The following is a 57,671-nucleotide window of genomic DNA, read 5'->3' on the forward strand; positions in this document are numbered from 1 at the left end:
ACGTGGGTGCCGGCCTTGCGGATCTCCAGCGGCTCGCCGATGCACAGGATCGGGGTGACGCCGGCCCGGTAGGCGGCCTTGACCTTGGCGTTGACGATCTCCTCGTTCTCGCCGTGGTACTGGCGGCGCTCCGAGTGGCCGATCACCGCGTAGGTGCACTGCAGCTTGGCCAGCATCGGACCGGAGACCTCGCCGGTGTAGGCGCCGCCGTCGTGCTGCGAGATGTCCTGCGAGCCGTACTTGATCTTCAGCTTGTCGCCGAAGACCAGGGTCTGCACCGAACGCAGGTCGGTGAACGGCACCAGGACGGCGACCTCGACGGCCTCGTAGTCCTTGTCGGCCAGCGCGAACGCCAGCTTCTGGGTGTGCTGGATGGCCTCGAGGTGGTTGAGGTTCATCTTCCAGTTGCCCGCCATCAGCGGGAGACGCTCAGTCATGCTTTCAGCCTTCCAGGGCGGCGAGACCGGGGAGGGTCTTGCCCTCCAGGTACTCGAGGCTCGCGCCACCGCCGGTCGAGATGTGCCCGAACTTCGTCTCGTCGAAGCCCAGGATGCGGACGGCCGCGGCGGAGTCGCCGCCACCGACCACGGTGAACGCGTCGCTGTCGACCAGGGCCTGGGCGACGGCCTTGGTGCCCTCGGCGAAGGTCGGGTGCTCGAAGACCCCCACCGGGCCGTTCCAGAACACCGTCTTGGCGTCGGCCAGCTTCGAGGCGAACAGCTCGCGGGTCTTCGGGCCGATGTCCAGGCCCTCCTTGTCCGCGGGGATCTTGTCCGCGTCGACGATCTCGAAGTCCTCGACCGGCCGGTGGGTCTTCGTGTCGGGGAAGGACGCGGAGACCGCGACGTCCACCGGCAGCACGAACTCGACGCCGTTCTGCTTCGCCCGCTCCAGGTACTCCAGGACGGTGTCGACCTGGTCCTTCTGCAGCAGCGAGATGCCGACCTCGTTGCCCAGTGCGTACAGGAAGGTGTACGCCATGCCGCCGCCGATCAGGATGCGGTCGGCCTTGCCGAGCAGGTTGTCGATCACGCCGACCTTGTCGGACACCTTGGAGCCGCCGAGCACGACCACGTACGGGCGCTCGACCTCCTCGGTCAGCTTCTTCAGCACGCCGACCTCGGTGGCGATCAGGTCGCCGACGGCGTGCGGCAGCAGGCCGGGCAGGTCGTAGACGGAGGCGTGCTTGCGGTGCACGGCACCGAAGCCGTCACCGACGTACAGGTCCGCCAGGGCGGCCAGCTGCTCGGCGAAGCCCTTGCGCTCGGCGTCGTCCTTGCTGGTCTCACCGGCGTTGAAGCGCAGGTTCTCCAGCAGCGCGACCTCGCCGTCGGCCAGCGCGGCGACGGTGGCCGTGGCGGACTCGCCCACGGTGTCGGTGGCGAAGGCGACCGGCTTGCCGAGGATCTCTCCGAGGCGCGCGGCCACCGGGGCGAGCGAGAACTGCGGGTCCGGCGCGCCCTTCGGGCGGCCGAGGTGGGAGGCGACGACGACCTTGGCACCGCGCTCGACGAGCTTGGCGATGGTCGGCGCGACGGCGCGGATCCGGCCGTCGTCGGTGATCCGGCCGTCCGACAGCGGGACGTTCAGGTCGGCGCGCACGAAGACGCGCTTGCCGGCGACGTCCAGGTCTTCGATGGTCTTCACGGGTTCTTCTGTCTCCTGGGGAGATGGTTGATGCGCAGAGGCGGCACGGCGCAGGGGCCGCCTGAGAAGTCCTTGTACGCAGAACGAGGGCCCGGACGGCGCGTTCTCGCCGTCCGGGCCCTCGTCCCTACATCACGTCAGCTCCCACTGCGTCAGAGCTGGCCACCGACGAGGGCGACCAGGTCGACGACGCGGTTCGAGTAGCCCCACTCGTTGTCGTACCAGCCGAGCACCTTGACCTGGTTGCCCTGGACCATGGTGAGCTGGCTGTCGAAGATGCACGAGGCCGGGTCGTTGACGATGTCCGAGGAGACGATCGGGTCCTCCGTGTAGGCCAGGATGCCCTTGAGCGGGCCCTCCTGCGCGGCCTTCTGGAAGGCCGCGTTGACCTCGTCCTTGGTGACCTCGCGCTCGAGGGTGACGACCAGGTCGGTGATCGAGCCGGTCGGGACCGGGACGCGCAGCGAGGTGCCGTCCAGCTTGCCCTTCAGCTCCGGCAGGACCAGGGCGGTCGCCTTGGCGGCACCGGTCGAGGTCGGGATGATGTTCTGCGAGGCCGCACGAGCACGGCGCAGGTCCTTGTGCGGGAAGTCCAGGGTCACCTGGTCGTTGGTGAACGCGTGGACGGTGGTCATCAGACCCTTGACGATGCCGAAGCTCTCGTTCAGCACCTTGGCCATCGGCGCCACGCAGTTCGTGGTGCAGGAGGCGTTGGAGATGATGTGGTGGTTGGCGGCGTCGTACTTCTCGTCGTTGACACCCAGGACGATGGTGACGTCCTCGTCGGTGGCGGGCGCCGAGATGATGACCTTCTTCGCGCCGGCGGCGAGGTGCTTCTTCGCGGCCTCGGCCTTGGTGAAGATGCCGGTGGACTCGACGACGATGTCGGCGCCCAGGGCGGCCCACGGCAGGTTGGCCGGGTCACGCTCGGCGGTCACCTTGAAGGTGTGGCCGTCGACGGTGATGCTGTCCTCGGTGTGCGAGACCTCGGCCTGGAGGGTCCCCAGGGTGGTGTCGTACTTGAGCAGGTGAGCCAGGGTCTTCGTGTCGGTGAGGTCGTTGACACCGACGATCTCGATGTCCGCGCCCTGGGCCTTGACGGCGCGGAAGAAGTTGCGGCCGATGCGGCCGAAGCCGTTGATGCCTACCCGGATCGTCACGAACCGATCTCCTCGTTAGGTACGCCGGCGCTGAGCCGACGGGGATGAGATTTGGGAAGTCCCCGACCGCCTACGACCCTACCTCTCCGGACCCTGGGAGGGCACATCGCGCCACCTGGCAAGACGTGGCGTGGCGTCTTTCGGGGCCCTCCGCCCTTGCCCGCCCGGCCCGTTGGTCCTCGTCAAGTGGTCTTGACCAATTTTGGATCTCCGGCCGGTCCCGGACACGACTGCGGCCGGTGCCCGGAATCCGGACACCGGCCGCAGTCGGTCACCTCAGTTCAGCGCCATCTCGTCGGTCAGGTTGGCCTCGGTGCTCGGCAGGCCGAGCTCGGCGGCGCGCTTGTCGGCCATCGCCAGCAGGCGGCGGATCCGGCCGGCCACCGCGTCCTTGGTCAGCGGCGGGTCGGCGAGGGCGCCCAGCTCCTCCAGCGAGGCCTGCTTGTGCTGCATCCGCAGCTGGCCGGCCGCGGCCAAGTGCTCCGGCACCTCCTCGCCGAGGATCTCCAGCGCGCGCTGCACCCGGGCACCGGCCGCCACCGCGGCGCGGGCCGAGCGGCGCAGGTTGGCGTCGTCGAAGTTGGCGAGCCGGTTGGCGGTGGCCCGGACCTCGCGGCGCATCCGGCGCTCCTCCCAGGCGAGCACCGACTCGTGGGCGCCGAGCCGGGTCAGCAGCGCGCCGATGGCGTCGCCGTCGCGGATGACCACCCGGTCCACCCCGCGCACCTCGCGGGCCTTGGCCGGGATGCCGAGCCGGCGGGCCGCGCCGACCAGCGCCAGCGCCGCCTCGGAGCCGGGGCAGGTGATCTCCAGCGAGGAGGAGCGGCCCGGCTCGGTGAGCGAGCCGTGGGCGAGGAAGGCGCCGCGCCAGGCCGCCTCGGCGTCGCAGGTGGCGCCGGAGACGACCGCCGGGGGCAGACCCCGGATCGGCCGGCCGCGGCCGTCGACCAGGCCGGTCTGGCGGGCCAGCAGCTCGCCGTCCTTGACCACCCGGACGACGAAGCGGCTGCCGCGCCGCAGCCCGCCGGGAGCCATCACCACGAGGTCGGAGGAGTGCCCGAAGATCTCCAGCAGGTCCTTGCGCAGCCGCCGTGCCGCCGCCCCGGTGTCCAGCTCCGCCTCGATCACGATGCGGCCGCTCACGATGTGCAGCCCGCCCGCGAACCGCAGGATCGCCGACACCTCCGCCTTGCGACAGCAGGCCCGGGTGACCGGGAGCCGGCTGATCTCGTCCTTCACCGCTGGAGTCATCGCCATGGCCCGATCCTTCCATGTGTCCGGAAAATCCGGTCGTACGCGGCTGCCAACAGCTCCGGGTCGTGTCGCGGGGTGCCGTCGGCGCGGGCCACCGTGCCGAGCACCAGAGCCGCGCCCATCCGCTCGGCGGCCTTCTCCAAACCGGCCAGGTCCGCCTGGCCGAAGGCGCCGCCCGTGACGGCGCGCTCGTCCACCAGGATCGCATCGACCGCGAGGTCGGGGGCGTGGTCGGCGATGACCTCCAGGTGGCGCTGCGGGGTGAAGCCCTCGGTCTCGCCCGGCTGGGGGGCCAGGTTCAGGGTGAGCAGGCGGCGGGCGCGGGTCTCGACCAGCGCCTTGGCCAGGTCGGGCACCAGCAGGTGCGGCAGCACGCTGGTGAACCAGGATCCGGGGCCGAGCACCACCCAGTCCGCCTCCTGGACCGCGGTGACCGCCTCCGGGACGGCGGGCGGGCCGTCCGGCAGCAGCCGGATCGACTGCACGGTGCCGGGGGTGACCGCGACGCTGGCCTGGCCGCGGACGGCCGAGACCTCGGCCGGGCGGTCCGGGTCGTGGCCGCGCACGGTGGCCTCGATGTCCAGCGGCACCGCCGACATCGGCAGCACCCGCCCCTGGACGTTCAGCAGCCGGCCGACCCAGTCCAGCGCCGCCACCGGGTCGCCGAGCTTCTCCCAGAGGGCGACGATCAGCAGGTTGCCGACCGCGTGGCCGCCCAGCTCGCCGTTGCCGGTGAAGCGCTGCTGGATCACCTCGGACCAGGTGCGGCCCCAGTCGTCGTCCCCGCACAGCGCGGCCAGCGCCTTGCGCAGGTCCCCGGGCGGCAGCACGCCCAGTTCCTCGCGCAGCCGCCCGCTGGAGCCGCCGTCGTCGGCGACGGTGACCACCGCGGTGAGGTCGCTGGTGAGCCGGCGCAGCGCCGACAGCGAGGCGGACAGGCCCTGGCCGCCGCCGAGCGCGGTGATCCTGGGGGCCGGATTGGCCCGGGCGGGACTGCTCCGCGGACGGTTCGGCGACGGGCTGCCCACCCGTTCGCCGGTCCTGCTCTGCGGCTGCCGCCCGGGCACGTATCCCGCCACAATCACCTCGCGTTCCTGAGCCCCGCCACCGGCTCCGCCGGCGGCCCGGCAGGGAAGGCGGCGGTTACTCCCGTCCCATGTCACGGTGGACGAGCACCGTCTCGACTCCGTCGGCGATGAGACGCTTGGTCAGACGCTCGGACATGGCGACGCTACGGTGCTTGCCACCGGTGCAGCCTACGGCAAGCGTCATGTAGCGCTTCCCCTCCCGCCGGTAGCCCTCGGTGATGATGCGCAGCAGCTGGGCGTAGCCGTCCAGGAACTCGTTGGCCCCGGGCTGCTGGAACACGTAGTCGGCGACGTCCGCGTCGGTGCCGGTGCGGGCCCGCAGCTCGGGCACCCAGTGCGGGTTGGGCAGGAAGCGGCAGTCCACCACGAGGTCGGCGTCGACCGGCAGGCCGTACTTGAAGCCGAAGGACATCACGGTGGCCCGCAGCTCGGGCTCGTCGTGGTCGGCGAACTGGGCGTCCAGCTTGGCGCGCAGCTGGTGCACGTTGAGGTTGGAGGTGTCGATCACCAGGTCGGCCTCGCCGCGCAGGTCGCGCAGCAGGTCGCGCTCCTGGGCGATGCCGTCCACGATCCGGCCGTCGGCCTGCAGCGGGTGCGGGCGGCGCACGCTCTCGAAGCGGCGCACCAGGGCGTCGTCGGAGGAGTCCAGGAAGACCACCTGGAGGCGGACACCGCGCTTCTCCAGCTCGTCGAGCGAGGTGAGCAGGTCGTCGAAGAACTGCCGGCCGCGGACGTCCACGACCACCCCGATCCGGGCGACGTTGCCCTGGGAGCGGGCGCCCAGGTCGACCATGGTCGGGATCAGGGCCGGCGGCAGGTTGTCCACCACGAACCAGCCCAGGTCCTCCAGGCACTTCGCGGCAGTGGAACGGCCGGCTCCGGACATGCCGGAGATGATCACCAGCTCCGGCGCGTTCTCGGCCACGTCTGACACGGTCACTTCGGTTCCCCGCTCTCGGTCTTTCTGCTGGGGAGAACGCGCACGGCACGGCCGCCCTTCCCCGGCCCGGACAGGCGGGCGGGGTCGGGGCGCGCCGACGGACGGGCGGCGTCGGCCGTCATGGCGTCTCCTGGGATGGTGCGGTCTGGGGTGCTGCGGCCACCGGCTCGGCGGCCTGGTCGACCCCGTCCTCGATGATCTCGCCGGTCGCGGTGTTGACCGCGGGTGCGGCGGGTGTACGGGACGCCAACGCCGCCGCAACAGTCTCCGCGGTGCGGCGCCCGATGCCGGGTACCGCGCAGATCTCGTCGACGGTGGCGGCCCGGAGCTTCTTCAGCGAGCCGAAGTGCTTGAGCAGCGCCCGGCGGCGAGTCTCGCCGAGGCCCGGGACGGAGTCCAGTTCCCCGGCGGTGAGTCGCTTGGAACGCTTGGCGCGCTGGTAGCCGATCGCGAAGCGGTGGGCCTCGTCGCGCACCCGCTGGAGCAGGTAGAGGCCCTCGCTGGAGCGGGGCAGCACGACCGGGTCGTCCTCGCCGGGCAGCCAGACCTCCTCCAGGCGCTTGGCCAGGCCGCACAGCGCGACGTCGTCGATGCCCAGTTCCTCCAGGGCGCGCTGGGCGGCGGCGACCTGCGGCTGGCCGCCGTCGACCACCAGCAGCTGCGGCGGGTAGGCGAAGCGCTTGGGGCGGCCCTCCTCGTCGCGGGTGCCGGTGACGGGGCCGGACTCGGGCTCGTCCTCCTCGGGGACGGCCCACTCGCCGGTCTGCTCGCGCTCCTGGAGGTAGCGGCGGAAGCGCCGGCTGATCACCTCGTGCATCGAGCGGACGTCGTCCTGGCCGGCGAAGCCCTTGATCTGGAAGCGCCGGTACTCGCTCTTGCGGGCCAGGCCGTCCTCGAAGACGACCATGGAGGCGACCACGTCCTCGCCCTGGAGGTGGGAGATGTCGTAGCACTCGATGCGCAGCGGGACGGAGTCCAGCTCCAGCGCGTCGGCGATCTCCTGGAGGGCGCGGCTGCGGGTGGTGAGGTCGGAGGCGCGCTTGGTCTTGTGCAGCGCCAGCGCCTGCTGGGCGTTGCGCTGCACGGTGGCCATCAGGTCCTTCTTGTCGCCGCGCTGCGGGACGCGCAGGTCGACCTGGCTGCCGCGCAGTCCGCTGAGCCATTCCCGGACCGGGGCCGCCGGTTCGGGCAGCGCCGGGACGAGCACCTCGCGCGGGACGGACTCGTTGCGCTCGTCCGCGGCGGCGTTGCCGTAGAGCTGCTGGAGCGCGTGCTCGACCAGGCCGGCGGTGTCGACGTCCTCGACCTTGTCGGTGACCCAGCCGCGCTGGCCGCGCACCCGGCCGCCGCGGACGTGGAAGATCTGGACGGCGGCCTCGAGTTCGTCCTCGGCGACGGCCAGCAGGTCGGCGTCGGTGGCGTCGGCGAGCACGATGGCGTTCTTCTCCATCGCGCGCTTGAGGGCGCCGATGTCGTCCCGCAGCCGGGCCGCCTTCTCGTACTCCATCTCGACGGCGGCCTCCTGCATCTGCTCTTCCAGCCGGCGCAGGTAGTTGCCGGTGCGCCCGGCCATGAAGTCGCAGAAGTCCTCGGCCAGCGCCCGGTGTTCGTCCGCCGAGACCTTGCCGACGCAGGGGGCGGCGCACTTGCCGATGTAGCCGAGCAGGCAGGGGCGGCCGACCTGCCGGGCGCGCTTGAACACGCCGTTGGAACAGGTGCGGACGGGGAAGACGCGCAGCAGCAGGTCGACCGTCTCGCGGATCGCCCAGGCGTGCCCGTACGGGCCGAAGTAGCGCACGCCCTTCTTGTGCGCCCCGCGCATCACCTGGACCCTCGGGTACTCCTCGTCGAGGGTGACGGCGAGTTCCGGATAGCTCTTGTCGTCGCGGTACTTGACGTTGAACCGGGGGTCGAACTCCTTGATCCAGGAGTACTCCAGCTGGAGCGCCTCGACCTCGGTGGCGACCACGGTCCACTCCACCGAGGCGGCGGTGGTGACCATGGTCGCGGTGCGCGGGTGCAGTCCGGCGAGGTCCTGGAAGTAGGACGACAGCCGCGGCCGCAGGCTCTTGGCCTTGCCGACGTAGATGACCCGGCCGTGGGCGTCACGGAACTTGTAGACGCCCGGGGAGGTCGGGATCGCCCCCGGCGCCGGGCGGTAGGTGCTCGGGTCAGCCATGGGTCCACCGTACCGAGTGCGGTCGGGGCCGCGGGGACGGGTTCGATCGGGAAGCGCTCAACTGCTTCAGCTCGGGGTCACCTTGAGGTTCCCGCCCTCGACCGTGACGGTGTAGGCGGGCAGCGGGCTGGGGGCCGGGCCGTCCTGCACCGCGCCGTCGGCGATGGCGAAGCGGCTGCCGTGGCAGGGGCACTGGATCTGCTGGTTCTTGACCTGGTCGACGATGCAGCCGGCGTGGGTGCACTTGGCACTGAAGGCCTTGTACTGGCCGGCGGCCGGCTGGGTCACCACGATCTTCTGCTCGCGGAACACCTTGCCGCCGCCCTCCGGCACCGCCGAGGCCGGACCGAGGTCCACCGGACCCTTGGCGGTGCTGCTCTTGTCCGAGGAGCCGCCGGAACCGGCCGAGGAGCCGCAGCCGCTGACCGCCACGGCGCCGCCGGCCGCCAGCACGGCCGCGGCGCCGCAGAGCAGGGTGCGGCGGGAGGTGGCGGGGCTGGTCTCGGGGGCCTCGGACATCGGTGCGCTCCTACGGTTGCTGCTGCTGCGAGGGACCACGGAAGTCTATGCCGCGCGCGCCCCGCCGCTCCCGGAACATCCCGGGAGCGGCGGGGCGGTCGGGTCACTTCTTCGCCGCGACGGCCCGCTTGCTCGGGGCCTTCTTGGCGGCCGCCTTCTTGGCCGGTGCCTTCCTGGCGGGCGCGGCCACCGGGGCGTCCGCGAAGTCGCCCGGCAGGATGTCCCGCAGGAACTTGCCGGTGTGGCTCTCCGACACGGCCGCGATCTGCTCCGGGGTGCCCTCGGCGACCACCGTGCCGCCGCCGGAGCCGCCCTCGGGGCCCATGTCCACGACCCAGTCGGCGGTCTTGATCACGTCGAGGTTGTGCTCGATCACGATCACCGTGTTGCCCTTGTCGACCAGCCCGCTGAGCACCTTGATCAGCTTGCTGATGTCCTCGAAGTGCAGGCCGGTGGTGGGCTCGTCCAGCACGTAGACCGTCCGCCCGGTGGAGCGCTTCTGCAGCTCGGAGGCGAGCTTGACGCGCTGCGCCTCACCGCCGGAGAGCGTCGGCGCGGACTGGCCGAGCCGGACGTAGCCGAGGCCGACGTCGTTGAGCGTCCGCAGGTGGCGGGCGATCGCCGGGACGGCCTCGAAGAAGGACAGCGCCTCCTCGATCGGCATGTCCAGCACCTCGGCGATGGACTTGCCCTTGTAGTGCACCTCCAGCGTCTCCCGGTTGTACCGGGCGCCGTGGCAGACCTCGCACGGGACGTAGACGTCCGGCAGGAAGTTCATCTCGATCTTGATGGTGCCGTCGCCGGTGCAGTTCTCGCAGCGGCCGCCCTTGACGTTGAAGGAGAACCGCCCGGGCAGGTAGCCGCGGACCTTGGCCTCCTGGGTCTCCGCGAAGAGCCGGCGGACGTGGTCGAACACCCCGGTGTAGGTGGCCGGGTTGGACCGCGGGGTGCGGCCGATCGGCGACTGGTCGACGTGCACCACCTTGTCCACCAGGTCGGTGCCGGTGATCCGGGTGTGCCGACCGGGCACGCTGCGGGCGCCGTTCAGCTCCCGGGCGAGGTGGGTGTAGAGGATGTCGTTGACCAGCGTCGACTTGCCGGAACCGGAGACCCCCGTGATCGCGGTGAGCGTCCCGAGCGGGAAGCCGACCGTGACGTCCTTGAGGTTGTGCTCGCGGGCGCCGTGCACCGTCAGCTGGCGCTTCTTGTCCCGGTCGCGGCGGCCGGCCGGGATCGGGATGGAGCGCTTGCCGGAGAGGTACTGGCCGGTCAGCGACTCCTTGTTGGTGAGCAGCTGCTTCAGCGAACCGGAGTGCACCACCTTGCCGCCGTGCTCGCCGGCGCCCGGGCCGATGTCCACCACCCAGTCCGCGGTCTTGATGGTGTCCTCGTCGTGCTCGACCACGATCAGGGTGTTGCCGATGTCGCGCAGCCGCACCAGCGTCTCGATCAGCCGGTGGTTGTCCCGCTGGTGCAGGCCGATGGACGGCTCGTCCAGCACGTACAGCACGCCGACCAGGCCGGAGCCGATCTGGGTGGCCAGCCGGATGCGCTGGGCCTCGCCGCCGGACAGGGTGCCGGCCGCGCGGTCCAGCGACAGGTAGTCCAGGCCGACGTCGACCAGGAACCGCAGCCGCTCGTTGACCTCCTTGAGGACCCGCTCGGCGATCTGCTTGTCCCGGTCGTTGAGCTTCATCGCGCCCAGGAACTCGGCGCAGTCGCTGATCGACATCGACGAGACGTCGGCGATCGACTTCTCCTCGACGGTGACCGCGAGCACCACCGGCTTGAGCCGGGTGCCCTGGCAGGTCGGGCAGGGCACCTCGCGCATGTAGCCCTCGAAGCGCTCGCGGCTGCTGTCGCTCTCCGCCTCGGTGTGCCGGCGCTGGATGAACGGGACCGCGCCCTCGAAGCCGGTGCTGTACGAGCGCTCGCGGCCGAAGCGGTTGCGGTAGCGGACCTGCACCTGGTGCTTGTGGCCGTACAGCAGCGCCTTCTTGGCGCGGGCGGGCAGCCCGGCCCAGGGGATGTCGGTGCGGAAGCCGAGCTCCTCGGCGAGCGCGTCGATCAGGCGCTGGAAGTACTCCTTGGCGTGCCCGGCCGACCACGGGTGGATCGCGCCCTCGTCCAGCGAGCGCTCCGGGTCCGGCACGACCAGCTCCGGGTCGACCTCCATCCGGTTGCCCAGGCCCGAGCAGTCCGGGCAGGCGCCGAACGGCGAGTTGAAGGAGAACGAGCGCGGCTCCAACTCCTCGAACGACACGTCGTCGTACGGGCAGTAGAGGTGCTCGGAGTACATCCGCTCGCGCTCCGGGTCGTCCTCCGGGAGGTCGACGAAGTCGAGCACGACCATGCCGCCGGACAGCCGCAGCGCCGTCTCCACCGAGTCGGTGAGCCGCCGCTTGGCGCTCTCCTTGACGGTCAGGCGGTCGATGACCACCTCGACGGTGTGCTTCTCCTGCTTCTTCAGCTTCGGCGGCTCGGCGAGCTGGATCGTCTCACCGTCGACCCGGGCGCGCGAGTAGCCCTTGGACTGGAGGTCGGCGAAAAGGTCGACGAACTCGCCCTTGCGCTCGCGCACCACCGGGCTGAGCACCTGGAAGCGGGTGCCCTCGGCGAGCTCCAGCACCTTGTCGACGATCGCCTGCGGCGACTGCTTGGCGATCGGGCGGCCGCAGTGCGGGCAGTGCGGCTTGCCGATCCGGGCGAACAGCAGGCGCAGGTAGTCGTAGACCTCGGTGATGGTGCCGACGGTCGAACGGGGGTTGCGGTTGGTGGACTTCTGGTCGATCGAGACGGCCGGGGAGAGGCCCTCGATGAAGTCCACGTCGGGCTTGTCCATCTGCCCGAGGAACTGACGGGCGTAGGAGGACAACGACTCGACGTAGCGGCGCTGGCCTTCGGCGAAGATCGTGTCGAAGGCGAGCGAGGACTTGCCGGAGCCGGAGAGGCCCGTGAAGACGATGAGGGAGTCGCGGGGCAGGTCGAGCGAGACGTTCTTGAGGTTGTGCTCGCGAGCACCGCGGACGATGAGGCGGTCGGCCACTGCTTCTGGCGCCTTTCTCCGGACGAGAGGGCTTGCGGTGTGTGGGGTGTTCTTCTTCCAGGATGCGGCAGCCAGCCTATAGCTCAGACGTTCGAATCTCGACTTTGTCCAGCGGAGTCCACCCGAACGAGTGAGGGCCCCGGTTCGACCGTCCGTACCCGGACCGAAAAAGCCCCTGCTCAGGGCTCGGATTCGGCGGTAGCGTCGGTTGGTCAACGAGCGGGGCCCGCTCCGGGCAACGCGCCGTCCCGTACAGAAGGCAGGTCCGATGACCGACCCGCAGTCCGCAGCCACCTCCTGGCTGAACCAGGTCGAGGAGGCCACCGCACGCCTGCTGGCCACCGTCGCCGAGCTCGCACCCGAGGCCGTCGCCGAGCCTTCCGCCCTCCCCGGCTGGACCCGGGGCCACGTACTCGCCCACCTCTCCCGCAACGCCGACTCCCTGGTCAACCTGCTCCACGGCCTCCCCCAGTACACGAGCGGCGAGGCCCGCGACGCCGACATCGAGCGCGACGCGCCCCGCCCCCTCGACGTCCACCTCGCCGACCTGCGCGACTCCCACGCCCGGCTCGCCGCCGTGGCCGCCTCGACCACGGCCGCGTTCTGGGGCAGCGAGGTCAAGCACCGCACCGGCTACCTCTTCCCGGCGTACGAGATCCCGAAGAAGCGCCTCCTGGAGGTCGAGTACCACCACGTCGACCTCGCCGCGGGTTACACCCCGGCGCAGTGGCCGGAGGGGTTCGCCGTCGACGAGTTCCACCGGCTCGTGGACCAGCTGCACGGCTCCGACCTGGCCCTCACCGAGGTGCACGCCGAGGACACCGGGCGGTTCGGGATGATCGGCAGGGGCACGCCCGACGAGGACGGCCGCAGTTTCGCCGAGCTCACCGTCGAGGGCCCCCACCGCGCCCTGCTCGCCTGGCTCTCCGGCCGCTCCGACGGCGCCGACCTGCGCCGCACCCCCGACACCGCGCTCCCCCAGCTTCCCCCGATGGGCTGACGGCGCGAGGATGATCCTGAACCCTGTAGTAGCCGGACCCGGACGAGGAGCGGACGGATGACGTACCACGGAGCGGTCAAGGTCGGCGGGCCGCCGGACGTGCGGGAGCTGGCCCACCTGATCATCACCAAGGTGGCCGTGGGCCCGTACGACAACAACGCCTACCTGCTGCGCTGCCGGGCCACCGACGAGCAGTTGCTGATCGACGCGGCCGCGGACGCCCCGGTGCTGCTGGAGACCGTCGGGGACGACCTCGCGACCGTGGTCACCACCCACCGCCACCAGGACCACTGGGGCGCGCTGGCCGAGGTGGTCGCCGCCACCGGCGCCCGCACCGCGGCCGGGGAGCACGACGCCGAGGGCATCGAGGTGCCCACCGAGCTGCTGCTCACCGACGGCGACCGGCTGCGGGTCGGCGAGGTCGAGCTCACCGTCCGGCACCTGGTCGGGCACACCCCCGGCGCGATCGTGCTGGTCTACGACGACCCTCAGGGCCACCCCCACGTCTTCACCGGCGACTGCCTCTTCCCGGGCGGCGTCGGCAACACCTGGGGCGACCCGGAGTCCTTCAAGAGCCTGTTCCGGGACGTCAACGAGAAGATCTTCGACGTGCTGCCGGACGAGGCCTGGGTCTACCCCGGCCACGGCAACGACACCACCCTCGGCGCGGAGCGCCCGCACCTCGACGAGTGGCGCGAGCGCGGCTGGTAACCCGCCCGGACGCGCGGAGGGCCCCGGCGACGCGGTGCGCGTCGCCGGGGCCCTCCGTGGCTCTCGGGAGGCTCAGGCGTCCAGCTTCTCCTGCTCCTGCCGCTCGGCCTGCTCGGCCTTCTTCGAGGCCATCAGGCTGGTCACCGTCGTCACGGCCAGCACCACCACGATGAAGCCGAGCGATACCGGGATGCCGATCTCCGGGACGTTCGCGCCGGCCTCGTGGGCCGCGTGCAGCACCAGCTTCACGCCGATGAAGCCGAGGATCACCGACAGGCCGTAGCTCAGGTGGACCAGCTTCTTCAGCAGCCCGCCGATCAGGAAGTACAGCTGGCGCAAGCCCATCAGGGCGAAGGCGTTGGCGGTGAAGACCACGTACGGGTCCTGGGTGAGGCCGAAGATGGCCGGGATCGAGTCCAGGGCGAACAGCACGTCCGTGGTGCCGATCGCCAGCATGACGATCAGCATCGGGGTGATCAGCCGGCGGCCGTTCTCCCGGACGAACAGCCTGGTGCCGCGGTAGTCCTCGGTGGACGGGAAGCGCCGGGTGATCGACTTGAGCAGGCGGTTCTCCTCGAACTCCTCCTCTTCCTCGTCGGCCCTCGCCTCCTTGATCAGCTTCCAGGCCGTCCAGATCAGGAAGGCGCCGAAGATGAAGAACACCCAGGAGAACTGGGTGACCAGCGCCGCACCGCCGGCGATGAACACCGCCCGCAGCACCAGCGCGATGATCACACCGAACATCAGCACGCGCTGCTGGTAGATCCTCGGCACCGCGAACTTGCCCATGATCAGGATGAACACGAAGAGGTTGTCGACGCTGAGCGACTTCTCGGTGATGTAGCCGGCGAAGAACTCACCGGCCGGCTGCGCGCCGGAGTGCCACCAGAGGAAACCGCCGAAGAGCAGCGCCAGCACGACCCAGACGACCGTCCAGATCCCGGCCTCCTTGATCGAGACCTCGTGCGGCTTGCGCCCCCCGATGAAGAAGTCCGCCGCGATCAGTGCGATCAGCACACCGATCGTGGTGGCCCACATGGTTACGGAAACGTCCATTACTGCTCCTCCGGCAGCCAGGCGAGACAGGTCGTCACTGCCGGAGGTCTCTTCCGCCCATCGGGCCAGCGCCCCGGGGTGCCACGACGGGCACCCGTGATGACGGGGTCGGCTGTCGAGGAATACTCCCCTCCGCTGCCATCGAGAGTAACAGGGGAGACAAGGACAGGTAAAGAAGGTAAAGGATCGTCAGAGGAAAGGCTCGATCGCCGGCAGCAGGTCCTGGAAGGTCCGCCCCTTCGCCGGGGCGCCGATCGCCTGCATCTCCCAGCCGCCGTTGCCGTCCCGGACCACCTTCGCCATGATCTGCCCGGTGTGCGGCCCGCCGCCCGCCAGCTCGTACCGGGCCAGCTCCACCCCGGTGGCCTCGTCCACCAGCCGGCAGTGCGCCTGACGCACCTCGGCGAAGGTCTGCCCGGTGTACGAGCTGACCGTGAACACCACCTGGGTGATGTGCGGCGGCACGTGCATCAGGTCGACCAGGATCGCCTCGTCGTCCTCGTCGCCCGAACCGCCCTCCAGGTTGTCCCCGGTGTGCCGCACCGAACCGTCGGTGGACTCCAGGTGCTGGAAGAACACCACGTCGGACGGGGTCTTCTCGGCGTACAGCAGTGCCGAGGCGTCCAGGTCGATCTTCCTGGTCCGGCTGCCGAACAGGCCCCGCTTCGGGGCGGCCTGCCAGCCCAGCCCCATCCGCACCACGGTCAGGGTGGCGCCCGCCCCCTTCTGGAGGCTCACCCGCTGCCCCTTGGCCAGGTTCACCGACACGACGTTGTCCTCTCTGCCGGCCACGCGGTCGCTGCCGCACGGCTCCCCGGTGGAACACCCCGTCGCCGTCCCCCGGCTGAGGCCCCCTCTGCTGACGGCCCGCAACCCCGTCCCGAGGGCGCGGTGCCGCAGGCCAGCCTAGGGCCTGCGGCACCACCGTCTCCCCCACGTTTCCCTGTTTGTGGCAAGGATGAGACACCTCCGGGCGGCTGACCCCCGCGCCTACGGGGAAAGGCCGCGCCCCGACGGTGTGCCTACGCCACACCGGCCTCGCGCATCTGCCGCAGCTCCTTCTTCAACTCCTTGACCTCGTCGCGCAGCCGGGCCGCCACCTCGAACTGGAGGTCCGCGGCGGCCGTGTGCATCCGGTCCGTCATCTCCTGGATCAGCTCGGCCAGCTCGGCGGCCGGCAGCGACTTGGCCGGCTTGCGCTCCCCGCCCAGCATCGGCACCGGGGCCTTGCCCTTCCCCTGGCCCCGGTAGCCGGTGGAGAGCAGCTCGTCGGTGTCCACGTCCTCGCGGGCCAGCGTGTCCAGGATGTCGCCGATCTTCTTCCGCAGCGGCTGCGGGTCGATCCCGTGTTCCTTGTTGTAGGCCTGCTGCACGGCCCGGCGGCGGTTGGTCTCGTCGATCGCCTTCTCCATCGACGGGGTGATCCGGTCCGCGTACATGTGCACCTGGCCGGAGACGTTGCGGGCGGCGCGGCCGATCGTCTGGATCAGGGAGGTGCCGGAGCGCAGGAAGCCCTCCTTGTCCGCGTCCAGGATCGCCACCAGGGACACCTCGGGCAGGTCCAGGCCCTCACGCAGCAGGTTGATGCCGACCAGCACGTCGTACCGGCCGGCCCGCAGCTCGCGCAGCAGCTCCACCCGGCGCAGGGTGTCCACGTCGCTGTGCAGGTACCGGACCCGGATGTCCAGGCCCAGCATGTAGTCGGTGAGGTCCTCGGCCATCTTCTTGGTCAGCGTGGTGACCAGGACCCGTTCGTCCTTCTCGACCCGCTTGCGGACCTCGTGCACCAGGTCGTCGATCTGGCCCTCGGTCGGCTTGACGATCACCTCGGGGTCGATCAGACCGGTCGGGCGGATGATCTGCTCGACCTGCCCGTCGCCGCGCGACAGCTCGTACGGGCCCGGCGTCGCCGACAGGTACACCGTCTGGCCGATCCGGCCCAGGAACTCCTCCCACTTCAGCGGGCGGTTGTCCATCGCGGACGGCAGCCGGAAGCCGTGCTCGACCAGGGTGCGCTTGCGCGAGGCGTCGCCCTCGTACATCGCGCCGATCTGCGGGACGGTGACGTGCGACTCGTCGATGACCAGGAGGAAGTCCTCCGGGAAGTAGTCCAGCAGGGTGTTCGGCGCCGAGCCGGGCTCACGGCCGTCGAAGTGCATCGAGTAGTTCTCGACGCCCGAGCAGGTGCCGATCTGGCGCAGCATCTCGATGTCGTAGGTGGTGCGCATGCGCAGCCGCTGGGCCTCCAGCAGCTTGCCCTGCTTCTCCAGCTTGGCGAGCGTCTGCTCCAGCTCCTGCTCGATGCCGGTGATCGCCCGCTCCATGCGCTCGGGGCCGGCCACGTAGTGCGAGGCGGGGAAGACGTAGATCTGCTCGTCCTGGCTGATGATCTCGCCGGTGAGCGGGTGCAGGGTGTACAGCGACTCGATCTCGTCGCCGAACATCTCGATCCGGACGGCCAGCTCCTCGTAGACCGGGAAGATCTCGATGGTGTCGCCGCGGACCCGGAAGGTGCCGCGGGTGAAGGCCACGTCGTTGCGGGCGTACTGGATGTCCACGAAGCGGCGCAGCAGCACGTCGCGGTCGATCTCCTGGCCGACCTTGAGCGGGACCATCCGGTCCACGTACTCCTGCGGGGTGCCGAGGCCGTAGATGCAGGAGACGGAGGCGACCACGATCACGTCGCGGCGGGTGAGCAGCGAGTTGGTCGCCGAGTGCCGCAGCCGCTCGACCTCCTCGTTGATCGAGGAGTCCTTCTCGATGTAGGTGTCCGTCTGCGGGACGTACGCCTCGGGTTGGTAGTAGTCGTAGTACGAGACGAAGTACTCGACCGCGTTGTTCGGCAGCAGCTCGCGGAACTCGTTCGCCAGCTGGGCCGCCAGGGTCTTGTTCGGCGCCATCACCAGGGTGGGGCGCTGCAGCTTCTCGATCATCCAGGCCGTGGTGGCCGACTTGCCGGTGCCGGTGGCACCGAGCAGCACGACGTCCTTCTCCCCCGCCCTGATCCGCCGTTCCAGCTCGGCGATCGCCGCCGGCTGGTCACCGTTCGGTTGGAAGGGACTGACGACCTCGAAGGGCGCCACGGACCGCTCAATACTCGTGATGGGACGCACGCTTCCAACCGTACGGCCCGGCACTGACAACCGGCGCCGTTCCACTCAGGCCGAGGAGCAGCGGACGCAGGCGGGGTACCAGGGGACGGGCGTGAGGATGCGGTGGTGGCGGCAGGAGGCGGCCATGGCCTCGGCGGGCGGGCCGGGGGCGGGGCGGAGGGCGGTCAGCAGGCGGCGCAGGGCCCGGAGGTCGGCCTCGGCGTGCGCGGGGTGGTGGCCCAGCTCGTCCCAGCGGTGGCGGGTGAGGGCGAGGTCGACGACGTCGAGGGCGAAGGCGCGGCCGCGTTCCGGGTCGGGGCCCCAGTCGAGTTCGTCGAGGTCGAGGCCGACCGCGCCGCGGCCCATCAGGTACTGGTCCTGGCCGGCCAGCTCGGCGGCGAAGGCGTGATGCCAGTCCTCCCGGGCCAGGGCGGTGACCGCGAGCATCAGGACCTCGACCAGCGCCTCGGTGGCGCCGTTGCCGAGTTCGAGCTCGTGGCCCCCGCCCCGGAAGGAGTTCACCCCAGCTTGGCGCTGTCGCGGGCGAGGGCGACCAGGCGGGAGACGGCGCGGAGGTACTTCTTGCGGTAGCCGCCGCGCAGCATGTCCTCCGGGAAGACCTGGTCGAAGGGCAGGCCGGAGGCGGTGATGGGCAGCTCGCGGTCGTACATCCGGTCGGCGAGGACGACCAGGCGCAGCGCGGTGGACTGGTCGTCGACCTGCCGCACGCCGCGCAGGCAGACCGCCGAGACGTCGTCCAGCAGCGCGCCGTAGCGGCTGGGGTGGACGGCGGAGAGGTGGGCGAGCAGGGCGTCGAAGTCGTCCAGCGAGGCGCCGGGGGTGCGGACGGCGGTGGCCTCGACGGCGTCGTCGGCGTACGGCGGCGGGGCGTCGGGCAGGCCGCGGTGGCGGTAGTCCTGGCCGTCGATCCGCATCGGGCGGAAGTGCGCGGACAGGCCCTGGATCTCGCGCAGGAAGTCGGCGGCGGCGAAGCGGCCCTCGCCGAGCTTCTCCGGCAGGGTGTTCGAGGTGGCGCACAGCTTGACGCCGTTCTCGACCAGCCGGCCGAGCAGGGTGGAGACCAGCACGGTGTCGCCCGGGTCGTCCAGTTCGAACTCGTCGATGCACAGCAGGGTGTGCCCGGAGAGGGTCCGGACGGCCTGCTGGAAGCCGAGCGCGCCGACCAGGTTGGTCAGCTCGACGAAGGTGCCGAAGGCTTTGGGGCCGGGGGCGGCGTGCCAGAGCGAGGCGAGCAGGTGGGTCTTGCCGACGCCGTAGCCGCCGTCGAGGTAGACCCCGGCCGGGCCGGTGGGCGCGGGGGCGGAGCGGCGGAACCAGCTGCGCTTGGGTGCGGAACCGTTTCCTCCGCCGAGGGTCGCAGCGAACTGCTCCAGCACCTGGACGGCCTCGTACTGGCTGGGCTGGGTCTGGTCCGGGATGTACGTCCCGAAGCTCACGTCGGCGAACCGGGGCGGCGGGACCATCTCGGCGACCAGCCGCTCGGCGGGCACGACGGGGCGGCGGTCGGTGAGTGCGATCGGGGCGCCGGCCGGGCTCGCGGCGGCTATCGACTCGGTCGCGGTGGCGGGGCGGGAGGCTGCGGGCACGTTAGTAGAGGGTACGCCCCGCCCCCGTCCCCTCCGAACCGGCTCCCGGCCCCCTTCGGCGGGCCCGCGGTGGAACACTGAGGGCATGCAACAGTTGATCAGCCCGCTGGGCGCTCCGGTCGCGGATCCGTCCGACCTGGAATCGCTCGCCGCCGTCTACGCGTACCCCGACCAGGTGAATCGGGGGCGCCCCTGGCTGCGCGCCAACATGGTGGCCGGGCTGGACGGCGGGGCGAAGCTCGACGGACTGTCCGAGGGGCTGTCCGGCGACGCCGACAAGCGGATCTTCGGGGTGCTGCGGGCCCTGTCGGACGTCGTGCTGGTGGGTGCCGAGACGGTCCGGGCGGAGGGCTACCGGCCGGCCCGGGCCCGCCGGGAGTTCGCGGCCGCGCGGGCGGCGGCGGGGCAGTCCGCGGCCCCGGCGATCGCGATCGTGAGCCGCTCGCTGAACCTCGACCTGGGTGCGCCGCTGTTCACGGAACCGCTGGTCAGGACGGTGGTGATCACCGTCGAGGACGCCCCCGAGGAGCGCCGCCGGGAGGTCGCCGCGGTGGCCGACCTGGTGCTCGCCGGGCGCGGCTCGGTGGACCTGCGGGCGGGCGTGGCGGCCCTGGTGGAGCGGGGCTGGACGCGGCTGCTGACCGAGGGCGGGCCGCGGCTGCTGGGCCAGCTGGCGGCGGCGGACCTGCTGGACGAGCTGTGCCTGTCGCTGGCCCCGCTGCTCACCGGCGGCGACGCGCCGCGCATCGTCCGCGATGCGGAAATGCCTGACGTGCAGCGGATGCGGCTGGTCTCATTGATCGAGCAGAAAGGATTCCTCTTCACCCGCTACCTGCGTCACCTGGGTTCGGATGACCCCGTGACCCCCCGATCGTGATCCCGTTATGCGATGCCGGGGCCCGGGGGCCGGCCACTGGAAGGGACTCACGTGTTCAAGACGGTACTGATGATCGAAAAGGCGCTCTCGGACGCGGACGTGGAGCTGGTCACCACGCTCCACAGCGACGAGAAGGTGTCCTTCGTCGTCCTGATGCAGCCGCGCGGCAAGCAGGACGAACTGCTGCGGGCGCTCGACGACGTCGCCCTCGGCCACCTCGACAAGGTGGTGCACGAGCACGACGAGTCCGAGGGCGGCCCGACCGTGGCCGGCGAATCGCTCGAGCACAGCCTGCGCCACCTGCGCCGGGCCGGGGCCGAGGCGATCGGCGAGCTGGTCGAGGAGAAGCCCCTGGACCGGCTGCGCGCGGTGGTCGAGGAGCACCGGGCCGACGAGGTGGTGGTGCTCACCTCGCCGCACTTCGTGGAGGAGTTCTTCCACCGCGACTGGGCCTCCCAGGCCCGCCACAAGGTGGGGGTGCCGGTGCTGAGGCTGTTCGCCAGCGACTCGTAGCTCCGTGTGGCACCGCGCGCCGGTGGTGCAGAATCGTCCTTGCGGTCCGTCCGCGAGGACGATTCGCGCGTCTCGTACGCGTCCCACCTCTCGCGCGTCCCGCACCCCGCCGGACCCATCTGCCCACACCGCCATCGCCCGTACGGAGCCACGCCTTGAACGACGCCGCGCACGACCTGCACGCCCCGCACTTCATCGGCATCGGCGGCGCCGGGATGTCCGGCCTGGCGAAGATCCTCGCAGTGCGCGGTGCCAGCGTCTCCGGCAGCGACTCCAAGGAGTCCGAGACCGTCCTCGCGCTGCGCGCCCTCGGCGCCGCGGTGCACGTCGGCCACGCCGCCGAGCACGTGCCGGACGGCGCCAGCAGCATCGTGGTCTCCAGCGCGATCCGCGCCGACAACCCGGAGCTGGTCGCCGCCCACGAGCGCGGCATCCCGGTGGTGCACCGCTCCGACGCGCTGGCCGCGCTGATGGGCGGCCGCCGGGCGCTGGCGGTGGCCGGCACCCACGGCAAGACCACCACCACCAGCATGCTCGCCGTCGCCCTCGGCGAGCTGGGCCTGGAGCCGTCCTACGCGATCGGCGGCGACCTCGACGCCCCCGGCTCCAACGCCCACCACGGCACCGGCGAGATCTTCGTCGCCGAGGCCGACGAGAGCGACCGCAGCTTCCACAAGTACGCGCCCGAGGTGGCGATCGTGCTCAACGTGGAGCTGGACCACCACGCCAACTACGCCTCGATCGACGAGATCTACGAGTCCTTCGAGACCTTCGTCGGCCGGATCACCCCCGGCGGCACCCTGGTGGTCTCCGCCGACCACGACGGCGCCCGCGAACTGACCGCCCGGGTGGCCGGCCGCGAGGGGCTCAACGTGGTCACCGTCGGCGCCGCCGAGGACGCCGACCTGCGCGTCCTGTCCGTCGTCGCCCACGGCATGACCAGCGAGGTCACCGTCCTGCTGGACGGCGCCGAGCTGACCTTCACCGTCTCGGTGCCCGGCCGGCACTACGCCCACAACGCGGTGGCCGCGCTGGCCGCCGGCATCGCGCTGGGCGTCCCGGCCGCCGACCTGGCCAAGGCGCTCGGCGCCTACACCGGCGTTCGCCGCCGCCTGCAGCTCAAGGGCGAGGCGGCCGGCGTCCAGGTGATCGACTCCTACGCCCACCACCCGACCGAGATGACCGCCGACCTGGAGGCCATCCGCGAGGGCCTGGAGGGCGAGGGCCGGGTGCTGGTGGTCTTCCAGCCGCACCTGTTCAGCCGCACCCAGCAGCTCGCCGAGGAGATGGGCCAGGCCCTGGCCCTGGCAGACGCCTCGGTGGTGCTGGACATCTACCCGGCCCGCGAGGACCCGATCCCGGGCATCACCAGCGAGCTGATCATCGACGCCGCCCGCCGGGCCGGCGCCGACGTCACCCCCGAGCACGACTTCGCCGCCGCCCCCGCCCTGCTGGCCGGCCTGGCCCGCCCCGGCGACCTGCTGCTCACCATGGGCGCCGGCGACGTCACCAACCTGGGCCCAGAAATTCTGGAGCACCTCGCGAACGTTGCCTCCAACGTCTGACGTACGCCGAGCGGGAGTCGTGATGAGCTACGAGATCGAGAAGACCGAGGCCGAGTGGCGCGCCCAGCTCAGCCCCGAGGAGTACCACGTGCTCCGCGAGGCGGGCACCGAGCGGCCGTTCGTCGGCGAGTACACCGACACCAAGACGGTCGGCGTGTACGGCTGCCGGGCCTGCGGGGCTGAGCTGTTCAGCTCCGAGACCAAGTTCGACAGCCACTGCGGCTGGCCCTCGTACTACGCGCCGCTGGCCGAGGACCGGGTCGAGTACATCGAGGACAGCACGCTCGGCATGCGCCGGGTCGAGGTGCGCTGCGCCAAGTGCGGCGGGCACCTGGGGCACGTCTTCGAGGGCGAGGGCTACGGGACGCCGACCGACCAGCGGTACTGCATCAACAGCATCTCGCTGACCCTGCGGCCGGCCGAGTAACAGCTGTTGTCGAGGGCCCGGACGGTCTCCGTCCGGGCCCTCGGTCTGTCCGCGCCCTCGGTCTGTCCGGGCCCTCGGTCTGTCCGGGCCCGACTTTCCGCCCCGGCCGTCCGGCTCCGGCTGTCCGGCCCCGGCTATCCGGCCAGCGGTGCGAAGCGGACCGGCAGGTGCACCAGGGCGCGGTGGAACGGGCCCGGGCGCCAGAGCAACTCCTCGGCCGGGGTGGCGAGTTCGAGATCGCTGAGCCGACTGGTCAGCTGCTCGATGGCGGTGATCGCGATCAGCAAGGCCGGGTCACGGGCCGGGCAGGCGTGCGGGCCGGCCGCCCAGGCCAGGTGGGCGCTCTCGCCGCTGCGCAGCCCGTCGCCGTCGGTCGGCGGCGCGGCCTGGGAGTTGGCGGCCGCGTACGAGACCAGCACCAGCGAGCCCGCCGCGATCTCGCGGCCGTGGAAGGTGATGTCGTAACGCGGGTAGTGGGCGGAGAGGTTGGCCAGCGGCGGCTCGTGCCACAGCACCTCGTCGATCGCCTGGTGGGCGGTCATCGCGCCGCCGAACAGCGAGCCGGCGTAGCGGGCGTCGGTGAGCAGGCGCAGCAGGGCGTTGCCGATCAGGTTGGTGGTCGGCTCGTGCCCGGCGATCATGGTCAGGGTGACCTGCCGGATCACCTCGTCGTCGTCCAGCCCGACCGGGTGGGTGACGAACCAGGAGGCGAGGTCGTGCCGGGGGCGCTCACGGCGCTCGGCGACCATCGCGGTGACCACCGCGACGAGCTTCCCGTACGCGGCGCCGGCCTTCGCGGTGGACTCGATCAGCCCGGTGATCGCGGCGACCACCTCGGCGTGCTCCTCCTCGGGCACACCGAACCAGGTGGTCAGCACGAAGGCGGGCAGCTGGCGGGCGTACTCGGCGATCAGGTCGGCGCTGCCGACCGCCGCGAAGCGGTCGATCAGCTGGTGGGCGGCCTCGGCGACCTGGCGCTGGAGCCGGTGCGGTTCGAACAGGGCGAGGCCGTCGGTGATCACCGCCCGGTAGCGGGCGTGCGTCGCGCCGTCGCTGAACAGCGCGGTGGGGCGGTAGCCGAGCACCGGAAGCAGCGGGGAGTTCGGCGGGACGGTCGCCTGCCAGGCGCGGGAGTCCTTGGAGAAGGTGTCGGTGTCGCGCAGCAGGTCCAGGGCGGCCTGGTAGTCGGTGACCAGCAGGGCCTCGACCCCGGGGGCGATCTCCACCGGGGCGACGGCCCCGTGGCGGCGCAGCCGCTCGTACACCAGCTGGGGTTCGGCGGCGAAGACCGGGCCGTAGATCGGGGTCGGTCGGGTTTCGGTGGTCACTGTCCCTCGTGGGTGTCGAGGCCGACGGGCAGGGTGTCGAGGACGTGCTCGGCCAGCGCGATCAGCGCGTCGATGCTGCTGCCGCGCTCGCGGGCGTCGCACAGCAGCAGCGGCGTCGCCGCGTGCAGGTCCAGGTGGGCGCGCAGCACCTCGGGCGGGTGGGCCGGGGAGTCCGGGAAGCGGTTGACGGCGACGGCGTACGGCAGGCCCTGCTCCTCGACCATGTCCATGATCTCGAAGGAGTCGGCCAGCCTGCGGGTGTCGGCCAGCACCAGGGCGCCCAGGGCGCCGCGGGCGATGTCCTGCCAGAGCGGGAAGAACCGCCGCTGGCCGGGGGTGCCGAACATGTAGAGCACCGTGTTGCCGGGCAGGGTGAGCCGGCCGAAGTCCACCGCGACGGTGGTGGTGGACTTCTCCGGCAGACCCGCCAGGTCGTCCACCGGCCGTCCGGTCTCGGTCATCGCCTCCTCGGTGTGCAGGGTGGCGATCTCGGAGAGGGTGCGGATGAGCGTGGTCTTGCCGACCCCGAACGGGCCGGCGACCAGCAGCTTCATCAGCGTCTGGTCCCGGTCGGGCAGGTAGCCCACCCGACTCGGCCGCCCGGCAGGGAAGCCGGGGCCGGGCTCACCGGAGCGCACGGAGTCCAACGAGGAGCCTCTCGACGATGGAGCGGTCGGTCTGCTGGGCGCGCGGGATCGGCGCGCGGGCGTGCAGGCAGCCCGCCTCGACCAGGTCGGCCGCCAGGAAGACGGTGGCGCTGACCGGCAGGCGCAGGTGCGCGGCGGCCTCCACCACGGTCAGTGCGCCGGGACGCAGCAGCTCCCAGAGCCGACGGTGTTCGGGTTCGAGGTCGCTCGGCGGTTCCGCCCGGTCGGCCCGGTCGGCGAACAGGACGGTCAGCCGCTCGAAGCCCTCGGTGCCGGGGCGGGCTCGGCCTCCGGTGGCCAGGTAGGCGGGCACCATCCGCCTGCGGGGGACGGCGGTCATGCGCCCACCTCGCTTCGCTCGGCGGGGGCATCCGCCCACGCGCGCCTGCTGACGATTCGCTCGCTGCGCTCGCTCATGACCCGGCGGGGGCGCCCTGCGACCCGGTGACCCGCCGCCCGGTGCGCGGTCCCCCGGTGGCCGGCGAGCCGGCGCCCTGCTGCCGGGACGGGCTCGCCAGCGCCCGACCCAGGGCGGCGACCTGGAGCTGCATCTGGTAGGCCACGTTGCCGAGTTGGGCGTCCGGGGCGGTGAACACGGCGAGCGAGGTGTTCTCCCCGGCGGGGACGACGATGGCGTAGCCGAGGTCGGACTCCACCACGGTCTGGGCCAGCCGCGGCCGCTCGGTGTCGGTGAAGGCGGTGGTGAAGGCGCGGGCGGCGGCGTGCACGGTGGCCGTCATCGCGGCGACCCGCTCGGCGGAGGCCCGGCCGAGGCCGTCGGAGGCGGCCTCGACGAGGCCGTCACCGGTGGCGACCACCGCGTGCAGCACCCCCGGCAGCTCCAGCAGCGGGCTCAGCACCCAGGAGATCTCGTCGGTGGCGGTCGGGCTGGGCGAGCTGCTCACTGCTCTGCTCCTTCTAAGGTCGGTCCGGTGGTGCGGTCGCCGGTGCTGCTGCTCGTGCCGGTGCCGCTGGTCGCGGCGGTGCTGCCGGTCGCGATGGTCTCGCCGGTCGTGGAAGTCGGGGCGGTCGTAGAAGCCGTGGCGGCGGTGGCGCCGGGCTCACGGGCTCCGGCGGTCGCAGTGCTCCCGGCACTCCCGGCGCCGCCGGGGACGGCCCGCGCCGCGGCAGCCCGGCCGGAGTCGGTGCCGCGCTGCAGCGCCTGCCAGTGGGCGGCGGCCTGCTCGGGGCTGCGGACGTACGGTGCGGGCCGCTCCCCCGGGCCGTCCGCGGCCCCCGCCGCCGGTGACCCCGGGGCCGTGCCCGGCTCCTCGGCGGCGAGCGGACGGCGGCGGCGCCGGCTGGGCAGGCCGCTGCCGTCCCCGTCGGGGCCGGCGCCCGGCTCGGGGTCGGGCACCACGTGGATGGCCGGCGCCGGGTGCGGGCCGGGCTGGTTGTGGCGGTCGGCGAGCACCGGTGCGTCCTGCTCGTCGGCGTCGCGCATCGGCGGGACGGCCGCGACGGCGGGCGCCTGGGCCGGGCCGTTCCCGGCCCGCAGCGGCAGCGGGGTGAGCACCGACAGCGGCTGTTCGTCGTCCACCGTCGTCACCAGCGCGGCCGGGATGCGCAGGATGGTCCGCATGCCGCCGTACGGCGAGGGCTCGATGTGGCAGGTGAAGCCGTACTGGCGGGCCAGCTTGCCGACCACCGCGAAGCCGGTCTTGGGTGGGTTGCCCAGCTCGGTGAGCAGCACGTCCGACGGGCCGGCCAGCAGCCGGCGGGCCCGGCGCAGCTGGTCCTCGTCCATCCCGATGCCGCTGTCGTCGACGATCACCAGCGCGCCGCGGCCGCCCTGCTGGACGGTCACCGGGACGTCGGTCTCCGGGTGGGAGTAGGCGGTGGCGTTGGCGAGCAGTTCGGCGATGGCGATGGCGATCGGCTCGGCGGCCCGGGCGACCACGGCCAGCCGCTGCTCGCGCAGGTGGTTGGCGACCTTGATCCGGGCGTAGCCGGGCACCCGGGAGAGCGCGCCGACGACCACCTCGGCGAGCGGGGAGTCGGTCCGGGCCAGGCCCGGCCAGGCCTCGCAGAGCACCGCGACGGTCTGGATCCGGCGCAGCGCGACCTCGTTGCGGAAGTCGACCTCCAGCAGACGGGGGTCGTCGTTGTCGTGCTGGAGCTGCTGGACCAGGCTCTGGATCTGGTACAGCAGAGTCTGGATCCGGGAGGTGGCGCCGCGCATGGCGGCCCGGGCGGCGGCGTCGACCCGCTCGCGCTCGTCGGCGAGGGCCGCGGTGGTGGCGTCCAGGACGGACTGCAGGGCCCGGACGCCCGCGGGGCCGACGGCCTGCGCGTCCAGCGGGCCGACCGCCGGGGCGTTGGTGTGGGTCAGCCGGACGGCGGTGGCGGAGACCCGTTCCTGGGCGAGGTGGCCGATCTCGGCGAGCAGCGCCGCGGCGCGCCGGTCGGCGGCGGCCAGCCGGGCCTCGGCCTCCTCGGCGCGGGCGTTCGCCTCCTCGACGCCGGCGTTCGCCTCCTTGGCCCGGGCGTTGGCGGCGGCGCCCCGCTGGTCGGCGGCCCGGGTGTGCTCCTCGGCCCGCCGGGCCTGCTCGGCGGCGTTCCGCACGGCCTCCTGGGCCTCGTTCAACTGTCGTTCGGCGCGGGCGAGTTTGGCCTCCGCGGCGCGGGCCTGCTGCGCGTCGTGGCCGAGCGCGGCCTCGGCGGCCACCGCCCGGCCGACGGCCTTGGCCCGACTGCGGGAGAGCACGACCGTGGCCGCGGCGGCGACCAGCGCCAGGGCGATCAGCGCGATCTGCGTCATCGGAGTCCTCGGGTGTCCTTGCTGCTGGGCCAGGGCCGTCGCCCCGGAGTTCGGGCTTCGGGCTTCGACTCCGGGCGGGAGCGGGGAGCGCGGGTGCGGAGCGGGGAGCGCGGGTGCGGAGCGGGGAGCGCGGGTGCGGAGCGGGGAGCGCGGGTGCGGAGCGGGGAGCGACTGCCGGCGCCCCGGCCGTCAGCTCCCGGCGGCGCGCGGACGCGGGATGCGGGCGGAGTCCTCGGCCAGTTCGCGGGCCACCAGGGCGACCTGGCCCATGGCGTCCAGGATGCCGGGCAGCTCCGAGCCGTCCAGGTGCCGGTACTCGGCCGCGACTGTGAGCACCAGCCGCTCGGGCAGGCCGAGTTCGGGGTGGCGCTGCTCGGCGATGACCCGCCGGGCGGCGTCCAGCGCGGGTATCCCGGCGGCGTGCAGATCGTGGGCGCGCTCGCGGACGTACTCCAGGTAGCCGATGTGCTCCTGGACGCCGTCGCGGTCGAGCACCGGGCCGTGGCCGGGGACGAAGATCTCCGCGCCGGTGGCGAGGGCCTGTTCGCAGGCGCCGATGACGTTCTCCAGCGGGCCGGCCCAGTGCGAGGGGTGGTCGCCGGGCTGCTCGGGACTGGAGGAGAAGATCACGTCGCCGGTGAACACCGCGCGCTGGTGCGGGAGGTGGACCATCAGGTCGCCGCCGGTATGGGCGGCGGGCAGGCTGGTGATCTGCACCGGGTAGCGGCCGACCTTGAGCTCCAGCTCGCCGGTGAAGACGGTGTCCGGGTGCACCGGCTCGGTGGTGGACCAGTCGAAGCGGCCGAAGTGCTCCCGGAGGTAGCCGCCGAGCGGGGAGTCCGGGTCGCTGTTGGTGAGCAGGGCGTGCTGCTGCTGGGGGGTGGGCTCCCAGTGGATGTGCTCCAGCGCCTCGCGGGTGGCGATCACCTCGGCGTCCGGGAGCACCCCGGCGCCCCACAGGTGGTCGCCGTTGGCGTGGGTGACGACCACCCGGTCGATGTCGACCCCGGTCGGCAGCAAGCGTCGGCTGGCGGCCAGGAACTCCCCGGCCAGCGAGGGGTCGTACGGGGTGTCGATCCAGAGCGCGGTGGTCTCGGAGGCCAGCAGGCCGCAGTTGGCCAGGCCCCAGCCCCGCTTCGGGGGGAGCCACACATACAGGTCCTCGGCAATCGCGCTCACGTTCGCACGGTTGATCGTCATGCGCGCGATTATGCCCATGTTGTGTCAGGGATGGGGCAAAAGCTGTACGACCGGCTGGAGTTCATGCCCCGGTCTCTCCCGCACTGTCCGGATTCGCACCGCGTGGTCGAGACCAATCGTCTCACTTTTCGGGACGACTGATGGACACTTCACCCCGGAACCCGGACGGCACGTCGGACCGCGGCGCGGGCAGGACCCGGCAGACCTCGACCGTGACGTCCACCGTGTCCAGGCCGATCACCCGCCCCTCCACCGCGACGAATCCTTTCTCCCCGGAGCGGAACAGCACCGCCAGCGGGGAACTCCGGTTCGCCGAGGTCAGCGCCTCCACCGCCATCGCCGAGCCGAAGGCGAACACCCCGCAGAGCACCACGCAGGGCGCGTGCCGGGGCGTGCGGGTGACGAAGATGAAGCCGTGGTCGCGGACCAGTTCACCGGTCGGGCCGTACAACGCCTCGAAGGTCATCCCACCCCAGCGGGCGCGGGCCGCGTCCGGGTACTCGACGGCGAAGTCCGGGAAGACCGCGTCCAGCACGCCGCCGGAGTAGGAGTTGACGCTCGGACCGCCGATCGAGAAGGTCGGCATCCGCGGATCCTGCGCCCCGGCCACCACCAGCTCGATCGTCGCCTTGCGGTTGACCTTCCGCAGCAGGTCGGTCAGCTCCGCTATCGCCCGGGCCTCGGCCATCGGCACGAACAGCACGTTCTTCGGCCCGCGGCTGGTCAGCTGGCAGCCGTCCGAGGTGACGGCGAACTCCGCCACCTCCAGGCTGGGGATGACGATCTGCACCCGGCCGTACGGCGCCAGCATCGCCCGCAGGAAGCCGTAGCGCAGGAACAGCCTGGTACGGGCGAGCGAGCGGGCCGCGAGGAAGCCGATCACGGCCGGAACCGATGCGATCAGCACCTGCAGCAGGATCTCCATATGATCCCCCTGGAGGAAGACTCGACCACGAACTGTGTGCCCTGGTCATGTCCCCGCCCCTGGCTGGAAATACCCCCTCGACGGCGATAAGAGAGCGGCGGCCACCGCGCCGGTCGTCACCCCAGCCGCTTGATCCCCTTCCGCTCCCCCGCGCAACGCTCGTACCCCAGCCAGGCGTTGATCGCCAGCATCGGCGCGTTGGTGGTGTCGTTGCTGGTGTACGCGCGCCGGTAGCCCGCCGCCGCCGCGAGCCGCAGCGACTCCAACTTGGCCAGCTTGCTCAGGCCTCGGCCGCGGAACTCCCGGCGGCAAGCGGTGAACCCGGACCAGTAGCGGTCCACCCCGTCGGTCTGCGCCAGGGTGAGCGCGGCCGGCTCGCCGTCCACCACGGCGACCGTCGTCAGCCCCCGGTCGAGATCCGGCCGGGCCCAGTCGCCACGGAGCCACGCCTCGTACTCCAGGGCGTCCATCGGCACCTCGCCCGGCTCGTCCCGGATCGCGTCCGCCTCCACCAGGAACAGCGGGCGCGGGTCGTCCGCCCAGTCGGTGGCCGGGCGCAGCTCCAGGCCGGCCGGCAGCGGCGGCGCGGGCGGCAGCGGCAGCGTCAGGTCCCGGCCGCCGAACTGCGCGGAACTCCGCAGCTCGTAGCCCCGGGCGGTGCCGAAGGCCAGCGAGGCCGGCTCGTCGTCCAGCCAGGTGTGCAGTTCGGCCACCCCGTGGCCGCTCAGGTGGCGTTCGGCCGCGGCCAGCAGCGCGGTGGCCGCGCCGCGCCGGCGGAACTCCGGCAGCACGCTGCCGTTGGCGTAGCCGACGCCGGTGGCCGTCGTCCCGAGCACCACCCCGCAGCGCACCGCGCCGACCACCCGGCCGTCCAGCTCGGCCACGAAGGTACGGAAGTGCTGCTCGGGATCCTGCCGGGCGTTCAGCCAGAGCAGGGCCTCGGCGGTCATCACCAGGTGCTCGCGCCCGGCCCGGTGGGCGGCGGCCACGGCCCCGGCGTCGTCGGGGCGGAAGTCACGGATCGTCAGTGCGTTCTCAGTCATCGGTCCGCACGGTAGCCGCACGCGCCCGGCGCCGCCTCCGGTTTTCGCCGCCGCGGAGCCGTACCCCACCTGTGGGAACGGTCCCGACCAGGGGTCGGAGTCCCTGATCACCTGGACGGCAAGCTCAAATAATGCTCTGAGAAGACCGGGTGAGGCTTGGCAGCCACCCCGCCCGGGGACATCCTCAGCAGCACGGCCGCGCGGTCCTGGCGACGACGCCCGCACCGCCCGACGGCCTCCCCGTCCAGCCCTCCGAAGGGGGCGAACCGATGACTTCCCCTGCTCTGAACCTGCCCGCCGCCGGCGTCGCCGCCGGTGTAGCCACCGTCGGCGCCGCGCCCCGGCTCGGCATCGGCCTCGGCTGGCGCAGCGAGATCGACACCGTGGTCGAGCGCCAACCCGGCCTGGACTGGGTCGAGGTGGTCGCCGAGAACATCTGCGCCGACCACCTGCCCGACTCGCTCACCGCCCTGCGCGGACGCGGCGTCACCGTCGTCCCGCACGGCGTCGGCCTCGGCCTCGGCGGCGCGGACCGGCCCGACCCGGGCCGGCTCGACCGGCTCGCCGGGGCGGCGCTCGCGCTCGGCTCCCCGCTGGTCACCGAGCACCTGGCCTTCGTCCGGGCCGGCGGCCTGGAGGCCGGGCACCTGCTGCCCGTCCCTCGCACCCGGGACTCGCTGCGGGTGATCGCCGAGAACGTCCGGATCGCCCAGGACCACCTCCCGGTGCCACTCGCGCTGGAGAACATCGCCGCCCAACTCGTCTGGCCCGACGACGAGTTCACCGAAGGCGAGTTTCTCGCCGAACTGGTCGCGCGCACCGGCGTCCGGCTGCTGATCGACGTCGCCAACCTGCACACCAACCGGGTCAACCTCGGCACCGACCCGGCCGCCGAACTCGACCGGCTGCCGTTGGAGGCGCTCGCCTACGTGCACGTCGCCGGCGGCACCCTGGTCGACGGCGTGTGGCACGACACCCACGCCCACCCCGTCACCGAACCGGTGCTGGAGGTCCTGGCCGAACTCTGCGCGCGGGTCGCACCGCCCGGTGTCCTGCTGGAACGGGACGCCGACTTCCCGCCGCCCTCCGAACTGGCCGGTGAACTGGACGCCATCCGCCGGGTGCTGGAGGGGAGCACCCCGCGATGAACGACCTGGACCTCGGCGAGGTCGAGCTCAGCCCGGCCCGGGAGCGCCTCGCCCGGCGCCAGACGGAACTGCTGGCCGCCCTGGTGGCCGGCGGCCCCGTCCCGCCCGGCTTCGACCCGGACCAGGTCGGCGCCCAGTCCACCGGCCTCGCCGCCAAACGGCGCGACACCACCGCGAAGGTCGCCCCCGACCTGCCCCGCCTGCTCGGGGCGGAGTACGGGCCGCTCTTCCTCCGCTACGCCCGCACCCACCCGCAGACCGGCGGCTACCACGCCGACGCCCGGGCCTTCGCCACGTGGGTGCTCACCGACGGCGGGCCGCCCGCCGCCGACCACCGCCGCGCCCTGGAGCACTGGCTCCACCCGGCACCACCGCCGGCCGGACCGCTCGCCCGGCTGCACCGGGCCCTGCGCCGCCACTGAACCGACGTCTTTCCGGGGGAACCGCCCATGTGGCACAACAGCTACTTCCTGATCCCGGCCGCCCTGCTGATCGCGGCCGCCCTGTACGCCTCACAGACCCGGCAGCGGGTCCGGCACGTCCCGAAGCCGCAGGGCCTGCCCGGCCGCGGCCTGCCGCTGCTGGACACCGCCTTCCTCGCCGGCGGCCCCGGCCGGGTCTTCGACACCGCGCTGGTCCGGATGCACCTGGGCGAGCAGGTCGTGATCAACCGCGCCGGCCTGGTCACCCTCACCGGCTCCAAGCCGTACGACGCCGTCGACCAGGCGGTCCACGACGCCGTCGGCCCGACCGGCAGCCGGGCCCTCGGCTCGCTGCGGCGCACGGTCACCCAGTCGGCCGCCGTCCAGGAGATCGGCGACCGGCTCGCCGACCGCGGCCTGATGCGCCGCCCCGAGCGGCTGCGCCGGGCCCTCCTGGCCCGTCGGCTGCTCTGGCTCGCGATGCTGATCGTCGTGCTCTCCGCGGGGCTCGCCCTGCTGCTCGACGACCACGAGGCCGGCTACGACCGCGCCAACCTCTGGTACCCCGGCCTGCTGCTGTTCGTCGGCGCCGTCACCCTGCTCACCAGCATCCCGGCGAACGGCCGGGTCACCCCGGCCGGGCACCGCCAGCTCAGCCTGATGCAGGGCAGCACCCCGTGGTCGCCCAGCTCCGGCGTCTCGCCCCGTCTCACGGGCGGCGCGATGCTCGGCGCGGTCGCCCTCGGTGGACTGGCCGCGGCCTCGCTGGACAACCCGGAGCTGGAGGCCGCGATGCTGGCCGCGGTCGCCGAGGAGGAGGCGGTCCGGCAGGCCTCCTCCTCGTCCTCCTTCCTCTCCTCGTCCTCCTCCTCGGCCCCGGTCGCGTCGAGCGGCTCCTCCTGCGGCGCCCCGGTCAGCTCGTGCGGCGCCTCCTCCGACTCGGGCTCCACCCACCACCACTCCTCCTGCGGCTCCTCGCACCACTCCTCGTGCGGCTCCTCGCACTCCAGCAGCTGCGGCTCCTCCCACTCCAGTTGCGGGAGCAGCTGCGGTTCGAGCTGTGGCAGCAGCTGCGGCGGCTCCTGACGTCACAGTTCGGTATCGCGCTCCCGGAAGCCGTTCCGCGCGCCACGGCCCCAGGCATAGAACAAGCCCATGTGGTTGCTGTTCCTGATACCGGCCTGTGTCGCAGCGGTGCTCTCCTGCCTCCGGCTGGTGCGGATGGCCGCCACCGCCGACGCCCTCGCCGACCAGGACCGGCTACGCCCACCGGAAGCCGTCGGCATCGGGCTGTACGAGACGGCGTACCTGGCCGGCGGCCCGGACCGGGTGGTCGAACTGGCTCTCGTCCTGATGGCCGGCCGCGGTCGGCTGCACCTCGCCCACACCGGCTGGACGACGGTGGTCGACCCCAGGGGCCGCAGCCGGCTGGAGCGCGCGGTGATCGCCACCGTCGGTCCCGAGGGCCAGTGCCGTACGGACGACCTGCGCCGGGCGATGGGCGAGCACCCCACCGTGCTGGAGATCGGCGCCCGGCTCTCGCTGGCCGGGCTGGCCACCCCGGCGCTGGTCCAGCGCAACACCGTGGTGGTGGTCCGCCACGTCCGGCACGCGATGCTGCTGACGGTGGTACTGCTGGCCGCCGCGCTGTCCGTCAGCGGCTTCACCGGCGGTGACACCGTCGCCCCGCTCGCCTGGTTCTCGCTGCCGCTGGTGCTCACTGCGGGCACCCTGCTGATGGCCCGGGTCGACGTCTACCCGTACACCCGCTGGGCCTCCCCGATCGGCCAGGAGGTCCTCCGCGAGGTCCGCCCCGCTCGCCAGCACGGCCTCGTCGACGACGAGGAGCGCGAACTCCTCACCGCCGTCGCCATGAACGGCCCCGCCGCCCTCCCCGACCCCCGCCTCCGCGCCGCCCTCCGTCCCCACCGCACCTGACATGCCGGAACGGGGCCCGCCGAAGCGGACCCCGTTCCGGAAGAACGCGTCAGACCAGGCCGTTCAGCAGCTCGCTCACCGGCTTGCGGCGGCCGGTGAAGAACGGCACCTCCTCGCGGACGTGCAGGCGGGCGCGGGAGGGGCGCAGGTCGCGCATCAGGTCGACGATGCGGTGCAGTTCGTCGGCCTCGAAGGCGAGCAGCCACTCGTAGTCGCCGAGCGCGAACGAGGCCACCGTGTTGGCCCGCACGTCGGGGTAGCCGCGGGCCATCTGGCCGTGCTCGGCGAGCATCGCGCGCCGCTCGGCGTCCGGCAGCAGGTACCACTCGTAGGAGCGGACGAACGGGTAGACGCAGATGTAGTCGCGCGGGTGCTCGTCGGCGAGGAAGGCCGGGATGTGCGACTTGTTGAACTCGGCCGGGCGGTGCAGGGCCATGTTCGACCAGACCGGCTCCAGCTGGCGGCCGAGGCCGGTGCGGCGGAAGCGGTTGTACGCCTCCTGGAGGTCGTCCGAGTCCTCGGCGTGCCACCAGATCATGATGTCGGCGTCCGCGCGCAGCCCGGACACGTCGTAGGTGCCGCGGATCGTCACGTCCTTGGCGTCCAGCTGCGCGAACAGCTCGTCCACCTCGGCGGCGAGGGCGGTGCGGTCCTCGGGCAGGGCGCCCTTGAGCTTGAACACCGACCACATGGTGTAGCGGATGACCTGGTTCAGGTCGCGCGCCTTCTTCTTCTCGGGCCGCTGCTCGGGCTCCCGCTCAACGCTCTCAGTCATGCGCCCATTGTCCTCTCCGTGGAACCGTCCCCGGTCGCCGGGGTCAACAGTCTGTCGATGTGGCCGCCGATGGCCGCCGCGGCGGCGGCCGCCGAACCGATGCAGGCCGGGATCCCCACCCCGTCGTACGCGGCGCCGCACAGCGCCAGCGCCCCCACCCCCCGGGCCGCCGCCCGTACCCGGGCCACCCGCTCCGGGTGACCCACCGGGTACTGCGGCAGGCCGGCCGTGAAGCGCGATACGAAGGTGTCGTACGGCCGGGCGGTCAGCCCGATCGCCTCCTCCAGGTCCGCCAGCGAGCGGGCCACCAGCTCCTCGTCCGGCAGCTCCAGCACCGCGTCCTCGCGGTGGCGGCCGAGCGAGGTACGCAGCAGGAAGGCGTCCGGGGCGGAACGCTCCAGCCAACCCCACTTGTTGGAGGAGAAGGTCGAGGCCTTGATCCGGCGGCCGTCCACCGGCGGCACCAGGAAGCCGCTGCCGCGGGGCGGCTCGGCCAGGTCGGCCCGGCGGAACGCCAGGGTCACCAGTGCCATGCCCGCGTACTCGACGGCGTCCAGCTCGGCGGCGGCCGCCGGGGCGTCCGCGCGCAGCAGCCGGGCCGCGGCGGGCGCCGGCACGGCCAGCACCACGGCGTCGGCGGTCAGCACCTCGCCGCCGGCCACCACCAGCCAGCCCCCGGGGGTGCGGCGCAGTTCCTCCACCGGGGTATCGGTGCGCAGATCCACGCCCGCCTTCACGCAGGCCGCGGCCACCGCCTCGGGCAGGGTGCCGAGGCCTCCGCGCAGGCCCTGGAACACCGGAGTGCCGACCACCTGCGGCCGGGACGCCAGCTCGTGCACCCCCGCGACCAGCGAGCCGCCGCCCTGGGCGATCGGCAGCAGCTGCGGCACCGCGGCGCGCAGCGAGATCTCCTCGGCGCGCCCGGCGTAGACGCCGCCCAGCAGCGGCTCGACCAGCCGGTCCACCACCTCCTGGCCGAGCCGGTCGGCGACGTAGCGGCCGATCGCGACGTCCGACCCGACCTCGGTGGCCCGCTCGTGCCTGGCCCGGTCCAGCCCTTCGGCACTGAGCACCCCGGAGGCGGCCAGCGCCTCCAGGTCACCCGGGACGCCCATCACCTGCCCGCCGGGCAGCGGCCGCAGCGCGCCCCTGGTCCAGATCGCCGCCTTAGCGGTGGTCGGCGGCTCCAGCTCGTCCCCCAGCCCGACGGCCCGCGCCAGCTCCACCGCCTCCGGCCGCCGCGCCAGCACCGACTCGGCCCCGAGGTCCACCCGGACCCCGCCGACCTCGCCGCCCCACAGCTTCCCCCCGACCCGCCCGGACGCCTCCAGCACCGTCACCCGAGCCCGCGCGGCTCCCCCGGCCGCCCCGCTCAGGAAGGCGGCCGCAGCCAGCCCCGCGATCCCACCACCGACGACGACGACCTGTGCATCCGACATGCCTCGCAGTCTCGCAGGTCTTTACGCCGGACCCTCAATCCGCTGCACACCGGAGGTCGATCGCGATAGGGAACGGCACCGGGCGTTCGAGCGTGCCCCGGAAGATCCCGGCCGGCGCGTAGGCGGAGACGGCCCTCCCCGGCTCGAAGCCGGGGGCGTCGGCGAACCAGCCCTCGATGCGGGGCGCGTCCATCCGGTCCAGGAGCTCATCCACGGGCCCGAAGTAGTGGATCTGCCACGCTCCGTAGGATTCTCGCCATGGAACCGATCATGGTGAGTGCATGTCTGGCCGGAATCCCCTGCCGGTACGACGGGCGGGCGAAGACCTCTGCCGGTGCCGTGCGGCTGGTGACGGAGGGGCGTGCGGTCGTGGTGTGTCCGGAGGGGGCGGGCGGGTTGCCGACGCCGCGACCGGCGGCGGAGATCGTAGGCGGGGATGGGGCGGACGTGCTGGACGGGCGGGCGCGGGTGGTGGACGCGACCGGGGCGGACCGCACAGAGGAGTTCGTGGCCGGGGCCCGGGCGGCGCTGGCGGCGGCGGAGGCCGCTGGGGCGCGGCGGGCGGTACTGATGGCGCGCAGTCCGTCCTGCGGGTGCGGGCAGGTCTACGACGGGTCGTTCTCCGGGGAGCTGCGGCCGGGGGACGGCGTGACGGCGGCGCTGCTGCGGCGGGCGGGGATCGAGGTCACCAACGGGTAGGTCGTGTCCGTGCCGGCGCCGAGCCGTGATGGACTCGCGATCCGCCGGGCGGGTCCGTCCGGCAGGCTCTTGCGTCCAATGACAAGAACTGCCAACGGACTTGGGGAGGGACCGGGAATGGGCGGACGGGCGAGAGCCGGGGCACTGGCGGTGGTAGCCGCGGCGGTGCTGCTGGCGGGGGGTTGCAGCACGGGCGGCGGGGGCCGGGCTGGGAGCGATTCGGCCGCGGGGCCGGCGAAGGCGGCGATTCCGCCCGCGGCGGCGGCCCCGGCGGGTGCGCAGCCCTCCGGCGCCGCGGCGGCCGGGGTCACCCCGGTGGCCGGCGACCGGCTGATCTCGTACACCGCGCAGTTGGAGCTGAACACCCCGGACGTCGGTCAAGTACTCGGCAAAGCAAGGGAGTTGACGGCCGCCTCGGGCGGCTACGTGGGCGGCGAATCGGTCAGCGGCGGCGGCGCGAACGAGTCCGGCCAGCTGACGCTCAAGATCCCGTCGGCGGCCTACCAGCGGACGGTCGACCAGCTGGCGGCCCTGGGCGAGGTGGTGTCCCGCAAGAGCCAGGCGGACGACCTGACCCAGCAGGTCGCGGACGTGACCAGCCGGGTGCAGACCCAGCAGGCGAGCGTGGACCGGGTACGGGCACTGATGGCGCAGGCCAAGTCACTGAGCGACATCACCTCGCTGGAGAGCGAGCTGAGCCGCCGGGAGGCGGACCTGGAGTCGCTGCAGAAGCAGCAGAAGGAGCTCTCCTCCCGGACGTCGTACTCGACGGTCACCATGGAGGTCCGCCGCGAGGTCGCGGCGCCGACGCCTGCCCCGGCTCCGAGGACCGAGAAGGAGGGCTTCGGCGACTCGGTGGCCTCCGCACTCGGCGGCGGCTGGCACGTGCTGGTGACGATCGTCTCCGCGCTGGTGGTGGCGCTTGCCGCGGTGGCGCCGTTCCTGCTGGTGCTCGGGATCCCGGCGGCGCTGGTCCACCGGTACTGGCGCCGGACCCGCCCGCGCCCCGTCGCCCCGTCCGAGGAGGCCGAGCCCGCGCCCGCCGGAGCCGAGGACTGACCGCACCGTTACGCGACGGTGGCGGGCCCCCGGCTCCCCGGAGCCCGCCACCGCGGGGCGTCAGCGGGCGCTGGCCTCGTGCACGAAGGCGACCAGCCGGCTGAGCGCGTCCGGGTCCATGGACGGCATCACGCCGTGGCCGAGGTTGAAGATGTGGCCGCTGGTGCCGACCGCTTGGGCGGCGTGCAGCACCTCACGGGCTTTGGTCTCGACGACCTCGGTGGGCGCGAACAGCACCGCCGGGTCGAGGTTGCCCTGCAGCCCCTTGCCCGGGCCGACCCGCTCGGCCGCGACGTTCAGCGGCACCCGCCAGTCGACGCCGACGATGTCCGCGCCGGCCTGGCCCATCAGCCCGAGCAGCTCGCCGGTGCCGACGCCGAAGTGGATCCGCGGCACCCCGTAGGAGGCGACGGCGTCGAAGACCTTGGTGCTGGCGGGCATGACCGAGCGGCGGTAGTCGTCCGGGGCGAGCGCGCCGACCCAGGAGTCGAACAGCTGGATCGCGGAGGCGCCGGCCTCGATCTGCACCTTGAGGAAGGCGGAGGTGATGTCGGCGAGCCGGTCCATCAGGGCGGCCCACAACTCGGGCTGCCCGTACATCATGGCCTTGGTGTTCTCGTGGTTCTTGGACGGCCCGCCCTCGATCAGGTAGCTGGCGAGCGTGTACGGCGCGCCTGCGAAGCCGATCAGCGGGGTCCCGCCGAGCTCGTCCACCAGCAGGCCGACTGCCTCGGTGATGTAGGGGACGTCGTCGGGCTCCAGCGGGCGGAGCCGCTGAAGGTCCTCGAAGCTGCGGATCGGGTCGGCGATGACCGGGCCGATGCCGGGCTTGATGTCCACGTCGATGCCGACGGCCTTGAGCGGCACCACGATGTCGCTGAAGAAGATCGCCGCGTCCACCTTGTGCCGGCGCACCGGCTGGAGGGTGATCTCCTTGACCAGCTCGGGCCGCATGCAGGAGTCCAGCATCGGGATGCCCTCTCGCACCTTCAGGTACTCGGGCAGCGAGCGGCCGGCCTGGCGCATGAACCACACCGGGGTGTGCGGCACCGGCTCGTGCCGGCAGGCGCGGAGGAACGCGGAGTCGTACGCGGCGCCGCGGGGCGCGGGGGTGGTTCGGCCGTCGAGGGTGGCCGCCGTCGGGTCTGCCGTAGTCTCGCTCACGGGTCAAATCTTCGCATGCGCCCGGGGGCGCCCCTCTCGGGCGGTCTCGTCGGTTCCTCCAAGATCTGGCCGGGTTTGCCGTTCCGGCACGCCGCTCGGACGGAAGTTGCGGCGATAACCCGGGGTTTCGACCTAGTCTTCGGGTCATGGCAGCGGTCGGCGGGCACCCCGCACAGGGTGGCGGAACAGGTGGCGGAACGGGTCGGGAGGGGGCGCCGAGCGAGTTCCGGGCCGCCGTGGAGGCCCTCGACGGGGCGCGACTGCGGCCCGAGGTCCAGCTCTCCCCCGCGCCGGCCCCGCGCCGGCTGGCCCCGCACGCGTTCGCGCTGACCGCCACCGTGGAGGCGGACGGCGAGGAGCTGGCCGACGGCCGGCTGGTGCTGCTGTACGACCCCGCCGGGCAGGAGGCCTGGAACGGGGAGTTCCGGGTGGTCACCATGACCCGGGCCGAGCTGGAGCCGGAGATGGCCGGCGACCCGATGCTCTCCGAGGTCGGCTGGGCCTGGCTGCTGGACGCCCTGCAGGCGCACGGCGCCGGCTACGCGGAGCCGTCCGGCACGGTGACCCGCTGCGCCTCGCAGTACTTCGGCGGTCTGGCGGACCGCCCCTCCTCGACCGAGATCGAGATCCGGGCCTCCTGGACCCCGGCCGACGGCCGCTTCGAGCGGCACCTGGCGGCCTGGGGCGACCTGCTCTGCATCAGCGCCGGCCTGCCGCCGGTCACCCCGGCCCCGCAGGGCCCGAGCGAGGTCACGTCACTCGGTGGAGTGGTCCCGATGCCCGCCCGGCGACGCCCCCGGTCGCACTGACGGGTGGTGTCCGGGCCGGACGGCACCTCCGGCCCCGCCGGCCACCCCCAGGGCTGACGGAGTGTGACTTCGATCCCGCTCTGCGTCAATTACCTGGCCAACGGCGACCGATTCGTGACGAATCTGATCGATTTTGTACGAATTCCAGGCATGTCGCATCAGTCATATGCGCGATTTGTCCGTATTGTTACTCACTAGATCGTGATCTTTCGCTAAAGCCGGGCACGGTAGCTGCCGAAGCAGACTGTGACCCTTTCCGAACGCGGAACACTCCGACCGCCCCCTCGGGGTTCCGTCCGCCACTCCCCGCAGGAGGCCTGGTGTCGGTCCTTCTTGAGCACCCCGCAAACGTGGTCGCCTACCGCCCGACCAAGCCCACCGCCATGGTGGTCATCGCTGATCCCCGCGTCCGAAACACCGTCACCCGTCACCTCTGGGCGCTCGGCGTCCGCGACGTGATCGAGGTGTCCTCGATCGCCGAGGCCCGCCCCCGGGTCTCCACCCCGCGTGACATCTGCGTCGCAGACGTCCACCTGCCGGACGGCTCCGGGCTGACCATCCTTGCCGAGACCCGCGCCGCGGGCTGGCCCAACGGCCTGGCCCTCTCCGCCGCCGACGACATCGGCGCCGTCCGCAGCGCACTGGCCGGAGGCGTCAAGGGATACGTGGTCACCGGCACCCGCACCAATGTCGCGATGCCCGGCCGTCCCGGCCTGCCGCTCGGTGCCGCCGGGCTGGCCGGCCGGATGCGCCGCCCCGGGATGCCGGGCATGCCGGGTGCCGCCGGAACCCCGGGTGCGCCCGGCGCACCCGGAGCGCCCGGCCCGCAGCAGACCGCCTACCGCGAGCTGTCCGGCCGCGAGGTCGAGGTGCTGCGGCTGGTCGCCGAGGGCCAGTCGAACAAGGCGATCGGCGTGGCGATGGGCCTGTCGGCGCTCACCGTGAAGAGCCACCTCGCCCGGATCGCCCGCAAGCTCGGCACCGGCGACCGTGCCGGGATGGTGGCGGTCGCGCTGCGCACCGGCATCATCCACTGAGCCGGCCGGGACCGAGGCACTAGTCGAACCTGCGGCGGCCCAGGAGGAACGTTCCTCCTGGGCCGCCGCACGTTCGTCCGGTGGCCGCGGAGGCCCCGGGGCGGGCTCGTGGCGGGGCGGGTGGTCCTCCGCCCCGAGCCGAAGGGGCGCGCCGGTGCCGAGAGGGAGAAGCGAGGAAGCGACGCAGGAGCGAGGAAGCGACGCAGGAGCGAGGAAGCGACGCAGGAGCGAGGAAGCGACGCAGGAGCGAGGAAGCGACGCAGGAGCGAGGAAGCGCCGACCGTCGGCGACGGGTCCGAGCGACCCGGAGGAGAGCGGGCGATCAACAGTCTGACCAGTCCGACAACACTCCCAGTTCCGGTGACCGTCGTACCCTTGGGGAGTGACCGACGCCGTAGCAGCCATCCCAGAAGAAGCAGCCCCGGTCCCGCTCCTCGAACCGAAGGAGGGGATCCCGCCCGTCGTGGCGGACGAGCAGGCGCTGGCCGCCACGATCGCCGCCTTCGGCGCGGGCACCGGACCGGTCGCCGTCGACGCCGAGCGGGCCTCCGGCTATCGCTACGGCCAACGCGCGTACCTGATCCAGCTGCGCCGAGCCGGCGCCGGCTCCGCCCTGATCGACCCGATCGCCTGCCCTGACCTCAGCGGGCTGGGCGCCGCCATCGCGGACGCCGAGTGGGTGGTGCACGCCGCGACCCAGGACCTGCCCTGCCTGGCCGAGGTCGGCATGAGACCGACCCGCCTCTTCGACACCGAGCTGGCCGGGCGGATCGCCGGCTTCGCCCGGGTCGGCCTCGGGCCGATGACCGAGAACGTGCTCGGGCTGAGCCTGGCCAAGGAGCACTCGGCCGTCGACTGGTCCACCCGTCCGCTGCCCGAGCCCTGGTTGCGCTACGCCGCTCTGGACGTCGAGGTGCTGGTCGAGCTGCGTGACGCACTCGAACAGGAGCTGGACGCCCAGGGCAAGCTCGACTGGGCCCTGGAGGAGTTCGCCGCGATCGCCGCCGCACCCCGCCCGGCCCCGCGCACCGACCCGTGGCGGCGCACCTCGCAGCTGCACAAGGTCCGGCGGCGCCGTCAGCTGGCCGTGGTGCGCGAGCTGTGGCTGGCCCGCGACCGACTGGCGCAGGAGCGCGACGTCTCCCCCGGCCGGGTGCTGTCGGACGCCGCGATCGTCAACGCCGCGCTGGCCATGCCGCTGAACATCGCCGCGCTCCAGGCCGTGCAGGGCTTCGGTCCGCGGCTGCACCGGCGCCAGCTGGACCAGTGGCTGGCGGCCGTTCAGCGCGGCCGGGAGGTCCCGGAGAACCAGCTGCCGCCGGCCGCCGCCCCGCACGACGGCCCGCCGCCGCCGCGCGCCTGGGCAGAGAAGGACCCGGTCGCGGCCGCCCGGCTGTCCGGTGCCCGTGCCGCGGTCAGCGAGCTGGCCGAGCGCCACCACCTGCCGGCCGAGAACCTGATCACCCCGGACCTGGTGCGCCGGGTCTCCTGGGAGCCGCCGGCCGAGCTGAGCGCCGACGGCGTGGCCGCCGCGCTGCGCCGGCTCGGCGCCCGGCAGTGGCAGGTCGACCTGGTGGCGCCGGTGGTGGCCGACGCCTTCGTCACCGCCGCCACTGCCACCGCCGAGGGCTGATCCTCCGGCGGAACGCCGCGAAAGGCTCCGAAGAGGGGATGTCGTCCGCACGGACGGCATCCCCTTCGGCGTCTCCGGGAACCCTTCCTGGTCGGACGCACCGGCGGACGTGTCGCGGGACACATGGTCAGAACCCTCCGAGGGGCCTGGGCAGGTTGGTTACCGACGGGTAGCATGACCGTGACGCGGCGCCGCTCGGGTTCTTCCGGCGGCAGCCTGCCCACCTCAAATGTTGGTCCCTGGGAGGAGAGCCCCCGTGCCTCGTACCGCGAGGGACGTCGTCTTCGTCGATGGCGTCCGCACCCCGTTCGGCAAGGCCGGCCCGAAGGGCATCTACCACGAGACGCGCGCCGACGACCTCGTCGTCAAGTGCATCCGGGAGCTCGTGCGCCGTAACCCGAACCTGCCCGTCGAGCGCATCGACGAGGTCGCCATCGCGGCCACCACGCAGATCGGCGACCAGGGTCTGACGATCGGGCGCACCGCCGCCCTGCTGTCCGGCCTGCCGAAGTCCGTCCCCGGTTACTCGATCGACCGCATGTGCGCCGGCGCCCTGACCGCCGTCACCGCCACCGCCGGCGGCATCGCCTTCGGCGCGTACGACGTGGTCGTGGCCGGCGGTGTCGAGCACATGGGCCGCCACCCGATGGGCGAGGGCGTGGACCCGAACCCGCGCTTCGTCTCCGAGAAGCTGGTCGACGAGTCCGCCCTGTTCATGGGCATGACCGCGGAGAACCTGCACGACCGCTTCCCGCACATCACCAAGGAGCGCTGCGACGCCTACGCCGTGCGCTCCCAGGAGAAGGCCGCCAAGGCGTACGCCAACGGCGACATCCAGCCCGACCTGGTGCCGATCTCGATCCGCAACACCAACCCCGAGGTCGGCGAGACCGGCTGGGGCCTGGCCACCGTGGACGAGCCGATGCGCCCGGGCACCACGATGGAGTCGCTGGCCGGCCTCAAGACCCCGTTCCGCCCGCACGGCAACATCACCGCGGGCAACTCGGCCGGTCTGAACGACGGTGCCACCGCCTCGCTGCTGGCCGCCGAGGACGTCGCCGAGGAGCTCGGCCTCCCGGTCAAGATGCGCCTGGTCTCCTACGCCTTCGCGGGCGTCGAGCCCGAGGTCATGGGCATCGGCCCGGTGCCGGCCACCGAGAAGGCGCTGGCCAAGGCCGGTCTGACCATCGACGACATCCAGGCCTTCGAGGTCAACGAGGCCTTCGCCGTCCAGGTGCTGTCCTTCCTGGACCACTACGGCATCGCGGACGACGACGAGCGGGTCAACCCGTTCGGCGGCGCGATCGCCTTCGGCCACCCGCTGGCCTCCTCGGGCGTGCGCCTGATGAACCAGCTGGCCCGCCGCTTCGAGCAGCGCCCGGACGTCCGCTACGGCCTCACCACGATGTGCATCGGCTTCGGCATGGGCGGCACCATCATCTGGGAGAACCCGCACTTCGAGGGTGGTAAGTGACCATGAGCACCACGACTGAGCTGCTCCAGCACGGCGCCGAGCTGTTCCCGGGCGAGGTCGTCACGACCGCGCACGTGCGCCACCTGGACCTGCCGCTGCAGGCCGGCAAGCTGGCCCTGATCACCCTGGACAACGGCTTCGACCACACCAAGCCGACCACCTTCGGCCCGGGCTCGCTGCTCAAGCTGTCCGAGGCGCTGGACCAGGTCGAGGCGGAGGCCGCCGAGGGCAAGATCGTCGGCGCCGCGATCACCGGCAAGCCGTTCATCTTCGCTGTCGGCGCCGACCTCAAGGGCGTCGAGCTGCTCAAGCAGCACGCCGACGCGCTGGCCATCGGCAAGGGCGGCCACGAGGTCTTCAAGCGGATCGCCGCGCTGCCCGTCCCGACCTTCGCCTTCTACAACGGCGCGGCCATGGGCGGCGGCGTCGAGGTCGGCCTGCACTGCGACTACCGCACGGTGTCGGCGGGCGTCCCGGCCTTCTCGCTGCCCGAGGTCTTCCTCGGCCTCGTCCCCGGCTGGGGCGGCTGCACCATCCTGCCGAACCTGATCGGTGCCGGTAAGGCCGTGAAGGTCATCATCGAGAACTCGATGAACCAGAACAAGCAGCTCAAGGGCAAGGACGTGTTCGAGCTGGGGATCGCCGACGCGATCTTCGAGCCGGCCGACTTCCTGGAGCAGTCGCTGCTGTGGGCCGCCAAGGTCCTCAAGGGCGACCTGGTCGTCGAGCGCGAGGCGATCGACCGTGGCAAGGCGTGGGACGACGCCGTCCTCTGGGGCCGCATGGTCGCCGACGCCAAGGTGCACGGCGCCGCCCCGGCCGCCTACAAGGCGCTGGACATCATCGCCGCCGTCAAGGACGCCGACCTCGCCGACAAGGCCAGCCTGCAGGCCGGCTTCGACGCCGAGGACGCGGCCCTGGCCGACCTCATCATGAGCGGCGAGCTGCGCAGCGGCATCTACGCCTTCAACCTGGTGCAGCGCCGGGCCAAGCGCCCGTTCGGTGCCCCGGACAAGTCGCTGGCCCGCCCGGTCTCCAAGGTCGGCGTCGTCGGCGCCGGTCTGATGGCCTCGCAGCTGGCGCTGCTGTTCGCCCGCCGTCTGGAGGTGCCGGTGGTCCTCACCGACATCGACCAGGAGCGCATCGACAAGGGCGTCGGCTACGTCCACGCCGAGATCGACAAGCTGCTCGGCAAGGGCCGGATCGGCCAGGACAAGGCCAACCGCCTCAAGGGCCTGGTCACCGGCTCGCTGGACAAGGCCGTCGCCTTCGGTGACGCGGACTTCGTCATCGAGGCCGTGTTCGAGGAGATGGGCGTCAAGCAGACCGTCTTCGCGGACCTGGAGAACGTGGTCTCGCCGACCTGTGTGCTGGCGACCAACACCTCCTCGCTGTCGGTCACCGAGATGGCCTCGAAGCTGAAGCACCCCGAGCGGGTCGTCGGCTTCCACTTCTTCAACCCGGTCGCGATCCTGCCGCTGCTGGAGATCGTCCGCGGCGAGCGGACCGACGACGCGTCGCTGGCCACCGCCTTCGCCGTGTCGAAGAAGCTGAAGAAGACCTCGGTGCTGTGCAAGGACGCCCCGGCGTTCGTGGTGAACCGGATCCTGACCCGCTTCATGGGCGAGATCCAGGGCATCATCGACGAGGGCACCCCGATCGCCAGCGTCGAGAAGGCCGTCGAGCCGCTCGGCCTGCCGATGTCCCCGATCGTGCTGCTGGAGCTGGTCGGCCCGGCCATCGCCCTGCACGTCTCGGAGACCCTGGCCGGGGCCTTCCCGGAGCGGTTCACCGTCTCCGAGAACCTCGGCAAGGTGGTCAAGGCCGGCAAGCGCGGCTTCTACACCTGGGTGGACGGCAAGCAGGTCCTCGACCCCGAGGTCCTGGAACTGCTGACCTTCGGCGACTCGGTGCTCACCGAGGAGCAGATCCTGAACCGCGCCCTGGAGGCCGTGGCCCAGGAGATCGGCCTGATGCTGGAGGAGGGTGTCGTCGGCGAGGCCCAGGACATCGACCTCTGCATGATCACCGGCGCCGGCTGGCCCTTCCACCTGGGCGGGATCACCCCGTACCTGGACCGTGAGGGCGTCTCGGAGCGGGTGACCGGCAAGAAGTTCCTCGCCCCCGGCGTGGCCTCGGTGCCCGCGTAAGGCGTAGCGCTACGGAAGGAGCCCCCGGCGACCTGGTCGCCGGGGGCTCCTTCGGTGTCGGGCCTCCGGGGCTCAGTGCTTGAGCCGGTAGACGACGGTGTCGCCGATGACGCCGATCATCTCGTAGTGGGTGTCCAGCAGGTTCTCGATCCGCGGGACCAGCACGGGCTGGTACGGGGCGACGCCGGAGTCGTCCACGAAGATCTCGGGCAGGCCGTTGGCGAGCTCCTTGTCGAAGGTCTGCCAGGCGTTGTTGACGCTGAACTGCTCGCCCACGTTGGCGCTGCCGTCCTTGCCGCCGCTGTAGTTGGTGAGGAAGCCGGCGGTCAGGTAGCGGCTCGCGGGCTTGCGGTCGGCCAGCCAGTACAGCTCGGGGTGCATGCCCCAGACCAGCACGGTGTCCTTGGGGGTGGTCTGGGCGGCGACCGCGGTGGCGACCTCGGTGTTGCGGCTCATCTGCTCCCCCGGCCAGGCCAGCGCCAGGGCCCAGAACACCGTGGCGGCGACCGTGGTGTACACCAGGACGGGCTTCCAGCGGATCGCCGAGGTGGCGACGGCGCCGGTGCCCAGCAGCACCAGCGGGGGCATCAGCTGCAGGTAGTAGTGGCCGAAGAAGTGGAAGCCCACGCTGACCGCGACGGCCGAGGAGAGCAGCCAGACCCACAGGTCGGCGGTCGAGCCGTGCTCCTCGCCAGCCACCGGCAGCGGGCGGTGGCGGTACTTGAACCAGAGCCGGCGGCCGACCGGGAACAGGAAACCGAGGCCCGCCGCGGCCAGGATGCCCAGGTTGCCGAAGGCCCGGCCGAGCATCTGCAGCCAGGCGCCGCCGAAGGAGGCGTAGTCCCCGCTGCCGGTGACCACCCAGAAGAGGAAGCCCTTGGGCTTGGTCAGGATGACCGCCACCAGGGCTATCGGCACCGCGAAACCGAACCCGATCTTGAACAGCGCGGGCGGCCAGCGCACCCCTCGTCGGCGGGCGTCCTGCAGGAGCATCCAGAGCACCGGCAGCAGTACCGCCCCGCCGGTCTGCTTGGTCAGCGAGCAGAGCGCGACCGCGATGCCCGCGGCCAGCCAGCGGCGCCGCTCGGCGTAGCGGAAGGCGGCCACCATCGCGGGCAGCATGAAGACCTCGAAGGTCGCCGCCTGGGTGTCCTCCGGGGAGAGCCCGATGGAGACCAGCAGGTAGAGCAGTCCGGCGCCGGCCCCGGCCCGGTTGCCCCAGCGGCCGCGGGCGATCGAGGCCAGCAGGATCGCGGTGACCAGGTGGGCCGCCACCGCGAGGGTGCGCAGCGGCCACAGCGAGGCGGAGCCGAAGACGGCGAAGCAGGCCTGGTAGAGCCAGGGGAGCAGCGGCGGCTTGCGGTCCACCACGGTGTCGTACAGGACCCCGCCGTCCGCGAGCATCCGGGCCTGGGTGGCCAGGAAGCCCTCGTCCGGGCTCCAGACGGGGCGGGCGAAGGACGGGATGTGGGTGGCCACCGCGACCAGCGTGAGCAGCGGCACCAGCCTCGTCCAGTACCCCTGGCGGATGTGGTGACGGGCGCGCGCGGGCAGGCGGTCGACCAGTCCGTCGAGGCGGAGGCGGGTGGGGGTGGGCACGGTTGACAACCTACCGGGCGGGATCGGCGTGGATGGCGCCGGTCCCGCCATTCAGTGCGATTGTCGGCTTGTTCCGTGACGAACTGTTACAGGGCTACGACAATCGGTCGTCGGCGGAACGGGTCACCCGACGGCTGACTGCCGGATGACCCCTTCGGTCGGCCGTCGCTCAGGCCTCGACCCGCGCCGCGTCCAGCTTGGCGACCAGGGCGGCCACCTTCTCGGCGATGTCGGGGGCGTTCAGGCCGATCTCGGCCAGGATCTCGTTCCGGCTGGCGTGGTCCAGGAACTCCTGGGGGATCCCGAAGTCGCGCACCGGCAGGTCCACGTCGGCGTCCCGCAGCGCCTGGGCGACGACGGCGCCGACGCCGCCCACCCGGCCGTTGTCCTCGATGGTGACGACCACCCGGTGCTCGGCGGCTAGGCCCGGCAGGGCCTCGTCCACCGGCTTGACCCAGCGCGGGTCCACCACGGTGGCGGTGATGCCGCGGGCGGCCAGCAGGTCGGCGACCTCCAGGCTGGTCGGGGCCATCGCGCCGACCGAGACCACCAGCACGTCGGCGCGGTGGGCGCCGGAGGACTCCTCGGCGGCGCGCAGCACGTCCATGCCGCCGACCCGACCGACCGCGGGGACGGCCGGGCCGACCGAGCCCTTGGAGTAGCGCACGACCGTCGGGGCGTCCTCGACCAGGACGGCCTCGCGCAGCTGGGCGCGGACCTGGTCGGCGTCGCGCGGGGCGGCCAGCCGCAGGCTCGGGATGACCTGGAGGATCGACATGTCCCACATGCCGTTGTGCGAGGCGCCGTCCGTACCGGTGACACCGGCCCGGTCGAGCACGAAGGTGACGCCCAGCTTGTGCAGGGCGACGTCCATCAGGACCTGGTCGAAGGCCCGGTTCAGGAACGTCGCGTAGACCGCGAACACCGGGTGCAGGCCGTTGGTGGCCAGGCCGGCGGCGCTGGTGACGGCGTGCTGCTCGGCGATGCCGACGTCGAAGATGCGGTCCGGGAAGGCCTTGGCGAAGGGGGCCAGGCCGACCGGGTGGAGCATCGCGGCGGTGATCGCGACGATGTCCTCGCGCTCGTGGCCGAGCGCGACCATCTCCTCGCCGAAGACGGACGTCCAGTCCTTGCCCGAGTTCTTGACCGGAAGGCCGGTGTCCGGGTGGATCACGCCGACGGCGTGGAAGCGGTCCTCGTCGTTGTTCTCCGCGGCGTGGTAGCCGCGACCCTTCTCGGTCAGGCAGTGCACGATCACCGGGCCGCCGAAGCCGCGCGCCTTGGTCAGCGCGGACTCCAGGGCCGTCAGGTCGTGGCCGTCGATCGGGCCGATGTACTTGAGGCCGAGGTCCTCGAACATGCCCTGCGGGGCGATGAAGTCCTTGAGGCCCTTCTTGGCGCCGTGCAGGGTCTCGAACAGCTGCTGGCCGACCACCGGGGTGCGCTGGAGGGCGTCCTTGCCCCAGGAGAGGAAGCGCTCGTAGCCCTGGGTGGTGCGCAGCGTGGCGAGGTGGTTGGCCAGGCCGCCGATGGTCGGAGAGTAGGAGCGCTCGTTGTCGTTGACGACGATGACGACCGGCAGGTCCTTGGCGTCGGCGATGTTGTTGAGCGCCTCCCAGGCCATGCCGCCGGTGAGCGCGCCGTCACCGATGACGGCGACGACCGGGTCGGCCTTGCCCTGGATCTTGTTGGCCTTGGCCAGGCCGTCGGCGTACGAGAGGACCGTGGAGGCGTGCGAGTTCTCGATCACGTCGTGCTCGGACTCGGCGCGCGAGGGGTAGCCGGACAGGCCACCGCTCATCTTCAACCGGGAGAAGTCCTGGCGGCCGGTGAGCAGCTTGTGGACGTAGCTCTGATGGCCGGTGTCGAAGAGGATGCGGTCGCGCGGCGAGTCGAAGACCCGGTGCAGCGCGATGGTGAGCTCCACCACGCCGAGGTTGGGCCCGAGGTGGCCGCCCGTCTTGGAGACCTCGGTCACCAGGAAGGTCCGGATCTCCTGGGCCAGTGCGGCCAGCTGTCCGGGCGTGAGCCGGTCGAGATCGCGCGGTCCCCGAATGCGGGTCAGCAGGGCCACCCGTTCCTCCTCGTTCAGTGTTCGCGGACCACGGACGGTCCGACGGGCGTCGCTGCCCGGTCCGGCGGCAGGCCGGTGGTCGCGGCCGGTACCGACCGGTCGAGTCTAATGTCCGCTTGGCGGACACCGAGCGGCACGCCCGGTGCCACTGGCCGGTTACCGCCATTCCGGGAGGTCGGTCGGGGGGTGCTGGTCAATCCGTATTGACGAACGGGGGTTCGTCGGCGGTTGCGGCCGTCCGGGTGAGTCGGTGGGGGCGCGGGTGGTGGGCGGAGGTGGGTGGGTGGTTGCTGGTGGGTGGAGGTCAGTGACGGCCGAGGGCGCCGGACTCGCCCATCTCGCTCATCACCAGGGCCAGCGCGCCGAGCACCTCGGCACGGCCGCCGAGGGTGCCCGGGACCACCGAGAGCTGGCGGGCGGCGCTGGGGATGGCGTAGCGGGCCACCGAGTCCCGGATCGGGGCCAGCACCAGCTCACCGGCCTCGGCGAGGTCACCACCGAGGATCACCCGGCGCGGATTGAGCAGGTTGCACAGGGTGGCCACGCCCATACCGATCTGGCGGCCGGCGTCGGCGATCACCCGGCGGCAGCCCAGGTCGCCCTGGTGGGCCAGCTCCACCACCCGGGGCAGGGTGAGGTCCGCGCCGAGGGTGGAGGTGAGCAGCGAGAGCAGGTAGCGGGAGCCGACGAAGGTCTCCAGGCAGCCCCGGTTGCCACAGCGGCAGACCGGGCCGGCCTCGTCCAGGGTGATGTGCCCGATCTCACCCGCGGTGCCGCCCGGGCCGCGGTAGATCTGGCCGTTGACCACCAGGCCCGCGCCCACCCCGCTGGCGACCTTGATGTACGCGAGGTCACTCAGGCCGCGGCCGGCGCCCCAGACCAGCTCGCCCAGCGCGCCCAGGTTGGCGTCGTTGTCCACGTGCACCGGCATGCCGAGCCGCTCCGCCAGCTCCCGGCCCGGGGCGATGCCCGTCCAGCCGGGCAGGATCGCGGTCGAGCCCAGCGCGCCGGTCTCCACGTCGATCGGGCCGGGCACGCCCAGACCCACGCCGATCACCTTCTCGGGCTGGAAGCCGGCCTGGGTCAGCAGCCGCTCGACCATCGCCTCGGCGCGGTCGAAGCCCTGCGCGGCGGAGACGTCCACGTCGATCGGGGCGCTCTCCTCGGCCAGCACCCGGTGGGCGAGATTGCCGACGGCCACCCGGAGGTGGGTGTGGCCGAAGTCGATGCCCACCACGATGCCCGCGTCACCGCTCAGCGAGACGCTGCGGGCGCGGCGGCCGCCGGAGGAGGTGTCGGCGACCACCACGGTGCCGCTCTCCTTCAGTTCCCGCACGATGTTGGAGACGGTGGCGGCGGAGAGGCCGGTGCCGCGGGCGATCTCGGCCTGGGTGAGCGAGCCGGCCATCCGCACCGCGCGGAGCACCCGTTCCAGGTTCGCCCGGTGCAGGGACGACTGTGAGCCCGGTGTGTCCGTCGACATGTTCCACCCTCCCAGGGGCGGGGAACCCTCCGCCGGGCTTCCCCTTCAACTCCTGAAGCCTACGGGCCCGCGGGGTGGGGGCCGCTGCGCGGGGCTGGGGGGTGGGGGTGGGCTTTCGGGAGGGTGGGTGGTTCCGGGGGCGGTTCCGGGGGTGGGCGCTCCGGGGGCTGGGTGATTTTCGGACCGCCGACCCTCATCGCGCGGGGTGCTCGCCGTTGGCGGTCTGAAAATCACCCGTCACGCCCCTCTCCGCACCCACCCCCTCCACCGCCCCCTCCCGCAGCGCGTCCCTCTCGCCTGGGTGGGTGAGGGAGAGGCGGGGGGAGGCGGGGGGAGGCGGGGGGAGGTGGGGGGAGGTGGGGGGTGCGGGGTGGGGGCGCGTGGGGGTGGGGTGGGTGGGGGGTGAAGGTGTTGCGTGGTCAGGGGGTGTGGGGGTGGGGTTCGGCGGTCCTGGCGGCGGCCTGAAACCGCCCGCCACTAGCATGGTGCCCAATCTCAGCCGTCCCACCGGAACCGTGGACGGTTCCGGCAGGGGGACGCATCCAGACATGACGGGGTATCAGATGGCAGGGGATCACCCTACGCCGGGGGCAGGCGCAGCACCGGGCAGCGGCCCGCAGGACAACCGGGGGGTCTCGTTCGGGCGCCCGGCGGGTGGCGTCGACCCAGCCGCCGTTGCGGATCAGATGACTCAGCTGGACGGCTCGGCGGTGCCGGGGCAGGGCGCGCCCGCCAGCCCGCCGCCGCCTCCGGCCCAGCCGCCGGCGCCGCCCGCGCAGCCGCCGGTGGGGGGTGTGGACTACGGGGCGTACGCGCCGACGGCGCCCGGCATCCCCGCCCAGGCTCCGCCGCCGCCGGCCGGTGCGCCGATCGGTCCGTACGACCCGGTGAACGGCGGTTACGCCGCGCCGGACGCCGCCCAGGGGTACGCCACCGGCGGGTACGAGTACCCGCAGCAGGGCGGGTACGCCTACCCGGGTGCGCCGGTGCCGGTGCCGCCCAAGCAGCGCAACCCCGTGATGCTGTGGGGCGGGATCATCGGCGGTGTGCTGGCGATCGCGATCGTGATCGGGCTGGTCGTGCTGCTCAAGCCGAACGACCCCAAGCCGGACCCGGGGCCCGGGCCGGTGGCGAACTCGAGCGGCTCCAGCACCGTCGGCGGTGACAACGGTGGGAACACCGTCAACCCGACGCCGGACAACAACACCGGTGGCAAGGCCACGTTCAACGTCGCGTGGAACGCCCCGACGCCGTCCAACACGGACGCCTCCAACCAGATGCTCGGCATCTGGGGCACCGACAAGTACGCCGTCCGCGTCGACAGCGACGGCGTCAAGGCCTACAACCTGACCGACGGCAAGCCCGCCTGGAACATCCCGGTGCCGTCCGGCAGCAAGGAGGTGTGCAGCGCCTCGTACACCTCCAACTCCAAGAACATCGCGGCCGTCGCCTTCAACACCGGTGACTACGACTGCTCCACCGTCGGCGCGGTCGACCTCACCCAGGGCAAGCTGCTGTGGACCGTCAAGGCCACCGCCGACCGGCTGTCCCAGCCGACCCTGAGCGTCACCGACAACGTGGTCGCGGTCGGCGGCAACGCGGTGGCCGGGCTGAACATCGCCACCGGCCAGCCCGCCTGGCAGTACCAGCCGCGCGACAAGGACTGCACCATGCGGGCCCGCGCCGCCGGCAGCCAGATCGCGATCAGCGACCGCTGCTACATGACCAGCGGCCCGAAGTCGCAGCTGGTCATCGTGAACGCCGACTCCGGCAAGCCCGCGAGCACCCCGATCACCCTGACCGGCACCATCGAGCAGGTCGACTCGGTCATCCAGGACAAGCCGCTGGTCCTGCTGATCACCAACGGCCCGAACGGCGACTACATCCTGCCGTTCGACAAGGACAACAAGCCGGGCAACCAGATGTCCGTCAAGGAGCCCGGCTCGGACAGCCTGCGCCTGTCCGGCCAGGACACCGCGTTCACCCGCAACGTGGTGAGCGGCAGCACCCTGTACGTCCAGGTCAACCCGTCCAAGCCGGCCATCAACGCCTACGACCTGAACACCGGCAAGCGCCTGTGGGCGGCCAGCCCGGGCACCACCAGCGGCAGCGACATCCGGATCGTCACCGGCACCGACAAGGACGGCAAGGTCCGGGCCGTGGTCTCGCAGGGCTACGACAAGCCCTCCCGGCTGGTGACGCTCTCGCCGACCGACGGGTCGATGACCGACATCGGCACCGTGGCGAACGCGAACGGGAAGTTCGACATCAGCTCCAGCACCTCGGTGTACTTCGTCTCGGACGACGGCAACGCGGTGTACGCGTTCCGCCGTTACACCAGCACCGACGGTCCGCTGACCAAGTGGCGGAAGTGACGCGCTCCGACGGCTGAGGGCGGGGCGGGAACGGGCCGGTGGCCCGGCCCGCCCCGCCTTCGTCCTATCGGGTCGGGCCGCCCGTCGGGCATGCGAGGATTCGATCCATCAGCCTGACGAAGGAGTGCAGCGAGTGCCCGGCACCAACCTGACCCGCGAAGAGGCCCGCACCCGGGCCGACCTCATCCGGGTGGACGCGTACGACATCGAGCTCGACCTCGGCTCGGCCCGCGACGGCGGCACCTTCCGGTCCACGACCGTGGTCCGGTTCACCGCCACGACCCCCGGCGCCGACAGCTTCATCGACCTCGTCGCCCCCGGCGTCGAGGAGATCACCCTCAACGGCGCGGCGCTCGACCCGGCGAGCTTCGCCGACAGCCGCATCCCGCTGCCCGGCCTGGCGGCCGAGAACGAGCTGCGGGTGGTCGCCAACTGCGCCTACAGCAACACCGGTGAGGGTCTGCACCGGTTCGTCGACCCGGTCGACGGCGAGACCTACCTGTACACCCAGTTCGAGGTGCCGGACGCCCGGCGGGTCTTCGCCAACTTCGAACAGCCCGATCTGAAGGCCACGTTCGCGTTCACCGTGACCGCCCCCACCGGCTGGGCCGTGGTCTCCAACTCGCCCACTCCCGAGCCGGTCGGCGAAGGCGCCACCCAGGTCTGGAAGTTCGAGCCCACCGGCCGGATCTCCAGCTACATCACCGCGCTGATCGCCGGCCCGTACGTGGGGGTCTTCGACACCTACGAGAACGGCGAGCAGCGAGTGCCGCTGGCCGTCTACTGCCGCCCCTCGCTGCGCGAGTACCTGGACGCCGACGCGATCTTCGAGGTCACCAAGCAGGGCTTCGACTACTTCCAGTCGAAGTTCGACTACCCGTACCCGTTCCCCAAGTACGACCAGCTCTTCGTCCCGGAGTTCAACGCCGGCGCGATGGAGAACGCGGGCGCCGTCACCCTGCGCGACCAGTACGTGTTCCGCTCCAAGGTCACCGACGCCGCGTACGAGGCGCGCGCCGCGACGATCCTGCACGAGCTCGCCCACATGTGGTTCGGCGACCTCGTCACCATGGAGTGGTGGAACGACCTCTGGCTCAACGAGTCCTTCGCGACCTTCGCCGAGGCGGTCTGCCAGGCCGAGGCCCCCGGCTCCAAGTGGCCGCACTCCTGGACCACGTTCGCCAACCAGATGAAGACCTGGGCCTACCGGCAGGACCAACTGCCGTCCACCCACCCGATCATGGCGGACATCAACGACCTGGAGGACGTCCAGGTCAACTTCGACGGCATCACCTACGCCAAGGGCGCCTCGGTGCTCAAGCAGTTGGTGGCGTACGTCGGCCAGGACGCCTTCTTCGAGGGCGTCCGGGCGTACTTCAAGCGCCACGCCTGGGGCAACACCCGGCTCAGCGACCTGCTCGGGGCGCTGGAGGAGGCCAGCGGGCGCGACCTGAAGGCGTGGTCGAAGGCGTGGCTGGAGACGGCCGGCATCAACGTGCTGCGGCCGTCGGTGGTACTGAACACGGACGGTGAGATCGAGTCCTTCGCGGTGCTGCAGGAGGCGCCCGCGCTGCCGGCCGGTGCCAAGGGCGAGGCCGTGCTGCGCCCGCACCGGATCGCCATCGGGTTCTACGAGCTGGTGGACGGTTCGCTGGTGCGGACGGAGCGGATCGAACTGGACGTCGACGGCCCGCGCACCGAGGTGCCGGAGCTGGTCGGCCGGCACCGTCCGGCCGTCGTGCTGCTCAACGACGACGACCTGACGTACACCAAGATCCGGCTGGACGAGGACTCGCTGGCCGTCGTCACCGAGCACCTCGGCGGCTTCGCCGACTCGCTGCCGCGCGCGCTGTGCTGGGCCTCCGCCTGGGACATGACCCGCGACGGCGAGCTGGCCGCCCGCGACTACGTGTCGCTGGCGCTGTCCGGCCTCGGCCGGGAGAGCGACATCGGCGTGGTGCAGTCCGTCCAGCGCCAGGTCAAGCTGGCCCTGGACGCCTACGCCGACCCGGACTGGCGCGAGGAGGGCCTCGGCCGCTGGGCCGCCGCCGCCGAGGAGCACCTGCGCGCCGCCGAGCCCGGCAGCGACCACCAGCTGGCCTGGGCCCGCACCCTCGCCTCGGTCGCCCGTACGGACGGTCAGCTGGACCTGCTGGCCGGGCTGCTGGACGGCTCCGTCGAGCTCAAGGGCCTGGCGGTGGACACCGAGCTGCGCTGGACCCTGCTGTCCCGGCTCTCCGCCACCGGGCGGGCGGATGAATCCCTGATCGTGGCGGAGCTGGAGCGGGACAACACGGCGGCCGGCCAGGAGCACGCGGCCAGCTGCCGGTCCTCCCGCCCGACCGCGGCGGCCAAGGCCGAGGCCTGGGCCGCGGTGGTGGAGTCGGACAAGCTCACCAACTACGTGCAGGAGGCCGTCATCGCGGGCTTCCAGCAGTCGGACCAGCGGGAGCTGCTGGCGCCGTACGCGGAGAAGTACTTCGCCGTGGTCAAGGGCATCTGGGAGACCCGCAGCCACGAGATCTCGCAGCAGATCATCGTCGGGCTGTACCCGGCGCTCCAGGTTTCCCAGGCGACGCTGGACGCGACGGACGAGTGGCTGGCCTCGGCCGAGCCGGCGCCGGCGCTGCGGCGTCAGGTCGTCGAGTCGCGGGCCGGGATCGAGCGGGCGCTCAAGGCCCAGGCGGTGGACAAGGCCGCCGGGAGCCGGTGACCTCCTGCCGCTGACGAACGCCTGAAGGGGCGCCGGACGGATCGTCCGGCGCCCCTTCGGGGTTGTGCGGGTCCTGCGGGTCCTGGTGGACCGGTTGCGCGTCCTGGGCGGACGCGGCGGTTACTTCTTCTTCTTGCCGTACGGCAGACCGGCGAGGGCCGCGATGACGACGAACGCGGCGAGCGGGATCAGCACGTACAGGCCGATGGTCTGGCCGACGCTCAGGCCGGCACCCGGGTCGTCACCGTCGTCCCTGGTGAGGGCCATGGCGGGCGACGACAGCAGCATCATCAGCGTGACCGTTGCGGAGACCGCGCCGGCTCGCAAAGCGTTCCTCTTGTCCACGTTTCCAACTTACCCGCCGCTTACGGGAGGGCGCGCGTCGGGGTGGTGGTGGGGGTTCCGCTTGTGGATTCCGGGGCCGGACGGGTGGGGGCTGGGCGGGGCCAGGAGGTGGGCGAGCAGGCGGGCGGCGGGAATGGCGGCGAGGCGGTCCAGGGTGACCGGGTCGCCCGCGCCGTCGGCGACCGGCAGGCGCCAGTTCGGGTACTGGTCCCAGGTGCCGGGCAGGTTCTGCGGGCGCGGGTCGCCGACCAGGTCGGGCAGCCAGAGGCCGACCAGCTCGGCCGGGGTCCGGCTGAGGAAGCGGTAGAGGACGGGCATGGAGAGGGGCTCGTCGGGGGCGAGCAGGCCCAGGGCCGTCAGCTCGGCCCGCCAGTCGGCCAGCTCGTCGGCCGCCTCCTGCTGCTCCTCCGGCAGCGGGCGGGCCAGCAGGCCGAGCCGGTGGCGCAGCTCGACGTGCTCGCCGGAGAGCCGGGCGGCGGTGCTCGGCAGGTCGTGGGTGGTGAGGGTGGCCAGGCAGCCGGGGCGCCAGCGGTCGGGGGGCAGGATCCGTCCACCGGCGTTCCAGTCCCGTTCGAACCAGAGGACCGAGGTGCCGAGGATGCCGCGCGCGGCCAGCTCCTCGCGTACGCCCGGCTCGACGGTCCCCAGGTCCTCGCCGATCACCGCGGTGCCGGCCCGGTGCGCCTCCAGCGCGAGCACCCCGAGCATCGCCTCGGCGTCGTAGCGGACGTAGGCGCCCTCGGTGGGCGG

The 57,671-nt window shown here is 72.3% G+C and carries 48 protein-coding genes and 1 pseudogene (2 of these 49 cut by a window edge); 18 read left to right on the forward strand and 31 right to left on the reverse strand.

Annotation, left to right across the window (positions count from 1 at the left end):
• From tpiA to uvrA, 9 genes are all read right to left on the reverse strand, one after another.
• Nucleotides 1–437, reverse strand: partial view of a triose-phosphate isomerase gene (gene tpiA, locus ACZ7BZ_RS09935; protein ID WP_380462821.1) — the 5' portion only. The gene continues 349 nt to the left of window position 1, outside the view; the window shows 437 of its 786 coding nt (coding positions 1–437); it begins with the start codon at nucleotides 435–437; its stop codon lies off the left edge, out of view.
• Nucleotides 438–441: 4 nt separating this feature from the next.
• On the reverse strand, nucleotides 442–1,647 hold the full coding sequence (locus ACZ7BZ_RS09940; protein WP_470357920.1) for a phosphoglycerate kinase: 1,206 nt from the start codon (nucleotides 1,645–1,647) through the stop codon (nucleotides 442–444).
• A gap of 152 nt (nucleotides 1,648–1,799) precedes the next feature.
• Complete coding sequence (gap, locus tag ACZ7BZ_RS09945) at nucleotides 1,800–2,807, reverse strand: type I glyceraldehyde-3-phosphate dehydrogenase (RefSeq protein ID WP_359912922.1); 1,008 nt, start codon at nucleotides 2,805–2,807, stop codon at nucleotides 1,800–1,802.
• Between the two features lie 276 nt (nucleotides 2,808–3,083).
• Complete coding sequence (whiA, locus tag ACZ7BZ_RS09950; protein ID WP_188308910.1) at nucleotides 3,084–4,064, reverse strand: DNA-binding protein WhiA; 981 nt, start codon at nucleotides 4,062–4,064, stop codon at nucleotides 3,084–3,086.
• Nucleotides 4,055–5,140, reverse strand: a complete 1,086-nt coding sequence (locus tag ACZ7BZ_RS09955; RefSeq protein ID WP_470358030.1) for a gluconeogenesis factor YvcK family protein — start codon at nucleotides 5,138–5,140, stop codon at nucleotides 4,055–4,057. The genes whiA and ACZ7BZ_RS09955 overlap by 10 nt, the downstream gene beginning before the upstream one ends.
• A 64-nt stretch (nucleotides 5,141–5,204) precedes the next feature.
• A complete protein-coding gene (gene rapZ / locus ACZ7BZ_RS09960; RefSeq protein WP_317621418.1) occupies nucleotides 5,205–6,089 on the reverse strand; it encodes an RNase adapter RapZ in 885 nt (294 codons plus the stop codon).
• 118 nt (nucleotides 6,090–6,207) lie between these two features.
• Nucleotides 6,208–8,268, reverse strand: coding sequence for an excinuclease ABC subunit UvrC (uvrC, locus tag ACZ7BZ_RS09965; protein ID WP_470357921.1), 2,061 nt, complete (start codon nucleotides 8,266–8,268; stop codon nucleotides 6,208–6,210).
• A 66-nt stretch (nucleotides 8,269–8,334) separates the two neighbouring features.
• Entirely contained in the window at nucleotides 8,335–8,787 is a 453-nt protein-coding gene (locus tag ACZ7BZ_RS09970; protein ID WP_470357922.1) for a Rieske (2Fe-2S) protein, read from the reverse strand.
• Between the two features lie 103 nt (nucleotides 8,788–8,890).
• A complete protein-coding gene (gene uvrA, locus ACZ7BZ_RS09975) occupies nucleotides 8,891–11,833 on the reverse strand; it encodes an excinuclease ABC subunit UvrA (protein WP_465744188.1) in 2,943 nt (980 codons plus the stop codon).
• Between the two features lie 268 nt (nucleotides 11,834–12,101).
• Here uvrA and ACZ7BZ_RS09980 point away from each other — a divergent pair, with 268 nt between their 5' ends.
• Together ACZ7BZ_RS09980 and ACZ7BZ_RS09985 are read left to right on the forward strand one after the other, a co-directional pair.
• Complete coding sequence (locus ACZ7BZ_RS09980) at nucleotides 12,102–12,833, forward strand: maleylpyruvate isomerase family mycothiol-dependent enzyme (RefSeq protein ID WP_470357923.1); 732 nt, start codon at nucleotides 12,102–12,104, stop codon at nucleotides 12,831–12,833.
• A gap of 57 nt (nucleotides 12,834–12,890) precedes the next feature.
• The gene (locus ACZ7BZ_RS09985) at nucleotides 12,891–13,544 is read left to right on the forward strand and encodes an MBL fold metallo-hydrolase (RefSeq protein WP_470357924.1); all 654 of its coding nucleotides are present in this window, start codon (nucleotides 12,891–12,893) and stop codon (nucleotides 13,542–13,544) included.
• 72 nt (nucleotides 13,545–13,616) lie between these two features.
• Here the strand turns inward: ACZ7BZ_RS09985 and ACZ7BZ_RS09990 are convergent, their stop codons facing one another.
• The 5 genes from ACZ7BZ_RS09990 to zapE all read right to left on the reverse strand — a co-directional run bounded on the left by ACZ7BZ_RS09990 (nucleotide 13,617) and on the right by zapE (nucleotide 19,260).
• Nucleotides 13,617–14,600 carry a TerC family protein gene (locus tag ACZ7BZ_RS09990; protein ID WP_470357925.1) on the reverse strand — a complete coding sequence of 328 codons (984 nt, stop codon included), beginning with the start codon at nucleotides 14,598–14,600 and terminating at the stop codon, nucleotides 13,617–13,619.
• Between the two features lie 189 nt (nucleotides 14,601–14,789).
• The gene (locus ACZ7BZ_RS09995; RefSeq protein ID WP_470357926.1) at nucleotides 14,790–15,368 is read right to left on the reverse strand and encodes a TerD family protein; all 579 of its coding nucleotides are present in this window, start codon (nucleotides 15,366–15,368) and stop codon (nucleotides 14,790–14,792) included.
• A 254-nt stretch (nucleotides 15,369–15,622) separates the two neighbouring features.
• Nucleotides 15,623–17,713: an excinuclease ABC subunit UvrB gene (gene uvrB / locus ACZ7BZ_RS10000; protein WP_470357927.1), complete on the reverse strand. Its 2,091-nt coding sequence runs from the start codon at nucleotides 17,711–17,713 to the stop codon at nucleotides 15,623–15,625.
• A gap of 45 nt (nucleotides 17,714–17,758) precedes the next feature.
• Nucleotides 17,759–18,214, reverse strand: coding sequence for a hypothetical protein (locus ACZ7BZ_RS10005; RefSeq protein WP_470357928.1), 456 nt, complete (start codon nucleotides 18,212–18,214; stop codon nucleotides 17,759–17,761).
• Nucleotides 18,211–19,260, reverse strand: coding sequence for a cell division protein ZapE (gene zapE, locus ACZ7BZ_RS10010; RefSeq protein ID WP_470358031.1), 1,050 nt, complete (start codon nucleotides 19,258–19,260; stop codon nucleotides 18,211–18,213). The genes ACZ7BZ_RS10005 and zapE overlap by 4 nt, the downstream gene beginning before the upstream one ends.
• A gap of 124 nt (nucleotides 19,261–19,384) precedes the next feature.
• On the opposite strand from zapE, the gene ACZ7BZ_RS10015 reads away from it, so the two are divergent.
• The 4 genes from ACZ7BZ_RS10015 (at nucleotide 19,385) to msrB (ending at nucleotide 22,681) form a co-directional block, all read left to right on the forward strand.
• Nucleotides 19,385–20,176 carry a pyrimidine reductase family protein gene (locus ACZ7BZ_RS10015; protein WP_470357929.1) on the forward strand — a complete coding sequence of 264 codons (792 nt, stop codon included), beginning with the start codon at nucleotides 19,385–19,387 and terminating at the stop codon, nucleotides 20,174–20,176.
• 51 nt (nucleotides 20,177–20,227) lie between these two features.
• Nucleotides 20,228–20,689, forward strand: coding sequence for an indole-3-glycerol phosphate synthase (locus ACZ7BZ_RS10020; protein ID WP_470357930.1), 462 nt, complete (start codon nucleotides 20,228–20,230; stop codon nucleotides 20,687–20,689).
• Between the two features lie 155 nt (nucleotides 20,690–20,844).
• Nucleotides 20,845–22,254, forward strand: coding sequence for a UDP-N-acetylmuramate--L-alanine ligase (gene murC, locus ACZ7BZ_RS10025; protein WP_380461851.1), 1,410 nt, complete (start codon nucleotides 20,845–20,847; stop codon nucleotides 22,252–22,254).
• A gap of 22 nt (nucleotides 22,255–22,276) precedes the next feature.
• A complete protein-coding gene (msrB, locus tag ACZ7BZ_RS10030; RefSeq protein ID WP_380461852.1) occupies nucleotides 22,277–22,681 on the forward strand; it encodes a peptide-methionine (R)-S-oxide reductase MsrB in 405 nt (134 codons plus the stop codon).
• A 134-nt stretch (nucleotides 22,682–22,815) separates the two neighbouring features.
• Here msrB and ACZ7BZ_RS10035 read toward each other — a convergent pair whose 3' ends face one another.
• From ACZ7BZ_RS10035 to ACZ7BZ_RS10070, 8 genes are all read right to left on the reverse strand, one after another.
• Nucleotides 22,816–24,009 carry a cytochrome P450 gene (locus tag ACZ7BZ_RS10035; RefSeq protein WP_470357931.1) on the reverse strand — a complete coding sequence of 398 codons (1,194 nt, stop codon included), beginning with the start codon at nucleotides 24,007–24,009 and terminating at the stop codon, nucleotides 22,816–22,818.
• Complete coding sequence (locus ACZ7BZ_RS10040) at nucleotides 24,006–24,563, reverse strand: GTP-binding protein (protein WP_380461870.1); 558 nt, start codon at nucleotides 24,561–24,563, stop codon at nucleotides 24,006–24,008. The genes ACZ7BZ_RS10035 and ACZ7BZ_RS10040 overlap by 4 nt, the downstream gene beginning before the upstream one ends.
• A 70-nt stretch (nucleotides 24,564–24,633) precedes the next feature.
• The gene (locus ACZ7BZ_RS10045) at nucleotides 24,634–24,996 is read right to left on the reverse strand and encodes a DUF742 domain-containing protein (RefSeq protein WP_470357932.1); all 363 of its coding nucleotides are present in this window, start codon (nucleotides 24,994–24,996) and stop codon (nucleotides 24,634–24,636) included.
• 73 nt (nucleotides 24,997–25,069) lie between these two features.
• Nucleotides 25,070–25,561, reverse strand: coding sequence for a roadblock/LC7 domain-containing protein (locus ACZ7BZ_RS10050; RefSeq protein WP_470357933.1), 492 nt, complete (start codon nucleotides 25,559–25,561; stop codon nucleotides 25,070–25,072).
• Entirely contained in the window at nucleotides 25,558–27,417 is a 1,860-nt protein-coding gene (locus ACZ7BZ_RS10055; protein WP_470357934.1) for an ATP-binding protein, read from the reverse strand. The genes ACZ7BZ_RS10050 and ACZ7BZ_RS10055 overlap by 4 nt, the downstream gene beginning before the upstream one ends.
• A 189-nt stretch (nucleotides 27,418–27,606) precedes the next feature.
• Nucleotides 27,607–28,617: an MBL fold metallo-hydrolase gene (locus ACZ7BZ_RS10060; protein WP_470357935.1), complete on the reverse strand. Its 1,011-nt coding sequence runs from the start codon at nucleotides 28,615–28,617 to the stop codon at nucleotides 27,607–27,609.
• Nucleotides 28,618–28,738: 121 nt separating this feature from the next.
• Nucleotides 28,739–29,542: a hypothetical protein gene (locus ACZ7BZ_RS10065; RefSeq protein ID WP_470357936.1), complete on the reverse strand. Its 804-nt coding sequence runs from the start codon at nucleotides 29,540–29,542 to the stop codon at nucleotides 28,739–28,741.
• A 116-nt stretch (nucleotides 29,543–29,658) separates the two neighbouring features.
• Nucleotides 29,659–30,585, reverse strand: a complete 927-nt coding sequence (locus ACZ7BZ_RS10070; RefSeq protein WP_470357937.1) for a GNAT family N-acetyltransferase — start codon at nucleotides 30,583–30,585, stop codon at nucleotides 29,659–29,661.
• A gap of 269 nt (nucleotides 30,586–30,854) precedes the next feature.
• On the opposite strand from ACZ7BZ_RS10070, the pseudogene ACZ7BZ_RS10075 reads away from it, so the two are divergent.
• From ACZ7BZ_RS10075 to ACZ7BZ_RS10085, 3 genes and pseudogenes are all read left to right on the forward strand, one after another.
• Nucleotides 30,855–32,155 (forward strand): annotated as a pseudogene (locus tag ACZ7BZ_RS10075) (MbnB/TglH/ChrH family RiPP precursor modification enzyme).
• Between the two features lie 27 nt (nucleotides 32,156–32,182).
• Nucleotides 32,183–33,241: a TIGR04222 domain-containing membrane protein gene (locus ACZ7BZ_RS10080; protein ID WP_470357938.1), complete on the forward strand. Its 1,059-nt coding sequence runs from the start codon at nucleotides 32,183–32,185 to the stop codon at nucleotides 33,239–33,241.
• 69 nt (nucleotides 33,242–33,310) lie between these two features.
• Nucleotides 33,311–34,093 (forward strand): TIGR04222 domain-containing membrane protein, encoded by a 783-nt coding sequence (locus tag ACZ7BZ_RS10085; protein ID WP_470357939.1) that lies wholly within the window; start codon nucleotides 33,311–33,313, stop codon nucleotides 34,091–34,093.
• Nucleotides 34,094–34,142: 49 nt separating this feature from the next.
• Here the strand turns inward: ACZ7BZ_RS10085 and hemQ are convergent, their stop codons facing one another.
• Genes hemQ through ACZ7BZ_RS10100 form a run of 3 tightly spaced genes read right to left on the reverse strand, consistent with a single transcriptional unit; the run spans nucleotide 34,143 to nucleotide 36,521 of the window.
• Nucleotides 34,143–34,868, reverse strand: coding sequence for a hydrogen peroxide-dependent heme synthase (gene hemQ / locus ACZ7BZ_RS10090; RefSeq protein WP_470357940.1), 726 nt, complete (start codon nucleotides 34,866–34,868; stop codon nucleotides 34,143–34,145).
• Nucleotides 34,865–36,307, reverse strand: coding sequence for a protoporphyrinogen oxidase (hemG, locus tag ACZ7BZ_RS10095; protein WP_470357941.1), 1,443 nt, complete (start codon nucleotides 36,305–36,307; stop codon nucleotides 34,865–34,867). Before hemG ends, hemQ begins: the two co-directional genes overlap by 4 nt.
• Nucleotides 36,308–36,341: 34 nt before the next feature.
• A complete protein-coding gene (locus tag ACZ7BZ_RS10100; protein ID WP_470357942.1) occupies nucleotides 36,342–36,521 on the reverse strand; it encodes a hypothetical protein in 180 nt (59 codons plus the stop codon).
• 44 nt (nucleotides 36,522–36,565) lie between these two features.
• Here ACZ7BZ_RS10100 and ACZ7BZ_RS10105 point away from each other — a divergent pair, with 44 nt between their 5' ends.
• Together ACZ7BZ_RS10105 and ACZ7BZ_RS10110 are read left to right on the forward strand one after the other, a co-directional pair.
• On the forward strand, nucleotides 36,566–37,006 hold the full coding sequence (locus ACZ7BZ_RS10105) for a 2-thiouracil desulfurase family protein (protein ID WP_470357943.1): 441 nt from the start codon (nucleotides 36,566–36,568) through the stop codon (nucleotides 37,004–37,006).
• Nucleotides 37,007–37,321: 315 nt separating this feature from the next.
• Entirely contained in the window at nucleotides 37,322–38,065 is a 744-nt protein-coding gene (locus tag ACZ7BZ_RS10110; protein ID WP_470357944.1) for a DUF4349 domain-containing protein, read from the forward strand.
• Nucleotides 38,066–38,125: 60 nt separating this feature from the next.
• Here the strand turns inward: ACZ7BZ_RS10110 and hemE are convergent, their stop codons facing one another.
• Nucleotides 38,126–39,229 (reverse strand): uroporphyrinogen decarboxylase, encoded by a 1,104-nt coding sequence (gene hemE / locus ACZ7BZ_RS10115; RefSeq protein WP_470357945.1) that lies wholly within the window; start codon nucleotides 39,227–39,229, stop codon nucleotides 38,126–38,128.
• 146 nt (nucleotides 39,230–39,375) lie between these two features.
• Between hemE and ACZ7BZ_RS10120 the strand changes: the two genes are divergently transcribed.
• From ACZ7BZ_RS10120 to ACZ7BZ_RS10140, 5 genes are all read left to right on the forward strand, one after another.
• Complete coding sequence (locus ACZ7BZ_RS10120; protein ID WP_380461867.1) at nucleotides 39,376–40,038, forward strand: DUF3000 domain-containing protein; 663 nt, start codon at nucleotides 39,376–39,378, stop codon at nucleotides 40,036–40,038.
• 320 nt (nucleotides 40,039–40,358) lie between these two features.
• Nucleotides 40,359–41,075, forward strand: coding sequence for a LuxR C-terminal-related transcriptional regulator (locus ACZ7BZ_RS10125; RefSeq protein ID WP_470357946.1), 717 nt, complete (start codon nucleotides 40,359–40,361; stop codon nucleotides 41,073–41,075).
• 382 nt (nucleotides 41,076–41,457) lie between these two features.
• Nucleotides 41,458–42,708, forward strand: coding sequence for an HRDC domain-containing protein (locus ACZ7BZ_RS10130; protein WP_470357947.1), 1,251 nt, complete (start codon nucleotides 41,458–41,460; stop codon nucleotides 42,706–42,708).
• Nucleotides 42,709–42,964: 256 nt separating this feature from the next.
• Nucleotides 42,965–44,182, forward strand: coding sequence for a thiolase family protein (locus ACZ7BZ_RS10135; protein WP_465744230.1), 1,218 nt, complete (start codon nucleotides 42,965–42,967; stop codon nucleotides 44,180–44,182).
• Nucleotides 44,183–44,184: 2 nt separating this feature from the next.
• Entirely contained in the window at nucleotides 44,185–46,332 is a 2,148-nt protein-coding gene (locus ACZ7BZ_RS10140) for a 3-hydroxyacyl-CoA dehydrogenase NAD-binding domain-containing protein (protein ID WP_470357948.1), read from the forward strand.
• A 72-nt stretch (nucleotides 46,333–46,404) separates the two neighbouring features.
• Here the strand turns inward: ACZ7BZ_RS10140 and ACZ7BZ_RS10145 are convergent, their stop codons facing one another.
• From ACZ7BZ_RS10145 to ACZ7BZ_RS10155, 3 genes are all read right to left on the reverse strand, one after another.
• Nucleotides 46,405–47,931 carry an ArnT family glycosyltransferase gene (locus ACZ7BZ_RS10145; protein WP_470357949.1) on the reverse strand — a complete coding sequence of 509 codons (1,527 nt, stop codon included), beginning with the start codon at nucleotides 47,929–47,931 and terminating at the stop codon, nucleotides 46,405–46,407.
• A gap of 169 nt (nucleotides 47,932–48,100) precedes the next feature.
• On the reverse strand, nucleotides 48,101–50,005 hold the full coding sequence (gene dxs / locus ACZ7BZ_RS10150) for a 1-deoxy-D-xylulose-5-phosphate synthase (protein WP_470357950.1): 1,905 nt from the start codon (nucleotides 50,003–50,005) through the stop codon (nucleotides 48,101–48,103).
• 304 nt (nucleotides 50,006–50,309) lie between these two features.
• The gene (locus ACZ7BZ_RS10155) at nucleotides 50,310–51,488 is read right to left on the reverse strand and encodes an ROK family transcriptional regulator (RefSeq protein ID WP_470357951.1); all 1,179 of its coding nucleotides are present in this window, start codon (nucleotides 51,486–51,488) and stop codon (nucleotides 50,310–50,312) included.
• 686 nt (nucleotides 51,489–52,174) lie between these two features.
• On the opposite strand from ACZ7BZ_RS10155, the gene ACZ7BZ_RS10160 reads away from it, so the two are divergent.
• Nucleotides 52,175–53,863, forward strand: coding sequence for an outer membrane protein assembly factor BamB family protein (locus ACZ7BZ_RS10160; protein WP_470357952.1), 1,689 nt, complete (start codon nucleotides 52,175–52,177; stop codon nucleotides 53,861–53,863).
• 133 nt (nucleotides 53,864–53,996) lie between these two features.
• On the forward strand, nucleotides 53,997–56,576 hold the full coding sequence (pepN, locus tag ACZ7BZ_RS10165) for an aminopeptidase N (protein ID WP_470357953.1): 2,580 nt from the start codon (nucleotides 53,997–53,999) through the stop codon (nucleotides 56,574–56,576).
• Nucleotides 56,577–56,696: 120 nt separating this feature from the next.
• Here pepN and ACZ7BZ_RS10170 read toward each other — a convergent pair whose 3' ends face one another.
• Nucleotides 56,697–56,921, reverse strand: coding sequence for a hypothetical protein (locus ACZ7BZ_RS10170; protein ID WP_188303613.1), 225 nt, complete (start codon nucleotides 56,919–56,921; stop codon nucleotides 56,697–56,699).
• A gap of 9 nt (nucleotides 56,922–56,930) precedes the next feature.
• On the reverse strand, nucleotides 56,931–57,671 hold the 3' end of the coding sequence (gene malQ, locus ACZ7BZ_RS10175) for a 4-alpha-glucanotransferase (RefSeq protein WP_470358032.1). Its footprint extends 1,422 nt past the window's final position; only the last 741 of its 2,163 coding nucleotides appear in the window; its start codon lies off the right edge, out of view; it ends in the stop codon at nucleotides 56,931–56,933.

This window comes from Kitasatospora sp. NPDC036934, assembly GCF_055608425.1.

Coding starts and splice junctions, on each gene's coding strand:
- whiA (WP_188308910.1), bottom strand. CDS start 4,064: ATGGCGATGACTCCAGCGGTGAAGGACGAGATCAGCCGGCTCCCGGTC.
- uvrC (WP_470357921.1), bottom strand. CDS start 8,268: ATGGCTGACCCGAGCACCTACCGCCCGGCGCCGGGGGCGATCCCGACC.
- ACZ7BZ_RS09970 (WP_470357922.1), bottom strand. CDS start 8,787: ATGTCCGAGGCCCCCGAGACCAGCCCCGCCACCTCCCGCCGCACCCTG.
- ACZ7BZ_RS09980 (WP_470357923.1), top strand. CDS start 12,102: ATGACCGACCCGCAGTCCGCAGCCACCTCCTGGCTGAACCAGGTCGAG.
- ACZ7BZ_RS09985 (WP_470357924.1), top strand. CDS start 12,891: ATGACGTACCACGGAGCGGTCAAGGTCGGCGGGCCGCCGGACGTGCGG.
- ACZ7BZ_RS09990 (WP_470357925.1), bottom strand. CDS start 14,600: ATGGACGTTTCCGTAACCATGTGGGCCACCACGATCGGTGTGCTGATC.
- ACZ7BZ_RS10015 (WP_470357929.1), top strand. CDS start 19,385: ATGCAACAGTTGATCAGCCCGCTGGGCGCTCCGGTCGCGGATCCGTCC.
- msrB (WP_380461852.1), top strand. CDS start 22,277: ATGAGCTACGAGATCGAGAAGACCGAGGCCGAGTGGCGCGCCCAGCTC.
- ACZ7BZ_RS10040 (WP_380461870.1), bottom strand. CDS start 24,563: ATGAAGCTGCTGGTCGCCGGCCCGTTCGGGGTCGGCAAGACCACGCTC.
- ACZ7BZ_RS10045 (WP_470357932.1), bottom strand. CDS start 24,996: ATGACCGCCGTCCCCCGCAGGCGGATGGTGCCCGCCTACCTGGCCACC.
- ACZ7BZ_RS10055 (WP_470357934.1), bottom strand. CDS start 27,417: ATGACGCAGATCGCGCTGATCGCCCTGGCGCTGGTCGCCGCCGCGGCC.
- ACZ7BZ_RS10060 (WP_470357935.1), bottom strand. CDS start 28,617: ATGACGATCAACCGTGCGAACGTGAGCGCGATTGCCGAGGACCTGTAT.
- ACZ7BZ_RS10065 (WP_470357936.1), bottom strand. CDS start 29,542: ATGGAGATCCTGCTGCAGGTGCTGATCGCATCGGTTCCGGCCGTGATC.
- ACZ7BZ_RS10070 (WP_470357937.1), bottom strand. CDS start 30,585: ATGACTGAGAACGCACTGACGATCCGTGACTTCCGCCCCGACGACGCC.
- ACZ7BZ_RS10080 (WP_470357938.1), top strand. CDS start 32,183: ATGTGGCACAACAGCTACTTCCTGATCCCGGCCGCCCTGCTGATCGCG.
- ACZ7BZ_RS10085 (WP_470357939.1), top strand. CDS start 33,311: ATGTGGTTGCTGTTCCTGATACCGGCCTGTGTCGCAGCGGTGCTCTCC.
- hemQ (WP_470357940.1), bottom strand. CDS start 34,868: ATGACTGAGAGCGTTGAGCGGGAGCCCGAGCAGCGGCCCGAGAAGAAG.
- hemG (WP_470357941.1), bottom strand. CDS start 36,307: ATGTCGGATGCACAGGTCGTCGTCGTCGGTGGTGGGATCGCGGGGCTG.
- ACZ7BZ_RS10105 (WP_470357943.1), top strand. CDS start 36,566: ATGGAACCGATCATGGTGAGTGCATGTCTGGCCGGAATCCCCTGCCGG.
- ACZ7BZ_RS10120 (WP_380461867.1), top strand. CDS start 39,376: ATGGCAGCGGTCGGCGGGCACCCCGCACAGGGTGGCGGAACAGGTGGC.
- ACZ7BZ_RS10140 (WP_470357948.1), top strand. CDS start 44,185: ATGAGCACCACGACTGAGCTGCTCCAGCACGGCGCCGAGCTGTTCCCG.
- ACZ7BZ_RS10155 (WP_470357951.1), bottom strand. CDS start 51,488: ATGTCGACGGACACACCGGGCTCACAGTCGTCCCTGCACCGGGCGAAC.
- ACZ7BZ_RS10160 (WP_470357952.1), top strand. CDS start 52,175: ATGACTCAGCTGGACGGCTCGGCGGTGCCGGGGCAGGGCGCGCCCGCC.